This is a genomic window from Flavobacterium sp. WC2509 (assembly GCF_052683105.1).
In genome coordinates this window covers 1,614,801-1,672,471 of record NZ_JBQZFG010000001.1, presented here as the reverse complement: position 1 = coordinate 1,672,471, position 57,671 = coordinate 1,614,801, and the positions used below count along the sequence as shown (strand labels likewise).

41 protein-coding genes, 2 tRNA genes and 2 rRNA genes (2 of these 45 cut by a window edge) are annotated in these 57,671 nt (G+C 34.5%); 35 read left to right on the top strand and 10 right to left on the bottom strand.

The window, feature by feature from the left end:
• Positions 1-862 carry the final stretch of a glycosyl hydrolase 115 family protein gene (locus ACUN3A_RS07010; protein WP_445550593.1) on the top strand. 1,556 nt of this gene lie to the left of the window's left edge, so 862 of the gene's 2,418 nt are visible here — the last part of the coding sequence; its start codon lies off the left edge, out of view; it ends in the stop codon at positions 860-862.
• Between the two features lie 129 nt (positions 863-991).
• Entirely contained in the window at positions 992-1,390 is a 399-nt protein-coding gene (locus ACUN3A_RS07005) for a GlcG/HbpS family heme-binding protein (protein ID WP_445550592.1), read from the top strand.
• Between the two features lie 102 nt (positions 1,391-1,492).
• Here ACUN3A_RS07005 and ACUN3A_RS07000 read toward each other — a convergent pair whose 3' ends face one another.
• The 5 genes from ACUN3A_RS07000 to ACUN3A_RS06980 all read right to left on the bottom strand — a co-directional run bounded on the left by ACUN3A_RS07000 (position 1,493) and on the right by ACUN3A_RS06980 (position 9,257).
• On the bottom strand, positions 1,493-2,218 hold the full coding sequence (locus tag ACUN3A_RS07000; protein WP_445550591.1) for a GDSL-type esterase/lipase family protein: 726 nt from the start codon (positions 2,216-2,218) through the stop codon (positions 1,493-1,495).
• 37 nt (positions 2,219-2,255) lie between these two features.
• Positions 2,256-3,338 (bottom strand): GDSL-type esterase/lipase family protein, encoded by a 1,083-nt coding sequence (locus ACUN3A_RS06995; protein WP_445550590.1) that lies wholly within the window; start codon positions 3,336-3,338, stop codon positions 2,256-2,258.
• 140 nt (positions 3,339-3,478) lie between these two features.
• Entirely contained in the window at positions 3,479-4,996 is a 1,518-nt protein-coding gene (locus ACUN3A_RS06990; protein ID WP_445550589.1) for a rhamnogalacturonan acetylesterase, read from the bottom strand.
• A gap of 14 nt (positions 4,997-5,010) precedes the next feature.
• Positions 5,011-7,875, bottom strand: a complete 2,865-nt coding sequence (locus tag ACUN3A_RS06985) for a glycoside hydrolase family 2 TIM barrel-domain containing protein (RefSeq protein ID WP_445550588.1) — start codon at positions 7,873-7,875, stop codon at positions 5,011-5,013.
• A gap of 20 nt (positions 7,876-7,895) precedes the next feature.
• The gene (locus ACUN3A_RS06980; RefSeq protein ID WP_445550587.1) at positions 7,896-9,257 is read right to left on the bottom strand and encodes a rhamnogalacturonan acetylesterase; all 1,362 of its coding nucleotides are present in this window, start codon (positions 9,255-9,257) and stop codon (positions 7,896-7,898) included.
• Between the two features lie 267 nt (positions 9,258-9,524).
• Here ACUN3A_RS06980 and ACUN3A_RS06975 point away from each other — a divergent pair, with 267 nt between their 5' ends.
• The 5 genes from ACUN3A_RS06975 to ACUN3A_RS06955 all read left to right on the top strand — a co-directional run bounded on the left by ACUN3A_RS06975 (position 9,525) and on the right by ACUN3A_RS06955 (position 20,063).
• Positions 9,525-13,160 (top strand): DUF4450 domain-containing protein, encoded by a 3,636-nt coding sequence (locus ACUN3A_RS06975; RefSeq protein ID WP_445550586.1) that lies wholly within the window; start codon positions 9,525-9,527, stop codon positions 13,158-13,160.
• A gap of 24 nt (positions 13,161-13,184) precedes the next feature.
• The gene (locus ACUN3A_RS06970) at positions 13,185-15,383 is read left to right on the top strand and encodes a hypothetical protein (RefSeq protein WP_445550585.1); all 2,199 of its coding nucleotides are present in this window, start codon (positions 13,185-13,187) and stop codon (positions 15,381-15,383) included.
• A gap of 109 nt (positions 15,384-15,492) precedes the next feature.
• A complete protein-coding gene (locus ACUN3A_RS06965) occupies positions 15,493-17,352 on the top strand; it encodes a rhamnogalacturonan lyase (protein ID WP_445550584.1) in 1,860 nt (619 codons plus the stop codon).
• 163 nt (positions 17,353-17,515) lie between these two features.
• Positions 17,516-18,847 carry a BNR repeat-containing protein gene (locus ACUN3A_RS06960; RefSeq protein WP_445550583.1) on the top strand — a complete coding sequence of 444 codons (1,332 nt, stop codon included), beginning with the start codon at positions 17,516-17,518 and terminating at the stop codon, positions 18,845-18,847.
• A gap of 4 nt (positions 18,848-18,851) precedes the next feature.
• Positions 18,852-20,063, top strand: a complete 1,212-nt coding sequence (locus ACUN3A_RS06955) for a glycoside hydrolase family 88 protein (protein WP_445550582.1) — start codon at positions 18,852-18,854, stop codon at positions 20,061-20,063.
• Between the two features lie 138 nt (positions 20,064-20,201).
• Here the strand turns inward: ACUN3A_RS06955 and ACUN3A_RS06950 are convergent, their stop codons facing one another.
• Together ACUN3A_RS06950 and ACUN3A_RS06945 are read right to left on the bottom strand one after the other, a co-directional pair.
• Positions 20,202-21,881: a glycoside hydrolase family 28 protein gene (locus ACUN3A_RS06950; protein ID WP_445550581.1), complete on the bottom strand. Its 1,680-nt coding sequence runs from the start codon at positions 21,879-21,881 to the stop codon at positions 20,202-20,204.
• A gap of 27 nt (positions 21,882-21,908) precedes the next feature.
• Positions 21,909-22,949 (bottom strand): GntR family transcriptional regulator, encoded by a 1,041-nt coding sequence (locus ACUN3A_RS06945; protein ID WP_445550580.1) that lies wholly within the window; start codon positions 22,947-22,949, stop codon positions 21,909-21,911.
• Positions 22,950-23,449: 500 nt separating this feature from the next.
• On the opposite strand from ACUN3A_RS06945, the gene rhaT reads away from it, so the two are divergent.
• The 13 genes from rhaT (at position 23,450) to kynU (ending at position 39,247) form a co-directional block, all read left to right on the top strand.
• On the top strand, positions 23,450-24,499 hold the full coding sequence (gene rhaT / locus ACUN3A_RS06940) for an L-rhamnose/proton symporter RhaT (protein ID WP_445550579.1): 1,050 nt from the start codon (positions 23,450-23,452) through the stop codon (positions 24,497-24,499).
• Positions 24,500-24,541: 42 nt separating this feature from the next.
• Positions 24,542-26,683: a bifunctional aldolase/short-chain dehydrogenase gene (locus ACUN3A_RS06935; RefSeq protein ID WP_445550578.1), complete on the top strand. Its 2,142-nt coding sequence runs from the start codon at positions 24,542-24,544 to the stop codon at positions 26,681-26,683.
• A gap of 119 nt (positions 26,684-26,802) precedes the next feature.
• Positions 26,803-28,077, top strand: a complete 1,275-nt coding sequence (locus tag ACUN3A_RS06930; protein ID WP_445550577.1) for a TIM barrel protein — start codon at positions 26,803-26,805, stop codon at positions 28,075-28,077.
• A 13-nt stretch (positions 28,078-28,090) separates the two neighbouring features.
• The gene (locus ACUN3A_RS06925; protein ID WP_445550576.1) at positions 28,091-29,443 is read left to right on the top strand and encodes an FGGY-family carbohydrate kinase; all 1,353 of its coding nucleotides are present in this window, start codon (positions 28,091-28,093) and stop codon (positions 29,441-29,443) included.
• A gap of 173 nt (positions 29,444-29,616) precedes the next feature.
• Positions 29,617-30,351, top strand: coding sequence for a (Fe-S)-binding protein (locus ACUN3A_RS06920; protein ID WP_445550575.1), 735 nt, complete (start codon positions 29,617-29,619; stop codon positions 30,349-30,351).
• A gap of 91 nt (positions 30,352-30,442) precedes the next feature.
• Positions 30,443-31,834: a lactate utilization protein B gene (locus tag ACUN3A_RS06915; protein WP_445550574.1), complete on the top strand. Its 1,392-nt coding sequence runs from the start codon at positions 30,443-30,445 to the stop codon at positions 31,832-31,834.
• Entirely contained in the window at positions 31,834-32,421 is a 588-nt protein-coding gene (locus ACUN3A_RS06910; RefSeq protein ID WP_445550573.1) for a LutC/YkgG family protein, read from the top strand. Before ACUN3A_RS06915 ends, ACUN3A_RS06910 begins: the two co-directional genes overlap by 1 nt.
• Positions 32,422-32,486: 65 nt before the next feature.
• Positions 32,487-33,305: an SDR family oxidoreductase gene (locus tag ACUN3A_RS06905; protein WP_445550572.1), complete on the top strand. Its 819-nt coding sequence runs from the start codon at positions 32,487-32,489 to the stop codon at positions 33,303-33,305.
• 30 nt (positions 33,306-33,335) lie between these two features.
• Positions 33,336-34,490, top strand: a complete 1,155-nt coding sequence (gene uxuA, locus ACUN3A_RS06900; protein ID WP_445550571.1) for a mannonate dehydratase — start codon at positions 33,336-33,338, stop codon at positions 34,488-34,490.
• A gap of 176 nt (positions 34,491-34,666) precedes the next feature.
• On the top strand, positions 34,667-34,993 hold the full coding sequence (locus ACUN3A_RS06895) for a nucleotide pyrophosphohydrolase (RefSeq protein ID WP_445550570.1): 327 nt from the start codon (positions 34,667-34,669) through the stop codon (positions 34,991-34,993).
• A gap of 83 nt (positions 34,994-35,076) precedes the next feature.
• Positions 35,077-36,312, top strand: coding sequence for a 3-phosphoshikimate 1-carboxyvinyltransferase (gene aroA, locus ACUN3A_RS06890; protein ID WP_445550569.1), 1,236 nt, complete (start codon positions 35,077-35,079; stop codon positions 36,310-36,312).
• A 175-nt stretch (positions 36,313-36,487) separates the two neighbouring features.
• Positions 36,488-37,537, top strand: a complete 1,050-nt coding sequence (queA, locus tag ACUN3A_RS06885; protein WP_445550568.1) for a tRNA preQ1(34) S-adenosylmethionine ribosyltransferase-isomerase QueA — start codon at positions 36,488-36,490, stop codon at positions 37,535-37,537.
• A 432-nt stretch (positions 37,538-37,969) separates the two neighbouring features.
• Positions 37,970-39,247: a kynureninase gene (kynU, locus tag ACUN3A_RS06880; RefSeq protein WP_445550567.1), complete on the top strand. Its 1,278-nt coding sequence runs from the start codon at positions 37,970-37,972 to the stop codon at positions 39,245-39,247.
• A gap of 76 nt (positions 39,248-39,323) precedes the next feature.
• On the opposite strand, the gene ACUN3A_RS06875 is transcribed toward kynU, so the two are convergent.
• Together ACUN3A_RS06875 and ACUN3A_RS06870 are read right to left on the bottom strand one after the other, a co-directional pair.
• Entirely contained in the window at positions 39,324-39,770 is a 447-nt protein-coding gene (locus ACUN3A_RS06875) for a YybH family protein (RefSeq protein ID WP_445550566.1), read from the bottom strand.
• A gap of 7 nt (positions 39,771-39,777) precedes the next feature.
• Positions 39,778-41,286, bottom strand: a complete 1,509-nt coding sequence (locus ACUN3A_RS06870) for a helicase HerA-like domain-containing protein (RefSeq protein ID WP_445550565.1) — start codon at positions 41,284-41,286, stop codon at positions 39,778-39,780.
• Between the two features lie 366 nt (positions 41,287-41,652).
• Between ACUN3A_RS06870 and ACUN3A_RS06865 the strand changes: the two genes are divergently transcribed.
• The 8 genes from ACUN3A_RS06865 (at position 41,653) to ACUN3A_RS06830 (ending at position 48,856) form a co-directional block, all read left to right on the top strand.
• The gene (locus tag ACUN3A_RS06865) at positions 41,653-42,477 is read left to right on the top strand and encodes a MotA/TolQ/ExbB proton channel family protein (protein ID WP_445550564.1); all 825 of its coding nucleotides are present in this window, start codon (positions 41,653-41,655) and stop codon (positions 42,475-42,477) included.
• A 42-nt stretch (positions 42,478-42,519) separates the two neighbouring features.
• Complete coding sequence (locus tag ACUN3A_RS06860) at positions 42,520-43,143, top strand: biopolymer transporter ExbD (protein WP_445550563.1); 624 nt, start codon at positions 42,520-42,522, stop codon at positions 43,141-43,143.
• A gap of 19 nt (positions 43,144-43,162) precedes the next feature.
• The gene (locus tag ACUN3A_RS06855) at positions 43,163-43,732 is read left to right on the top strand and encodes an ExbD/TolR family protein (RefSeq protein ID WP_445550562.1); all 570 of its coding nucleotides are present in this window, start codon (positions 43,163-43,165) and stop codon (positions 43,730-43,732) included.
• 32 nt (positions 43,733-43,764) lie between these two features.
• On the top strand, positions 43,765-44,562 hold the full coding sequence (locus ACUN3A_RS06850; protein WP_445550561.1) for an energy transducer TonB: 798 nt from the start codon (positions 43,765-43,767) through the stop codon (positions 44,560-44,562).
• A 232-nt stretch (positions 44,563-44,794) separates the two neighbouring features.
• Positions 44,795-45,721 carry a PstS family phosphate ABC transporter substrate-binding protein gene (locus tag ACUN3A_RS06845; protein ID WP_445550560.1) on the top strand — a complete coding sequence of 309 codons (927 nt, stop codon included), beginning with the start codon at positions 44,795-44,797 and terminating at the stop codon, positions 45,719-45,721.
• Positions 45,722-45,741: 20 nt separating this feature from the next.
• Positions 45,742-47,415: a tetratricopeptide repeat protein gene (locus tag ACUN3A_RS06840; RefSeq protein ID WP_445550559.1), complete on the top strand. Its 1,674-nt coding sequence runs from the start codon at positions 45,742-45,744 to the stop codon at positions 47,413-47,415.
• 102 nt (positions 47,416-47,517) lie between these two features.
• The gene (locus tag ACUN3A_RS06835; RefSeq protein WP_445550558.1) at positions 47,518-48,150 is read left to right on the top strand and encodes a 7-carboxy-7-deazaguanine synthase QueE; all 633 of its coding nucleotides are present in this window, start codon (positions 47,518-47,520) and stop codon (positions 48,148-48,150) included.
• Between the two features lie 313 nt (positions 48,151-48,463).
• Positions 48,464-48,856: an energy transducer TonB gene (locus tag ACUN3A_RS06830; RefSeq protein WP_445550557.1), complete on the top strand. Its 393-nt coding sequence runs from the start codon at positions 48,464-48,466 to the stop codon at positions 48,854-48,856.
• An 82-nt stretch (positions 48,857-48,938) separates the two neighbouring features.
• Here the strand turns inward: ACUN3A_RS06830 and ACUN3A_RS06825 are convergent, their stop codons facing one another.
• The gene (locus tag ACUN3A_RS06825) at positions 48,939-49,643 is read right to left on the bottom strand and encodes a class I SAM-dependent methyltransferase (protein WP_445550556.1); all 705 of its coding nucleotides are present in this window, start codon (positions 49,641-49,643) and stop codon (positions 48,939-48,941) included.
• A gap of 93 nt (positions 49,644-49,736) precedes the next feature.
• Between ACUN3A_RS06825 and ACUN3A_RS06820 the strand changes: the two genes are divergently transcribed.
• The 7 genes from ACUN3A_RS06820 to ACUN3A_RS06790 form a co-directional block, all read left to right on the top strand.
• Positions 49,737-50,231, top strand: coding sequence for a YkgJ family cysteine cluster protein (locus ACUN3A_RS06820; RefSeq protein WP_445550555.1), 495 nt, complete (start codon positions 49,737-49,739; stop codon positions 50,229-50,231).
• Between the two features lie 17 nt (positions 50,232-50,248).
• The gene (locus ACUN3A_RS06815) at positions 50,249-50,623 is read left to right on the top strand and encodes a PH domain-containing protein (RefSeq protein ID WP_445550554.1); all 375 of its coding nucleotides are present in this window, start codon (positions 50,249-50,251) and stop codon (positions 50,621-50,623) included.
• 107 nt (positions 50,624-50,730) lie between these two features.
• Complete coding sequence (locus ACUN3A_RS06810; protein WP_445550553.1) at positions 50,731-51,966, top strand: ABC transporter permease; 1,236 nt, start codon at positions 50,731-50,733, stop codon at positions 51,964-51,966.
• A 926-nt stretch (positions 51,967-52,892) separates the two neighbouring features.
• Positions 52,893-54,406: ribosomal RNA gene (locus tag ACUN3A_RS06805) — 16S ribosomal RNA — on the top strand.
• Positions 54,407-54,571: 165 nt separating this feature from the next.
• Positions 54,572-54,645 (top strand) — tRNA-Ile (locus ACUN3A_RS06800).
• Positions 54,646-54,734: 89 nt separating this feature from the next.
• A tRNA-Ala gene (locus tag ACUN3A_RS06795) sits at positions 54,735-54,808 on the top strand.
• 181 nt (positions 54,809-54,989) lie between these two features.
• Positions 54,990-57,671: ribosomal RNA gene (locus ACUN3A_RS06790) — 23S ribosomal RNA — on the top strand; it runs 201 nt beyond the window's last position.
• Together the 16S and 23S rRNA genes with 2 tRNA genes alongside form the textbook arrangement of a ribosomal RNA operon.

Below are 57,671 nucleotides of genomic sequence, written 5' to 3'. Positions count from 1 at the left end.
TTCTACTAAAGTTAATCTTTCTGATTTCTCAAAAGAAGAAATGGAGCAACGTATAAAAGATTATAATAATTTGGTTGAAAAAGTTGATTCTTTTTCATCTTCTATTCCGAAGGAACGAAAAGATGCTTGGTTTCAATTAGTTGAATATCCAATAAAAGCAGCGGCTAATATGAATTTTAAATTTTTATATTGGAATCTTGAAGCCTATACTAAAGATTCGGCTCAAAAAGACAAGTATCAGGAACAATCGGCTCAAGCCTATGAAAAAATAAAAGAATTGACTACGTTTTATAATACTAAAATGAGTAATGGTAAATGGAACTTGATGATGTCTATGAAACCTAGAAATTTACCTGTTTTTGATCCAGTTGAAAAAAACACTTTAGAGAAAGAAGTTCCAGTAAATTCAAGCCAACCAAAAGTAATTCAAGCCAATAAATTCGTTAATGCTAAAAATGTTGAAAATTATAAGTGGCAACCGATAGATGGTTTAGGTTTTAGCAACAATGCAATGACGATTTTTCCATTAAATCAGCATGCTTTTAAAAATGAAAAACCTTCACTTGTCTACGAATTTGAAGTTTTAGATGTTGGTAATTATGAGGTAGAAGTACATTTTTTGCCAACACATTCGAATAATTTTGATGATCAGGTCTTTGTCAAAGTAAATGAGAACGAGCCAAAATCGTTTTTAATTAATACCAAAGACCGTGATAAAGCTTGGAAAGAAAATGTTTTGCGTAATAGTGCGATTGTAAAAGTACCTTTTATTGCTTCCGATAGTAAGAAACAAAACGTAGTTATTTCGGTAAATCAAACAGGAATTATTTTGGATTATATTGCTGTAAAAAAGGTTAAATAAATTATTGCAACATATAATCATAACGATAGTTTAATGTTTTGTTAAGTCTATTTTGCTGATTTAGTGATTTTTAATGTAATTCGTTCTGTATATTTGTTATCCAAATATATAATCAAAAAATATAAAATTATGAATATTTCATTAGCACAAGCAGAAAAAATTATTGCCGTAGCCAAAGAGAAAGCAACTGCAATTGATACCAAAATGAATATTGCCGTAGTTGATGCAGGAGCAAATTTAGTTGCATTTGTCCGTATGGATGGTGCTTGGTTAGGTTCTCTGGATATCTCTATCAAAAAAGCAAAGACTGCTCGTTATTTTGACATGAATACAGGAGTTATAGGGAGTTTGTCTCAACCAGGAGGGGCTTTATACAACATCGAGCATTCTAATGGTGGATTAATTACTTTTCCAGGTGGTGTACCGATAAAAAATGCTGCCGGTGAAATCATTGGTGCCATTGGCGTTAGTGGTAGTTCGGTCGAAAATGACCATACTGTTGCAGAAGCAGGAGCTTTAGCTATTTAGAGTTCTGAAAAAAGCTACTCCAAAATACCAACATCTAAATAATTTTCATAAAAATAGGGGCTTTAAAGAGCCCCTATTTTTTTACGTTAATTTCAAAGAAGTTTATTTGAAATATTTTTTCAAACAATCAACCCAAATTTGATATCCTTTTTCATTCAAATGGATGCCATCAACAGTTAATTCTTTTTGCATAAAATCATTTTTGTCAGCAAACAATAAATGTGTATCGATTACTGTAAATACTCCTCTGCTTTTATGGTTTTTAATAATAGTATTGGTGAGTTTAATACGGTCTACTAAATTGGTTTTATTAGTAGGGAATATTGTTTGTACAAATATCTTAGTTTTGGGATTTTGCTGATGAATAATTTTTGTGATTTGAATGATGTTCTTTGCAGTGCGTTCTGGTGATAAAGTATCGTTTAACAAATCGTTAATCCCTATTTCAATAAACACTGCTGTTGGTTTTATATAATTTATTTCACCTAATCGTTTTAGTACACCATCAGTAACATCGCCAGCTATACCTCTGTTTTTAATGGCTTTATTATTCAATCGTTCTCCCCAATTTCTTCCTTGAGAAGTAATGCTATTACCAACAAAAACAATGTCATGCAATTGCAAAGGATTTGCTTTGAAACTTTTAATCATTTTTGGGTAATTCTTGCTTGTCCATTCGTTATGAGTTGGAACAATAAGTTTTGAAGAAGGATACAAAGTGTCGGGAATTGATAGAACTGTATCAGACGTTTGTACTTTTCCAACTTTTGAATTGGAAGAACAGGCCGCAAAAGCAATTGAAACGAGAATAATTAAATGTTTTTTCATTGATTTGAATAGGATGTTTTATTTTCAATAATTTGAATTACCATTTGATATTTTTATCTATAAATCCAATTAGGTCATTTGCCATCATTTGTTGCTCTTGTTTATTTGGATGACCTCCTGTGTTTTTATATGGAAAAACTAGACTATATATTTTAGCATCATGGATTCTATCAACAGCTTGTTTAATATAACTAGGCCATTTTGAATCTGTTTTGGTGGCATCCATATTTCCTAATGCACAAATAATATGAGCATTTGGATACTTAGCCCTGATGGAAGTAACGAAATTTTGATAAGCTAAAATGGTAAATTCGTCCGTTGGTTTGGAAGTGCCAAACCTAGAAATAAATTGAGGATGTTTAGGTAAATTAACCAACCAAGAATCATTCTGAAAGAGATTAATCACGACTATATCGGGGGTGTATTGAGTAAAGTCCCATTTGCTATTCGGATCCATCGGGTTTAATCGATCATATATTTCAGGCATAATTTCTGGAAACCAACTAACCATGATGCCTATACCACTACGCGCTATACAGGAATATTGAGCATCATAATGTCTGGCGGTTAAGGCAGCGTAGGTATAATAATTATTAAAATTCTCTGGTCTGCCAGAATCTTTACCTCCTTTTTCAACATCAACTCCATGTCCAGCTGTGATCGAATTGCCATAAAATTCAATTTTCTTTTTTAGTGATTTACTATGTTGAAGTATCTTCGCATCACCTTCAATCTGAAATCCGTAAATAATATTTTCAGAAGTGTTGTTGCTTAATTTGTATAGTTGTAAAGTATGTTTTCCAGAGGAAAGTCCACTTGCTAGTGATAAGGTCGTTTTAAAAGTGTCAGATTTAAATTTAAAAGCATGTTCGACGTCATTATCAATGATTGCATAAAAGTAACCCACTTCATTACGTGATTTCATACTGGCGGTAATTCCAGATCCTTTAAAATTGATGGTTGCAGACGTTCCCGGCCAGTAAAAACAAGCTGAATCCTGTGATATCTTCACTCGACCCATATAAGCGATGTCTTTATTATTAGGCTTAATTTGTAACTGGCTAAAACCATTTAGGCTTAGCAATAAAATAACTACTAACGAAATTTTTTTTATCAGCATAAATAATAGTGTTTTTGGTTTGAAATTTTTGTTTTTTTAAAATAATAAACCGCAGCTTCACAAATTTTAAAATGGCTATAATTTGTAAATCTGCGGTAAAAAAACTAATTAAAGGTTGTAGGCTTTAGGCCTATAATGGTTTATTCCTTCTTTTTTGGAATTTCGATATAATCCCTCAAAGGACATTTTTTTAAGTTTTTAATACTTTCGGCTACAGTTAGCGCATTAAAAGTTGCTCCTTCAGTTCCAGTATGAGTATGGTCTTTTGGGAAAAAGGCTTTTACTTTTTCTTTACCTAAAGCTTCGTATTTTTTAGCAATAATTACATTAAGGTCAATGAAATCTACGCCTTGATTTTCGGCAGCAATTTTAGACCACTTGTTATAACTATCCTCTCTAAGTTCTGGTTTGTCATTTGGCCATTCATTTCTTGGCGTTTGACTCATCACAATTGGAATTGCTCCTTTATCTTTGGCTTCTTTGATGTATCTTTCGATATAAGATCCAAAACTACGCACCGTTTCTTTAATACTATCAGCGCGATTTACAAGTTGTGTTTCTGTACCATTTCCTTTTAATGAACCTCTGTATTTGTCTTTGTCAACAGCACCAGCATCATTGTGACCAAACTGAATAATAACAAAGTTTCCAGGCTGTAATTGTTCTCTAACCTCTTTCCATAAACCTTCAAATTCATACGTACGGCTACTTCTTCCTCCTCTGGCTTTATTGATAACTTCAATTCGTGTGGTATCACAAAATTTAGGAAAAGCAACTCCCCAACCTACAGCATTTTCATTGTTACCATTGTTTGCCATCGTAGAATCGCCAATCAAAAATACTTTTTTCTTTTTTGGAAGTTTAATTTTCGGATTCGCTATAACATATTTACCTAATGAATTTGAACTCTTTTTAAGTTCATTTGCAATAACTGTAGCCGATAAAACCGCTCCTCTTGCTGAAGTATGTGTATGATCTCTTTCATAAAAATAAGTCCCAGTAACATTGGATTCTCCTTTTTTGTCTAATTCGTCAGACATATTTGCATTCAAATCAATAAAGGTTACTTTCTCTTGCTCTGCGATTTGTTTCGCCCATAAACCATAGGATTCATTGTTGCGAATTATTTTTCCTTCTTTCCAATCGTTTCTTGGAATTGGAGAAAAAACAACAGGAATTGCACCTTTAGATAACGCATCTTTTACCAATTTACGAATATACCAACCATACGTATGCACCGTTTCGTGCTTGTGAGTTAGCATATTGTCAATTTCTTCAGACTCGTTTCCGATTCCTTTAATAGTTCCTCTGGCTCTTACAGTATCGTTTAACGGACCATTATCATTATGCCCGAATTGAATCAATACATAGTCACCTTTTTTTAATTTTTTAAAAACGGGTGTCCACAAACCTTTGTCTTGAAAACTTCGGCTACTAGTTCCTCCCAAAGCGTGGTTTTGAATGCTAACTTTTGTAGTGTCTAAAAATTGTCCAATAAAATCACCCCAGCCCCAAAGACCGCCATCACCTTTACCGCTTCCATTTTTTACGGTAGAATCTCCAACAATATATACCGTTGGCTTGTTTTGTGTTTTTTGACTAAAATTTAAAAAAAGTACGGTTGCGCACAGTAAAGCTATTAATTTGATTAGTTTCATTTTGTATTTATTTCTTAATTGTTATTTCTAAAATCAAACCATAAATTCATGGTTATTCCATCATCGCCACTTTTGATGCGAATATTGGTTGGTTGGCTTTCAGGACCTTGTTGTTCTAATGGTTTGAAATCTCTCATGGCTGGAATTTCATACATAAAAGAGATGTCACCTTCTGGAAATGCAGGTTGAGGATTACTTCCTGGAAAACCATTTTTAGGTAAATCAGGAGTGAATAATCGTAAGAACAAATTGTCTGATTCGCTAAAAACTTTGAAAGATGATTCGCCTGCTTTTAGATTCGCTCCTAATAAATTGGCATGATAGCCTTTAAATTCTGGATAAATTAGATTTTCAAAACTTTCACCTGTGATAGTTGTGTTATACGCTTTTTCCCAAACTCCATAAGTGGTTCCTTTGATTCTGTTTTTCCAAACGTGATAAGGACCTCTTCCAAACCATTTTATTCCTGTAACACCTTTTTCAGGAAAACTAAATGTGATTCCGAATGCACTAATTTTATCTTCAAAAAAGGAACCGTCAAAACCACCAGTGTTTTCTGCATTTTTCAATGCTAATAATTCCATTTTAAACCTTCCATCAGCTTCCATAATCCATTTTATAGATGCTAAACCGCCAGTATAGGTAACTTTACAAATGGCTTTATCTCCTTCTTGTAAAACTTCTACATTTTTTACTTTTGCTTTCATTCCGACAAGGCGTGGACCATTCGTCAAAGGAATTACAGTAGCGCCATTTTTAACAGTTAAGATTTCTCCTGTTGTGCTGTCTAAAGTTACAGCAACATTATTTCCACTCAAAGTAATATCATTTCCGTTACGAATAGAAGTTGCTTTAGTTTTTACCGTTTTAGTAACTAAAAATTTAGAAGCGTAAAATGTTGCTTTGTGAATAGGCCAAGTCCATGTGTAAATTTCTTTACCGTGTTGATCGTTTGCAGTTATCGATAAAACATCACCTTCGTGAAAATTAGCAGGAACTGTAAATTTTATTTTATGAGTTTCTCCAGGTTCAATGCTTGGAATTTCAATTTTTCCAGAACTTATTACTGCCGAAACTGCATCTGTGTAAAGAATTGTAGCATCCGATTTTATTACTTTAAACTCCATTTTACAGGAATTCAGATTGCTAAACAGATAATCATTAGTTACTAAAAAAGTTCCGTCAAAAGTATCTGTTACTTGTTTTGGTAAAAATTGGATAGGAGCCCAAACTTCTTTTACCGTGTAATAACTACCTTCTCTTTCTCGGTGTGGTCCTAAAATTCCGTCTGCGGCCAAAGAGCCTTTAGAGTCAAATTTTGCATCTCCTTTCCAATCCGAACGAAAAACAGCTTCGTCTAGCATTGCCCACATAAAACCTCCTGCAAATAAAGGACTTTGTTTGTAACGGGTCCAAAAATCTTCTAAGGCAGCACCATGTCCGTTGTCGTAGGTACCATGCATGAATTCTGTTGGGAAAAACACATTTTCACCACTGTTAAAACGATGCATTCCTGTTAAATAGGTTGGATAATGGTGCGTGTCCCAACCATTAAAATCTGACCATGGATGTACAACAATTCTTTTTTGAGGATCATATTGTTCAAAAACTTTGTCTACTTCATAATTCCATCCGCCTTCATTACCATTGTCCCAGATAATTACCGAAGGATGATTAACATCTCGTTCTACTGTTTCTCTGACTAATTGTGTTCCTGTTTTAGTGTCATAGGAATTTTGCCAGCCCGCCAATTCATTCAAAACAAATAATCCTAAAGAGTCACAAACGGCCAAAAAGTGATCGTCTGGTGGATAATGTCCACGAACTGCATTCATATTCATGTCTTTCAGTAAAGTTCCGTCTAGCACACTAATACGCTTGCTGGTGCTTCGTCCACCTTCTGGCCAAAAGGAATGACGGTTAATACCTTTCATTATAATTTTGGTACCATTTACATAAATTCCGTCCTTTTTCTTAAATTCTAAAGTTCTGAAACCAATTCGTTCTTGAAGTTCATGAATCGTAGTTCCGTTTTGTTTTAAAGACAATTTCAAAGTGTATAAATTGGGACTTTCAGGATTCCAGGGTTTTACATTTTGCCATTGTGTTTTAATTACTTCTTGAGCACTTCCTTTTTTGATTGGAAATGATACAACTGGGAATGTTGTCCCATTTTTCAAATCAACGATGGTTGCTTCAACTGTTGCCGTTTTTGAAATGTTTTTTAATTCCAAAGTAACCGAAATCGAACCATCCATTTTTGGATCTACAGCAATATGACTGATGTGTGCTTTTGGAGCTACTTCTAACCAAACCGGGCGATAAATTCCACCAAATAACCACCAATCGGCTCTGCGTTCTGCGGCATTAACTGATTTGTTTTTTGAATCTTTCCATACATGAACTTCCAGAGTATTTTTGGTGCCAAATTTTAATAAAGAAGTAATATCATATTTAAATTCATAAAAACCACCTTGATGAATTTCTCCTGCTAATTTTCCGTTTATTTTTACTTCGGTATCAGTCATGGCACCACCAAAAGCAATCAAGACATCTTTGCCTTTGTAATCATTAGGGACATCAAATTCATATTTATAAAGCCCCTCTTCTTTACTAGGTTCTTTTTGTTTAAGCTCTTTAGACCATCTTCCATAGGTATATTCGCCAAAACCTTCTAATTCCCATTGAGATGGTACATTAATAGTTGTCCATTTTTTACTATTATTACCATCGGTACAATAGAAATCCCATTTTACAGGATGTTCAAAATCTTTTCCAGAAAGGAAAACTTTGTCGGTTTGTTGTGCAAAATTACTTTGTGCCGAAACGATAGTCATCGCAACAACAAAAAGGGATTGTAAAGTATTTTGTATTTTCATTTAAAAAGTATTCAAAAATATTAATTGCCATCTGGTTTTGCAATTTCAAAACGGGTACTCATCGGTAATGTCCAATTTGAAAAATAATTAGGATGTTTAGGATCGTAATTAGGTGTTTGTTTTAAAATGTCTTTTTTAATAGGTAAATTCAATTCTCGAATTCCTTGAATTACGCAAAGAGCAATTTCATTGGCACCAAAAGAATTAAAGTGTGTGTTGTCTTCAAGAGCTTTGGCTTGACCAGGGAATGTGTTGGCAGGATAATGTACAAAAGCGTTTTTGGAAGCATCATTCCCCCATGCTTCATACATTGAATTTGTTTTTTCAGTAACATCAATTAGAGGCACGTTCATTTTTTTGGCAACAGTTCGCATTGCCTCAGGAAAATCACCATGCGTTTGATTTAAAGAACCATCTGTATTGAATGAACGGCGTTGTGTAGGCGTAACCAAAACTGGAAACGCTCCTTTGTCTTTGGCAACCTGAATAAATTCGACTAATAAATCAGAATAAGATTTCCAAGCTGTATTTTCTGGACCTTTGATTTTTTCATCATTATGACCAAATTCAATAAATAAATAATCACCAGCTTTAATTTGAGATTTTATTTTTTGCAAACGATTTGAAGCTTTAAAGGAACTTAAAGCCAGACCAGAGCAAGCATAATTGGTTACAACAACATTTGTGTTAAAATATTGTGGAATCATTTGCCCCCAAGAAGCCCATGGTTCAAGATCTTGATCGGTTACCGTAGAGTCGCCAGCCAGAAAAATGGTGGTAACTTTATCAAGTGGAGTAATTTCAATTTTTTGAACAATAGCAGGTCCTAAAAATTCTAGGGTTAGTTTGTTATCCCAATTTAAATCGCCTTTTTCACGGTCTTTTAATTTTATTGAATTTGAATTATCAATAAAACTATTTCGAATATTTACATTAAATTCCTGAATGCTAGGCTTTCCTTTTTTTATAGAAAGTTGATCAATCATTACCCTTCTGGATTCCGCTTTTACAGTAATGTTTGACTCTTTAGTATCGGTAGCAAAAGTTATTTTTACTTTATAATTTCCTTCAGGAATTTTTACAGAAAAATAGGTGCTCTTCGTAATGTTTAAGCCAGAAGCAGTAAAAGTTGCATTTTCAGTAGTATCGTAATCAAATCCGTATCCAGTATTTTCATCATATTTAATGGCTGAAAAAACGTTAGTGAATTTGTCGCTTTTTTTTGAAGTTTCAAAATTGAAAACTTTTGGTTCAATAGCTAAAACAGTATTTTTTGATGGGTTATTTTCTTTAACGTCAATATCATCTTTCCCCATTGCACAAAGTGTATTTGAAGATGACAAGACCAATAGAAGTAGAGTAAAAATTCTAAATAGGTTCATTTGATTTATTTTAGTTAATAGATTTTCAAAACTAAAGGTTCTGTTTTAATATAGCATCCTGTACTATGATGTTGGTTAAATTGTTAAAAAAGTGATGATTTTATAAAAATACGTGGAGGTACAGGATAGAATATTGTTTAAAAAGTAGCAATATTGTATTATTAAATAAAACTTATTTTTGGTTATTAATAGCAGAGTCTTTAAATTATTGATTGTTTTATTAGAATAAAAAAAAATCAAAAAGTTTAATGACGCCTATACTTTTTTATGAAAATTAAATCATTTTTTTTCTTTTGTTTGTTTTTCTGTTTGTTTTCAGTAGTGATTTTCGGACAGGGGAAAGAACAGAAAGCGACAGCTCCGCGTAAAATTCATTACGTGCCAGATGGTGATGGCTTTTTATTAAAAAATGGTAACCGAAAATTCAATCGTGCTTTGTATGGTTCGAATACTGCCTTTAGGGTGGAGGCAGGAGATTTACCCGAATTTGCAATGTATATTCCTGGAATGGGAGGTAATTTAAAGTTGGGATTGTCCAATGCAAAGAACAGCAAATGGATAACCGAAGCCAAGTCAATTACAGCTCGTTATGCAAGTGGAAAAATGTATTATGAAATTCATGATCCAATTTTAGGCAAAGGAAAATTGAAACTTGAAATCGTTGCTCTAAAAGAAGAAGAAGGTTTTATTTTGAAAGTTTCGGGGATTGATACAGATAAAAACACTTCCCTTATTTGGGCTTTTGGCGGAGCGAGCGACAGAAAATTCAGTCGTGATGGTGACATTGGAGCCGACCCGGAATCTAGTTTTTATTTAAAGCCTGAGTATTGTACCAATAATCAATACACGATAAAAGAGAATTCGTTTTTACTGGAATACGGTTCCGAAGTGAATAAGCAAAAGACAGGAAATGACAAAAGTTTGTTGGCAATGTTTCCATCATCCGAAGTTCATTTAGCCAATGCAAATCAACAAAATTCTCCCCTTGAATTATTTACTTCAGCTCCCGAAAAGCAGAATTTGATTGTGGGTAAAATCAATTCGATTTCAAAAACAGATTTATTTTGGTCATTCCATACAAATGTAAATTCAAAAGCAAAAAGCCAGGCAGATCTAGCTGATTTGTTTAAAAAAGCATCACAGCAAACACAAGAATTAGCCAGCAGAGTAAAAGTTACTACACCAGATTCTTATATCAATACATTAGGTTCAGCATTGGCAATTGCCGCCGATGGAATTTGGGAAAGTCCAGCGTATTTACACGGTGCTGTGGCTTGGCGCATGCATTTAAACGCTTGGAGAGGGGCGTATGTTGCCGATCCTTTAGGCTGGCATGACAGAGCAAAAACTCATTTTACCAGTTACAGCCATTCACAGGTTACACAGCCATTAACTGGTCCTGTAGTTTTTGATGCCGAACGAAATTTGGCCCGTCAAAAAGAAGAAATGGGCACTTCAATGTTTAGCAGCGGCTACATTAGCCGTAAGCCGGACAATAATACAATCGCACATCATTATGATATGAATTTGGTTTTTTTCGATCAAATGCTGCGTCATTTTAAATGGACTGGCGATACTGAATTCATGAAACAGATGTGGCCTGTGATTGAAAGACATCTCGATTGGGAAAAAAGAAATTTTGATGTAGATAATGACGGTTTATATGATGCTTATGCGTCCATTTGGGCAAGCGACGCTTTGCAATACAGTGGCGGAGGCGTGATTCATTCTTCGGCTTATAATTATTATTCGAATAAAACCGCAGCAACAGTTGCGGCTGCTTTACAGCAAAATGCCGACTCGTTTACTAACGAAGCCAACAAAATTGCCAAAGCAACTACCTCGACATTATGGATTCCTGAGAAAGGTGTTTTTGCTGAATACAAAGATGCTTTGGGCAAACAATTATTACACGAAACTCCTGCAATTTGGAGTATTTACCATACCATTGATTCGGAACTGGCGAATCCTTTTCAGAATTACCAAATGCTTCGTTATGTGGATACACAAATTCCTCACATTCCAATTCAAGTTGAAGGATTGGACAAAAAAGATTTGTATGTAATTGGCACAACCAATTGGCAGCCTTATACCTGGTCAATTAATAATGTGGCTTTGGCTGAACAATTACATACTTCCTTAGCGTATTGGCAGGGAGGCAATTCGGAAAAAGCTTTTAAAATGTGGGAAAGCGCTTTGGTAGAAAGCATGTATTTAAGTCCTTCGCCAGGCGGATTTGAACAGTTAATGTATCAGGATGCGATACGTGGAGAGCTATATCGTGATTTTGCAGATCCAATCGGGATGACGGCAAGAACTTTGGTTGAGGGACTTTTCGGGATTCAGCCAGATGCATTGGCGCATCAATTGACAATTAAACCCGGATTTCCAGAAAAATGGGATTCGGCTTCTTTAGAGATTCCAGATATTTCTTTTTCTTTCAAAAGAGAGAAAAACACTGATTCTTATGAAATTGCCAATCATCTTTCAACAAAAATGACTTTGCGATTCATAGTAAACGGTACTTCAGAAAAAATAAATAGCATTACAATTAATGGAAATAAAGCCAATTATACGATTACAAAAAACGGAATTGGAAAACCTGAAATTATAATTGAATCGCCTTATGCTGAAAAATATAATATTGCAATTAATTGGGAGGCGAAGGCTTTAGAAAAAATTAAATCACAGGAAGTTTACAACCCAAAAGATGCTTTTGTATTGGAAACTAAAAAGGCAAAAATCATTGAGGTGTACGATCCTCAAAAGGTTTTAAATTCCATTTCAAAAACAGAAAATAAAGTTTCTGGAATCATAAACAGCATTGGAGATAAAACGCTGTTTATACAATTACAGCAAGGCGAAATGATTTGGTGGGAACCTATTGCTATCAATTGCAAGCCAAGATTTGAAGTTGCGGTAAAAGAAGTGAACTCGAATAATTTATTGCTTTCTGTTCAAAATAATTCGAATAAAAATGGAGACGGAAAATTACTTTTTAATCCATTTGGAAAAGAAATCGCAGAGGCATTTTCTATTAAAGCAAACAGTACTGAAATTATCACAATTCCGTTGCAACATCTAGTTACTGGAACAAATAATTTTCAATTGCAGACAGCTGACGGTGGGAATTACCCACTATCATTCATTAGTTGGGACATTCCTGAAAATAAAACCTTAAAAGCAGAAACAGTTTCGCTGACTTCTTATTTTAATGCAAAAGTGACGGATATTTTCAAACAAAAATATGAATCTCCACGACCGAAAACTCCAACTTTACAATTGCCTTTGCAGGGAATAGGAAATTGGTGTTATCCATTGATTAATCCAGTTATTGATGATTCTGGTCTGCGTTTTAAAGCTAAAGAAAATGGAAAAATTACGACTCCAGAGGGAATAGCTTTTGAAACGCCATCGGATTCAACTAAGAACAATATTGCTTTTACTTCAATGTGGGACAATTTCCCTGAAAAGATAACAATGCCGTTAAGCGGAAAAGCATCTCATTTGTATTTAATGCTGGCAGGTTCTACGAATCCAATGCAAAGCCGAATGGTAAATGGCAAAGTAATTGTGACTTATACCGATGGTTCTACGGAAGAATTGGAACTAAAAAATCCTGAAAACTGGTGGCCTATTGAGCAGGATTATTTTGTAGATGGATTGGCTTTTAATACCAATGCACCAAAACCGCCGCGTGTTTATTTGAAGTCCGGAATTATTTCCCGCAGTTTTGATGATTATAAAGCAATAAAAGGTTTCGCTAATAATGGAATTGATGGTGGTGCTGGAACCGTTTTGGATCTTCCATTGAATGCTTCAAAAACCTTAAAAAGTCTTTCGATAAAAACCATTACAAATGATGTTGTAATTGGTTTGATGAGTGCCACATTAATTAAATAGTTTTATTTTAAAATTAAAAAAAACATGAAAAAAAAATATTCGATTATTTGCATTTTGCTGTTTTCCATTGGCGTATCGGGCCAAGGAAAAATTGACCGTAAAGCAGTAGTGACAAGACATGATGTAAAGATTACGCAAATCGATACGCTGGCTTCGCTGAGTGTGGGTAATGGAGGTTTTGCCTATACAGTTGATGTAACAGGTCTGCAGACTTTTCCCGAAAAGTATCAAAACGGAATTCCATTAGGGACCCAAGCAGAATGGGGATGGGACAGCTATAAAAATGTCAACGGATATAAGTTTTCGGAGACTTTGAAAGATGTGGATCAGTATGGAAGAAAAATTTCCTATTCGACACAAATTAAAGAACCTGCACACAAAAAAGAAGCTGTCGAATGGTTTCGTCAAAATCCACATTTGCTTCAATTGGGAAATATTGGTCTTGAAATCACCAAAAAAGACGGCAGTTTAGTACAGCCTGATGACATCAAAGCGATTAATCAGAAACTGAATTTATGGACAGGTAAAATCGAAAGTTACTTTGAAGTAGAAGACACTTACGTGAAAGTTACCACAGTCTGCGACCAGACAAAAGACGCTTTGGGCTTTAAAGTAGAATCGGATTTAATCAAACAAGGTCGTTTGAAAATTCGTGTTCGTATCCCGTTTCCAACAGGACTCTGGGGCGATATGGGGACAAAATGGGAAGAAAAACAGGAAGTAAATAATTCGGCGGTCGCTATTGCGGGGACTGATATGGGGGAAAAATGGAAAGGAAAACAGGATTATAAAAGCAATCTGAAAATCAAAAATAAATCGGAAGCCACTATAACTCACTTGATGGACAGCATTTCGTATGATATTAATCTGAAATGGAAAGGAACGGCATCTGTGAAAGAAAAAGCAAAACATTATTTTTTGCTGGAGCCATCAAACAGCAACAGCATAGAATTGAGCTGTTCGTTCATTCAAACCGAGAAAAATAAAGGATCAATTTCAGATTTTACATCTATTGAAAAAAGCAGTATTGCTGGCTGGGAAAAATTTTGGAAAAGCGGCGCGGCGGTTGATTTCGCAGGAAGTACGGATGTTCGTGCCAATGAATTGGAGCGCAGAGTTGTGCTTTCGCAATATCTGACCAAAATACAATGCGCAGGTTCTGTGCCTCCGCAGGAAACAGGACTGACTTACAACAGCTGGTACGGAAAACCACACTTAGAAATGCATTGGTGGCATGGGGTTCATTTTCCGCTTTGGAACAGACCGGAATATTTAGAAAATACTTTAGGCTGGTACCAAAACGCTTTTGATAAAGCTAAAAAAATAGCACAGCGACAAGGTTTTGAAGGAGCAAGATGGCAGAAAATGACCGATCCTGACGGAAACGAAACCCCGTCTTCTGTAGGGGCGTTTTTGATTTGGCAACAGCCTCATTTTATTACTTACGCTGAGTTGTTATACCAATCATCGCAATCAGAAGCTACATTGAAAAAATACAGTGAACGCGTCTTTGCCACCGCTGATTTTATGGCTTCGTTTGCTTTTTATGATGCAACCAAAAAGCGTTACATGCTTGGTCCTGGTGTGATTCCAGCACAGGAACGTTTCGTAGCAGAGAAAACTTTTAATCCGACCTATGAATTAGCATATTGGAACTGGGGATTGAAAACGGCTATTGCATGGAAAAAGAAAATGAATCAGGCCGTTCCGGAAAAATGGGAAGTGGTACTAAAAGACTTGTCCCCACTTCCAGTTCAAAACAATGTGTATCTGGCAGCCGAAAGTGCTCAGGATTCGTACACCAATCCAGAATTCAAAACAGATCATCCGTCAGTTTTGGGAACTTTTGGAATGCTTCCTGAAACTTCTTTGTTGGATAAAAAAATAATGAAAAACACATTCGATTTAGTTTGGGATACTTGGTCATGGCAAAAAACCTGGGGATGGGATTTCCCGATGACAGCTATGTCAGCTGCGCGTTTGGGAATGCCTGAAAAAGCGATTGATGCATTGTTTATGAATATAACTACCAATACGTATCTAAAAAACGGACACAATTATCAGTCAGAAAGACTTACACTTTATCTTCCTGGAAATGGCGGATTATTAACAGCGATTGCGATGATGTGCGGAGGCTGGGAAGGTACGACAGAAGCGAATCCAGGATTTCCAAAAGATGGTACTTGGAAAGTAAAAAGCGAAGGGTTTCAAAAAATGTTTTAAACCATTTTCATTATTTAAAGTCTATTAGTTGTTGTTTGTGTTATCTGACGAACGAGGGATTTCAAATAATTAAAATTTTTAATAAAATTAGTATTTAATAAATAAATGTATGTTAAAAGTGAAGTTGTTGCATTGGAATATAGTATTGTTTTTAATTGGATTTTCTGTCTTTGGTCAAAGAGAAATGGAGAATTTAGATCGTGGCGTAATAGCCATCAATCAAAATGGAAAGTTTTTTGTCAACTGGCGGGTTTTAGGAACTGACTCTGATGCTTTAGCTTTTAATTTATATCGAAAAAGCGGTAAAGCGGATGCTGTTTTACTTAATGAAAAACCAATTACAGGTGCTACCAATTTTAATGATGTAACTGCTGACCCCAAAGAAAAAAACACTTGGTTTGTAAAAACGGTTGTAAATGGTCAAGAAAGCGATGCTCAAGGAAGTTTCACTATTGTAGCCAATGCAACAATAAAGGATTATTTGTCTATTCCGCTAAAAGCAATTAAAGGATATACAGCTAATGATATTTCGGTTGGAGATTTGAATGGTGATGGGAAATATGATTTAATCGTTCATATGACTGGTATAGGGCATGATAATTCACAAAAAGGATTAACAGATCCTCCAATTTTACAAGCTTATACCTTAGAGGGAGAGTTTTTGTGGGAAATAAATTTGGGTATAAATATCCGTGAAGGGGCTCATTATACACAATTTATGGTTTATGATTTAGATGGTGATGGTACTGCCGAAATAGTTTGTAAAACTGCCGATGGGACTACAGACGGAGTAGGAACTACAATTGGAGATGCTTCTATGGATTGGAGAGATAAGAATAAAAAGTCTGCAACTTTTGGTAAAATTTTAGACGGACCTGAATATCTTACTGTTTTTGATGGCAAAACAGGTGGTGCTATTACAACTGTAAATTATATTCCAGAAAGAGGAGATATTGGTGCCTGGGGAGGTAAAGGCGGTAATGGGAAAAATGATGCAAGTGGAAATAGAGTAGATCGTTTTACTGCTTGTGTGGCATACCTTGACGGAGTACATCCTAGTGTAGTGATGTGCCGTGGTTATTATGGACGAATTGTTATGGCAGCTTGGGATTTTAATGCCAAACAATTAAATTTGAGATGGGTTTTTGATACGAAAGATGGTAATAATCCATATTCAGGAATGGGTAATCACGGGCTTTCGGTTGCCGATGTAGATGCTGACGGAAAGGATGAAATTATTTATGGTTCGATGTGTGTGGATGATGATGGTAAAGGATTGTATACTACGGGTTATCGTCACGGTGATGCTTTGCATGTGACTGATTTGGATCCTGAAATTCCAGGTTTAGAAGTTTTTGGAGTTCATGAAATCGAAGAAGGTACAAAAGGTCCTGGTGTTGCTTTGTTTTCAGCAGCAAATGGGAAAACTCTTTTTACAGCTGAAAAAGATCAAGATGTGGGTAGAGGGGTAGCAGATAATATTGATAACACTAGAGTTGGCGCACAAATGTGGTGGTCTGGATCTAAATTTTTATATGATATTAAAGGAAACCAAATTGGGGAGGCACCGAAATCAACTAATTTTTTAATTTATTGGGATGGAGATACATCTCGCGAAATTCTCAATTCTAATTATATTGACAAATATGGTCAAGGAAGATTGTTTACTGCCGAAGGCGCAAAATCTAACAACGGAACTAAATCGACTCCGGGTTTGTCTGCAGATATTTTAGGTGATTGGCGAGAAGAATTAATTTTACGTAGTGAGGATGATACCGAATTGCGCATTTATAGCACTACGATTCCAACTGATGTTAGGCAATATACGCTAATGCACGACTCGCAATATCGCTTAAGTATTGCTTGGCAAAACGTAGGTTATAATCAACCGCCGCATACAAGTTTTTATATGGGGAAAGGGATGAATCCTGCTCCAAAACCAAATATTTTTTTAGTAAAAGCACGATAAATTTTTTTAAAGATTATAAAAGAGGCAATTTTACTCATTGGTAAAATTGCCTCTTTTGGTTTAAAAAACCTCATATTTTATTAGTTTTAAAACTGGTAGGTACTGGTTTGTATTTTTAAATGTTATTATTACATTTGTGAATTACCTATTGATCCAAAAACATATGTTTGATTATTTAAGAAAGTTATTGAATAAAAAACTTGTCATTTCCCAATGTTTAGTTGTGTTACTTATTTTGTTTACAATACATAGTTCAGCTCAGTTAAAAACAGAGGAAAGTGAAATCGGTTTGGGTTGGAGTAATAATTCAGTCAATACCGTTATTTTTAGAAATAGCGCTTTAACGTCATTTAAAAACTGGCAATTTTCTGCTTATTACAATCCGGAAGGAAAGATGGTTTTGGCAAAACGAAATTTGAATTCTAATAAGTGGGAAACTAAAATAACGCCTTATAGTGGTAATGTAAAAGATGCTCATAATTGTATCAGTATTGCGATAGACTCCGATGGATTTCTTCATGTAAGTTGGGATCATCATGATACCCGTTTGCGTTATGCCAAAAGCAAAATGCCTTTTGGATTAGAACTAGGTGAAGAACAATCGATGACAGGCGATGACGAAACCAAAGTAACTTATCCAGAATTTCACAATTTGCCTAACGGAAAATTATTGTTTTTTTACCGTTCGGGAGCTTCAGGAAGAGGGAATATGGTGGTAAAATCCTATGATGTAAAAACTCAGAAATGGACATCAGTGCAAAATAATTTAATTAATGGTGAAAACCAACGCAGTGCTTATTGGCAAATTTGTGTTGGTAAAAAAGGAATTTATATGTCTTGGGTGTGGAGAGAAAGCTGGGATGTGTCAACAAACCATGATATTTGTTATGCTTTTTCAGCCGATGGAGGGCAAACTTGGGATAAATCTACAGGAGAAAAATATAGTTTACCAATAACTAAGTCTACTGCCGATGTAGTTTGGGAAATACCACAAAAAAGCAGTTTAATCAATCAAACGGCTATGACTGTAGATGAGGTTGGAAATCCATATATCACAACTTATTGGTCGACTAATGGAGTGCCTCAATATAAAGTGGTTTACTTCTTTGCAAAAAAATGGAATCTTATTGATACAAATTTTCATCATAACCCTTTCACTTTAGGCGGTGGTGGGACAAAAAGAATTCCAATTTCACGACCAGAAATTTTCGTAAACAAATCGATGCTTTATTTACTTTTTAGAGATGAAGAAAGAGATAATAAAATCACTTTGGGATATCTTAATTTAAATAAAAAACAATGGAATCTTGCAGATGTTACGGATTATTCGGTAGGGCAATGGGAACCAAATTTTGATAAAGAACTGTGGCAGGAAAAAAAGGAATTATATATTTTTTCTCAAAATGTAAGTCAAGCGGATGGAGAAGGACTAACAAAAGTTACCCCTCAGCCTGTTCGAATTATTGCTTTAAAAAAATTACCAATACTAAATTAGCTCAATGAAAAAGTTCTATTTATTTTACCTGATGGCAGGGCTCTTTATTGTTACAGGTTTTCGAAAACAAAATTTGGACGATAAAGTAAATGCGACTTTGCAAACGGCAATTAAACAATATGCTTATTTGAGTAAACAAGTGAGTGTTGGAAAGTATCCAAAGACTTATTTTGCAGATAAAAATAAATTAGAAACTTCTAATTCTGATTGGTGGTGCAGTGGTTTTTATCCGGGAACTTTGCTGTATTTGAATGAAATGCAATCCACTCCTGAATTAAAAAGAGAGGCATTCAAAGTACTTGATGATTTAAAAAAAGAGCAATTCAATAAAACTACGCACGATTTGGGTTTTATGATGTTTTGCAGTTTTGGAAATGCCGAACGATTGGAACCAAGTAAAGAATATGAAACCATATTAATGAACAGTGCTAAATCTTTAGCGAGCAGATTCAACCCAAAAATTGGTTGTATAAAATCATGGGATAGCGCATCGTGGAATCATGCAACAAAAGAAGAATCTCCAGTAATCATTGATAATATGATGAATTTAGAACTTTTATTTTGGGCAACTAGACACAGCGGTGATAGTACTTATTATAAAATTGCTGTTCAGCATGCTGATAAAACAATGATTAATCATTATAGAAAAGATTACAGTTCTTTTCACGAAGTAGTTTACAATAACGAAACTGGGAAAGTTACAAAACAAATTACCAATCAAGGTGCTTCTGACGATTCGGCTTGGGCAAGAGGTCAAGGTTGGGGATTGTACGGATATGTTGTAATGTATAGAGAAACAAAGGATGTTAAGTATTTAAAGCAAGCCAAAAACATTGCTCATTTTATATTAAATCATCCAAATTTGCCGAAAGATAAAATTCCATATTGGGATTTTAACGCACCAAATATTCCAAATGCTTTGCGTGATTCTTCGGCCGCTTCTTTAATGTCTTCAGCTTTATTTGAATTAAGTGGTTATGTAGATAAAAAAGAAGGAAAGCAGTTATATAAAGAGGCTACGGAAATCCTATCTAATTTGTTAACACCAGAATATATTGCTGCAGTTGATACAAATGGTGGATTTATATTAAAACACGGAGTAGGTAATATGCCTAACAAAACCGAAATTGATACACCACTTACTTATGGTGATTATTATTTGGTTGAAGCTATGTTGCGATACAAACAGATAGAAAAAAAGAAAGTATTTAAATAAAACAGATTATAGTTTGCGGATTAAGTTTAAAATAATTCAATCTAAAACTAGCTATAATAATAAATTTAACTCAAAAACACGAACTAAAAAAAGGGCAATTTTCATTGCCCTTTTTTTAGTTATAAAATAAAATGATCATTACATTTTTACAGCATCTTTAGCTACTTTGTCTCCAATGGTTGTTTTCTTAGAAAAATCTACTTTAGAATTCGAAATCAATTCAATGTTTTTGCTGACTTCACCATCGATAGTAACCGCTTTTGGAGAAGTAGAATTAAAACTAATGTTTTTCAATGACATATTTTTTCCATTGTAAATTTCAAAAACAGTGCTGTTTGTAATATTCATATTGATGTCATGTAGTTTGATTCCATTGGCATCAATAATAGAAAAACCCTTTTCTGCTTTAGCAGTTAAGTTAGATATTTCAATGTTTTCTAAATTCATTTCAGGTAATCCTTGTAAAAAAACAGCTTGTTTGGCACCATCAATAAACACATTTTTGATAATGATATTTTTAAATTGTGGCGTTTTTTCGTCTACAGGAACTATTGCCGTATTTTTATCATCACCACCTTCTGCAAGTTTTTCAGCGATTGATTTTCCACCATAATATAGGTCGAAAGAAATGGCTTGCGACGGAATATTAGTCATAAAAATATCCTTAATAAAGATGTTTTCTACGATTCCTCCACGTCCACGAGAGCTTTTAAAACGAAGTCCAACATCAGTTCCCATAAAAGTACAGTTGGAAACGTGCATGTTTTTGACACCGCTCGACATTTCACTTCCTACAGTTACACCACCGTGTCCGTGATAAACAATGTTGTTTCTTATGATAATATTTTCGCAAGGAATTCCACGATCGCGACCGTCTTTGTCTTTTCCTGATTTTATACAAATAGCATCATCACCTACGTCAAAACTAGAATTTTCGACCAAAACGTTTTTACAAGATTCTACATCCAAACCGTCTCCGTTTTGAGAATACCAAGGATTACGAACAGTAGTATTACGAATTATTAAATCTTCAATCATCAAAGGATGAATATTCCAAGCTGGTGAATTTTGAAAAACTGGACCATCAAATAAAACACGTTTACTGTTTTGAATGCTTACCATTACAGGGCGAAGGAAATCATGAATTTCCTCAAATTGTTCTTTGGTTTTCAAATCGGCCCGCACATTTTGATCCGCATTTTGGTTTCCTTTTACGTATTGTTCCGATGGATACCAACTTGTTTTTTTATCATTTAATACTCCACCAGAAGCAACAAGATTTTTCCATTGGCTATCAGTTAATTTATCTTTTTTAACCATTCGCCAAACTTCACCTGAACCGTCATAAACTCCACCTCCTGTAAATGCTATGTTTTCAAGGTTTTTCCCGTAAATAGGAGAGATACAACGCCAAGTGTTTAAACCTTCAAAACTGGTTTGGATTATTGGGTATAAACTTTTGTCTGGAGAGAATTTGATTAATGCTCCAGTCTCTGCACGTAATTCGATATTGCTTTTTAGAATAATTGGACCTGTAAGCCATATTCCTGGAGGAATAATCACTTTTCCGCCTCCTTTTTTAGAAACGGCATCAATGGCATCGGCAAAAGCTTTGGTACATAAAGTTGTTCCGCCATTTATAGCACCAAAATCAACAATGTTTACAGAATTGTTAGGGATTTTTGGCTCGTTTATTTTGTTCATTTTAAATTCAATGCCGCTATATGCATCATTTGAAGCATTTTTGCTTTGCGTAAAACCGTTGATAGAAACTGCGGTAAATGCAAAAAATAGTAAATGTTTTAATCTGAATTTCATTTCGTTTGTAAAGTGTTATAAGGTTGGTTATATAGATTTTCTATAGATAAAATTAAATGGAACTTTTACTTGTCCGACTTCTTTGTTTAGGATCATTCGTGCCGCTGTTTCTCCCATTATCTTAAAATTAGTTGACATTACGGTGATGCCTAATAATTCTTTCAGAGGTGTGTCGTTGTATGAGATGACACCAATGTGTTTGCCTAATTTCATTTTTTTGTCTCTGATTTGTTTTACCAAGTTTACCAAATCCGATTCTTCGATGGTAATGAATAGATCTCCTTCTTTGAGTACAATGTCATCATATATTTCATCTAAAATTTCATAGTCAATTTCGAATTCAGTGCAAAATTTTTTGAAACCATGTGAGATTCTTCTAGGATAAGGGTAAACAGATTTGTTAGGATACACTAAAAACATCTTAGTATATTGTTTGATTTTCTCTATACCTCCTTTTAATGCTTCATAAATGTCATTTTCAAAATCTTGATAAATTTTGGTAACATCATTATTTATCCCTAATTTGATATTATCCATGATAATTAATTTTTCCTTTGGAATTCTATTAATAGCATTGACAACCGCATCTGTATAACTATTATGTTTTAAATCATCTGTTTTAAAATGGGTGGTAATTATATAGTAATCGTAGAGACCTTCATATTTGTCAAGCAAATTCAAAAAGAGTGTTTCATCACAGTGATAAATTTGCAAATCAGTGTGGGCATTGGCTCCAATGGTGTTAATGAAAGAATTGTAAGTTGCCATTTTATAGGAACTCAGTTTATTATACACAAACAGCACGTTTACTTTTGATACTAATTTGGTTTGAGTGATATAATAACCTTTTCCACGGATTGAAGTGATTATTTTTCTTTCTTTTAAAATATTATAAGCTTTTTCGACTGTATCTCTAGACATATAAAATTCTTCACTAAAGCTATTAATCGATGGAATTTTTTGATTAATTTTTAAATTTCCATTTGAGATATTAGATAAAATAGAATCAACAATTTGTTTGTATTTAGGAACGCGTGAATCTTCGTCTATTTTAATGATTTTTATCATGATTGTACTTTTTGGAATAAATTTTCACCTAAAGTTAATGAAAATGGAAGTTGTAATTTGCTTTAGCGTGTATAAAATTTATTTAAAATGATGTTTTTGGTTATTAGAAATCATATTTTTTTATAAAATAATTATAAAGAAAGCGGTATTATGATTTGTAATAAAATTGTAATCGATTACACAAATATAAGGCTTTTAAAATAATTTATATGAAGAAATTGACGGATTAATTTTATCAATTATTTAAAAAAAAAGTTAAATAATTAAGTATATAATAAAAAAAAGAGTAAAAATAAGTTTTTTCAGACTTAATTTTTTTTTCTCCAATTTTCAACTATGATTTCTAACCATTTGCTGATAATTAATGGGTTGTTTTATTTTTTAAAGATATGCTTTTTATTAAAGTGATTCGATTAAAGGATAGTACAGGATAGTTATATTTTTTGTATTTTATTATTTTACAATCTAAATCATAACCAATTTAACCAAAAAAATAATTAATGGAATCAATACTCGGAATTTTATTTCACTCCATAGGAGGATTTTCTTCAGGAAGTTTTTATATGCCTTTTAAAAAAGTAAAAGGTTGGTCGTGGGAAAGTTACTGGTTAGTAGGAGGTTTTTTCTCTTGGTTAATTGTACCGCCGATAGCAGCTTATTTGACTATTCCGAATTTTGTAGAAATTATTAGTGTGGCTTCTCCATCTATAAAAGCACTTGCTTATTCGATGGGATTGATATGGGGAATTGGAGGTCTTACTTATGGCCTTGGTGTTCGTTATTTAGGGATGTCATTAGGGAACTCAATAACCTTAGGTTTTTGTTCTGCTTTTGGAGCTTTAGTACCATCTATCTATTATAATTTTTACCCTACAGAAGGTAAGATTTCGTTTACGGATATGCTTTCTAATACTGGTGGACAGTTAGTTTTAATTGGTGTGTTGGTTTGTTTAATAGGAATTGGTTTTTCTGGAAAAGCAGGAATGCTTAAAGAGAAAGATTTTGCTACGGGTCACGAAGATAAAGACAAGGATTTCAGTTTAGTAAAAGGATTAATTATTGCTATAATTTCTGGTATTTTAAGCTCTTTTTTCAATTTTGGAATTGAAGCTGGAAAGCCATTAGCGGAAGCTGCTGTAGTTAGCGGTTGTAATCCTTTGTTTCAAAATAATGTAACTTATATTGTGGTACTTTGGGGAGGATTAACTACTAATTTTATCTGGTGTATCTTTTTGAATTTTAAAAATAAAACTTTTGGTGATTATACGAATCAGCAAACGCCAATAAGCAAGAATGTAATGTTTTCAGCTTTGGCAGGTACGATGTGGTTTTTGCAATTCTTTTTCTATGGAATGGGGGAAAGCAAATTAGGAAACGGAGCTAGCTCTTGGATTTTACACATGGCAACAATTATTTTGACCGCTAACTTTTGGGGATTTTATTTAAAAGAATGGTCTGGTGTTTCAAAAAAAACCTTCAATACTTTCTTATTAGGAATTGGATTGATTATGCTTTCGATTGTTATTGTAGGAATCGGAAACTCTCTTTAAACGGATTAATGAACTAATTTATTTTATTAAAAATATTTCACAATGTCAAATACAAATACAAACAACATGACTTTTAAGCACGTAAGCTACCTTTGGGATGAAGCAAAAGCAACAGCATTAGCAGGAGATGAAGTAGCACTTTTTATTTATCGCTCTAATATATTAGGGGCTGATTTAAGATTAACGAATTATGGAGGAGGAAATACATCTGTAAAAATCACTGACAAAGATCCTTTGACAGGTGAGGCTTCAGAGGTAATGTGGATTAAAGGTTCAGGTGGAGATATCGGAACATTAACAAAATCAGGTTGTGCAGCTTTATATTTAGAAAGACTTCGCAATCTTGAAAACGTATACAGAGGAATAGAATTTGAAGACGAAATGGTGGAGTTGTTCAATCACTGTATTTTCGATTTAGCTTCAAAAGCACCTTCAATCGATACGCCTTTACACGGATTTTTACCTTTCAAACATATTGATCACTTACATCCAGATGCTGCGATTGCTATTGCAGCTGCAAAAGATGGAAAACAAATTACCGAAGAATTATTTAACGGTGAAATTGGTTGGGTTGGATGGCAACGTCCAGGTTTCGACTTAGGATTGCAAATGCGCGCTTGCTTAGAAGAAGCTGCAGCTCGTGGAAAAAAATTAAAAGGTGTAATGTTGGGTTCTCATGGTTTGTTTACATGGGGAGACACTTCTTATGAAAGTTATATTAACACTTTAGAAGTTATCGAAAAGTGTGCTGAATATTTAGAAAGCAACTACGGTAAAAAACGTCCTGTTTTTGGAGGTCAAAAAATGGAAAGTTTAAATCCAGAAGGACGTCAATTACAAGCAGCAAAAGTAGCTCCAATTTTAAGAGGTTTTTGTTCTTCTGAAAGAAAAATGATTGGTCACTATACTGATGATGCTAGAGTTTTAGAGTTTATTAATTCTAATGATTTAGAGAAATTAGCTCCACTTGGAACTTCTTGTCCAGATCACTTTTTGAGAACTAAAATTAGTCCATTAGTTTTAGAATTAGATCCAAATGAAGATTTGACTGATTTGGAAGCTATCAAAGCAAAATTAACTCCTGCTTTTGAAGCGTACAGAAAAATGTATGCTGCTTATTATGATACTTGCAAAAAATCGAATTCACCAGCAATGCGTGATCCAAACCCAGTTGTGATTTTATATCCTGGAGTTGGAATGTTCACTTTTGCAAAAGATAAAACGATGGCTCGTTTGGCATCTGAATATTATATCAATGCTGTGAATGTAATGAAAGGTGCTGAAGCTGTTTCAGAATATACTTCATTACCACGTCAAGAAGCTTTTGATATTGAATATTGGTTGTTAGAAGAGGCTAAATTACAACGTATGCCAAAACCAAAAGCATTGTCTGGAAGAGTAGCTCTTGTTACTGGTTCAGGTGGTGGAATTGGTAAAGCTATCGCTAAAAAATTCGCTGAAGAAGGTGCTTGTGTTATCCTTAATGATATTGATGAAGAGCGTTTAGCTGGTGCTAAAGCTGAATTCATTAAATTGTTTGGTAAAGATGCAGTATCTAGTACTCTTTTAAATGTAACAAATGAAACTAGTGCTGTAAAAGCGTATGATGCATCAGCATTGGCTTTTGGTGGTGTTGATATTGTTGTAAATAATGCTGGTATCAGTATTTCAAAATCTATCGCAGAACACACACTTGAAGAGTGGGATAAATTATACGATATTTTAGTAAAAGGACAATTTATTGTTTCTAAAGCTGGAGTAGAAGTAATGCGTAAACAAGGTTTCGGTGGAGATATTGTAAATATTGTATCTAAAAATGCAGTAGTTGCAGGTCCTAACAATCCTGGTTATGGTTCAGCTAAAGCGGCTCAAGCACATTTAACTCGTTTGATGTCTGCTGAATTAGGAGCTGATAAAATTCGTGTAAACACTGTTAATCCAGATGCTGTTATTTCTGATTCAAATATTTGGTCAGGTGGATGGGCTGAAGGTCGTGCGAAAGCATACGGTGTTACTGTAGCAGAATTGCCAGCGTATTATGCAAAACGTACGTTATTAAATGAAATTATTTTGCCAGATGATATTGCTAATGCATGTTTTGCATTCGTAGGTGGCTTGTTGGGTAAATCAACAGGAAATGCTTTGAATGTAGATGGTGGAGTAGCAATGGGCTTTTATAGATAATATTGGTTTTAAATTTGGTTTATTGGTTTAACCACAAGTAGCTAGCGTTTGATTTATTTCAAACGTTAGTTTCTTATAAAATCGATGTAAATTGCAAAACTTTATAACACAAAAACATTATGTTAATAGAATCATACAAAATAGCATCACATAATGACGATTTATTAAAAAGTCATTCTAATAAATTAATTTTTTCAGTTTCTGAAATAGCTAATAGCGAAGCGATTATCCAAAAATTAATTGATTTTCAAATTGCAATTCCATCTTGGGCATTAGGAACAGGTGGAACTCGTTTTGGACGTTTTCCAGGTGGTGGAGAGCCACGTTCTCTAGAAGAAAAAATCGAAGATGTAGGTTTGTTACATGCTTTGAACAATGCTTCTGGTGCTATTTCATTGCACATTCCATGGGATACAGCAACTGATCATAATGCAATCAAAGCTTTAGCAGCTCAACACGGTTTGAAATTTGACGCTGTTAACTCTAATACATTCCAAGACCAAGCGAATAGTGAGTATTCTTATAAATTTGGTTCTTTGCAAAATGTAAACAAAGCAATTCGTAAACAAGCTGTTCAGCATAATATTGAAGTAATTCAACAAGGAATTGAATTAGGTTCTGAGTCATTAACAGTTTGGTTAGCAGATGGTTCTTGTTTTCCTGGACAATTGAATTTCCGTAAAGCTTATGAAAATACTTTAGAAAGTTTACAAGAAATTTATGCTGCATTGCCAGCTGACTGGAAATTATTCTTAGAATACAAATGTGCTGAACCTAACTTCTACTCAACTACAGTAGCAGATTGGGGACAATCTTATTCTTATGTAAAAAAGTTAGGTGACAAAGCGAAAACTTTGGTTGATTTAGGTCACCACCTTCCAAATGCTAATATCGAGCAAATTGTTTCTTTATTATTAATGGAGGATAAATTAGGTGGATTCCACTTTAATGACTCTAAATACGGAGATGACGATTTAACTGCTGGAGCATTAAAACCTTATCAATTATTCTTAATTTTCAACGAATTAGTTGAAGGAATGGATGCAAGAGGAATGAACCATGCAACTGATTTAGGTTGGATGATTGATGCATCTCACAACGTAAAAGACCCGATGGAAGATTTATTACAATCTGTTGAGGCTATTATGATTGCTTATGCTCAAGCACTTTCTGTTGATAGAACAGCTTTAGAAATTGCTCAAAATGAAAATGACGTAGTTAAAGCTCAAGAAATTTTACAAAATGCTTACCGTACAGATGTTCGTGCATTAGTAGCTGAAGCTCGTTTGCGTTCTGGTGCTGCACTTAACCCAGTTGGATTATACCGTCAGTTAGGAGTACGTGATGCTTTAATTGGAGAAAGAGGATTGAAAACTGTAGCAACTGGATTATAAAAAATAACTTTAAATGAATGCAGTAGCCATTTTCGACATTGGAAAAACAAATAAAAAAGCATTTCTATTTAATGAAAGTTATCAAATTGTTTGGGAAAACTCAGTGACTCTTCCTGAAACAGTTGATGAAAATGGATTTCCTTGCGAAGATATTGTTGTGTTAAAAGATTGGTTCTTGACCTGTTGGGAAGAGATGAAATCTCAAACACAATACAATTTAAAAGCAGTTAATTTTAGTACTTATGGTGCTAGTTTTGTGTATATTGATGAAGAAGGGAATCCTTTGACTCCATTATACAATTATCTAAAACCATACCCTGAAAATCTTAAAGATAAGTTTTATTCTAAATACAAAGGAGAAGAAGTTTTCGCAGTGAAAACTGCTTCTCCTGTTTTAGGAAGCTTAAATTCTGGAATGCAAATTTACCGATTGAAAAATGAAAACCCTGAGGTTTTTGATAAGGTAAAATATTGTTTGCATTTACCACAATACATGAGTTTTCTTTTAACTAAAGAAGGTTTTACCGATATTACAAGCATAGGATGCCATACTAATCTTTGGAATTTCAATAAAATGAAATACCACAAATGGATTAAAAAGGAAAATATAGGTGAAAAACTGCCTCCGATTCATAATTCTGAAGATGCAATTACCATCGAGAATGATATTGCAGTAGGGATTGGGTTACACGACAGTTCTTCGGCTTTGATTCCTTATATTATCAATTTTGAAGATCCTTTTGTATTATTGTCAACAGGAACTTGGGTTATTACAATGAATCCATTTAATGATAAAAAGCTTGCTTTTGAGGAATTGCAAAACGATTGCTTGTGCTTTTTGCATTATAAAGGAAAACCAGTTAAGGCTTCTCGCTTATTTGCTGGAAACGAACATGAAATTCAATCATTAAAATTGGCAAAACATTTTAATGTAGCTGTTGATTCATATAAACATGTTCTTTATGACAAACGTATTATTACAGAATTAAGATCGAAATTCAAACAATATACGAATAGTGATAGCGACATTTTAAAAGATTGTCCTTTTAATAAAAGAACATTATCTGATTTTGAAAATTATGATATCGCTTACCATCAATTAATGTTGGACTTAATTGCACAGCAAATTGTTTCGACTCGATTAGTTATTCATAATAGTCCAGTAAAGAAAATTTTCGTTGATGGAGGTTTTAGTAAAAATTCAATTTATATGAATTTATTAGCTGAAGCATTCCCTGATATTGAAGTTTATGCAGCCTCGATGGCGCAAGCCAGTTCACTTGGAGCTGCCTTAGCCATTCATAAAAATTGGAATACGAAACCAATTCAAAATGATTTAATTGATTTGAAATTTTACAAACATTAAAAATAAAAAATGCCTATCATAATTCACATAAAAGAATATTGATAGGCATTTTGCATAAATGTTAAACAATAAAAAAACAACCTATGAAATGAGCATGAACTTAAATTGGATTCTAATGCCAATGGTTGTTATGCGAATTACATATGACCTTTAAAAAAAATAAAAATCAGCATATGAAAGTTGGACTTTTTATACCTTGTTATGTGGATCAATTTTATCCACAAATAGGTATTGCAAGCTTAGAATTATTACAGAAATTTGGATGTGAAGTAAGTTTTCCAATGGATCAAACTTGTTGTGGTCAGCCTATGGCTAATAGCGGTTATTCTCATTTGACAACAGGATGTGATACTAATTTTGTGAATAATTTTTCTGAATTTGATTATGTCGTTTGTCCTTCTGGAAGTTGTACAATGCATGTGAAGGAACACCTTCATTCGAAAGAGAATGAAGCTGCTGCTACACATATTAGAAAGCATGTGTATGAATTAACAGAATTTCTAACGGATATATTAAAAGTAGAATCTATTGAAGGAAGTTTTCCACATCGAGTAGGAATGCACCAAAGTTGCCATGGACAACGTGGATTACATCTTTCGCAAATGACAGAATTAAATGCTGCTCCTTTTTCTAAACCAGAACAATTATTGAGTAAAATAAAAGGTTTGGATTTAGTTTCACTAAGCCGAAAAGATGAATGTTGCGGCTTTGGAGGTACTTTTTGTGTAACCGAAGAAGCTATTTCTGTAAAAATGGGAGTAGATAGAATTAAAGATCATAAAGACCATCAAGTAGAATATATAACAGGTGGTGATATGTCATGCTTAATGCATTTAGAAGGAATTCTAAAGAGACAAAAGAGTAACATAAAAGTAATTCACATTGCAGAAATATTAAACTCAATATGAAATCGCTACTATTAACAAATTTGTTGAAAACAAATACCTATGAATTAAAGGCGATACCATATATGACAATAAAAATTAAACTTTCACATATATGAAAGAAAATACAATAGATCATAGTCACGCAGCGGCTATCTTCAATAAAGATGTAGAACGTGTAAACTGGCATGATGAAACGCTTTGGTTTGTGCGTTCAAAAAGAGATAAATCGGCTCATGCTATCCCAGAATGGGAAGCGCTTCGTGAGACAGCTTCAAATATTAAAAATAATGTACTTTCAAACATGCATGACTATTTGCAAGAGTTTGAAAGTAACGCATTGAAAAACGGAATCATTATCCATTGGGCTGCTGATGGAAACGAACACAATAAAATAGTACATTCTATCATTGCTAAGCATGGCGTTACCCAAATGGTAAAATCAAAATCAATGCTTACAGAAGAATGTCATTTGAATGAATATTTAGCGGACAATGGAGTTGAAGTAATTGATTCCGATTTAGGGGAATTTATTGTTCAATTAAGAAAAGAGCCACCAAGTCATATCGTATTGCCTGCTATTCACCTTAAAAAAGAAGATGTAAGTGATACTTTTAATGAGCATCTTGGGACAGAAAAAGGAAATAACGATCCGCAATATTTAACCGAAGCTGCTCGAAAAGAATTAAGAGATACTTTCTTAACTAGAAAAGTAGCACTTACAGGAGTAAATTTTGCAGTTGCTGAAACGGGTGAATTCGTGGTGTGTACCAATGAAGGAAATGCCGATATGGGGGCACATCTTGCTGATGTTCATATTGCTTGTATGGGATTTGAAAAATTAATTCCAGAGCGTAAACATCTAGGTGTATTTTTAAGACTTTTAGCTAGAAGTGCTACAGGTCAACCCATAACTACTTTTTCTAGTCATTTTAAAAAACCAAGAGAAGGTCAGGAAATGCATATTGTGATTGTTGATAATGGCAGAAGTACTCAATTAGGACGTGAAGAGTTTAGAAACTCTTTAAAATGTATTCGTTGTGGAGCATGTATGAATACTTGTCCGGTTTACAGAAGAAGTGGTGGACACAGCTACCATAATGCGGTTGCAGGACCTATTGGTTCTATTTTGGCACCAAACTTAGACATGAAAAAGAATGCAGATTTGCCTTTTGCAAGTACTTTATGTGGTTCTTGTACTAATGTATGTCCAGTAAAAATTGATATTCATGACCAGTTGTATAAATGGCGTCAGGTTTTAGTTAAGGAAGGGTATACGCCAAGTTCTAAAACAGTGGCCATGAAAGGAATGTCGGCTGTTTTAGCTAATCCAACAGTATTTAAAATTGCTGGAAAGGCTGGTCGATTTGTAATGAAGAATTTGCCTTTTATGGTAAACAATAATCTTAATGCTTGGTACAAGCAAAGAGAAATGCCAGCGCCGCCAGAAGAATCATTTAGAGAATGGTATGCTAAAAAGCAAAAGGAATCTAAAGACAAGAAATAATGAGCAGTAGAGATAGTATTTTAAGTAAAATCAAAAACAATCAGCCTACATCAGTGAGCGAATTGCCTGGTCTTAGTTTTTTAGGATTAGACAAAATTGATGTAATTGAAACCTATAAAACAGTACTAAAAGGTATTGGTGGATTTTGTGAGGAAGTGAGTAGTTTAGACGAAGTCAAAGCTTATATTGCTGCGCATTATCCAGCAGATAAAAGAAAGATTACTACCATTCCGGAATTAGCTGATATTGCTGAAACCGAATGGACAAATGATGATCCACATAGTTTACAAAATGTAGAATTAGCTATTGTAAAAGCGCATTTTGGTGTTGCTGAAAATTCAGGGCTTTGGGTTACAGATGCTATTTTAGGACAAAGAGTTTCTCCTTTTATTCCTCAGTATTTAGCTATTATTGTCAATAAAAAAGATATTTTGGCTACGATGCATCAGGCTTATGATCGTATTGGCGATTTAGATTATGGTTTTGGAACTTTTATAGCTGGACCATCAAAAACTGCGGATATTGAGCAATCATTAGTTCTTGGAGCACACGGAGCTAGAGGATTGACCGTTTTTTTAATGGAATAATGCTCTTTTGTATAAATTCATTATCTTTCCTGTCTTAAATTAATACTCATTTTAAATCAATAAAATTGAAAATAGATTTCGGATTAAACGATAAAGTTATAGTAGTTACAGGAGCGACCGGAATTTTAGGAGGAGCTTTTGTAAATGGATTAGCAGAAGCAGGAGCTACAGTTGGTATCTTAGGAAGGAATGAAAAAATTGCAAACGAACGTACTCAAGCAATTATTGATAATGGCGGAAATGCAATTGCTTTAATTGCAGATGTAACCAAGGAAGCTGATTTAATTGCAGCGCGTGAATTGGTACTTTCAAAGTATGGAAAAATTGATGGTTTGGTTAATGCAGCAGGTGGAAACATGCCTGACGCGGTGATACAACCTGATCAAGATATTTTTAAATTGAACATGGATGCTTTACAACAAGTAATGAATCTTAACTTGTTCGGAACACTTTTACCTACTCAAATTTTTGGTGAAGCGATAAAAGATACTGTTGGTAGCGGGAGTATTGTAAATATTTCTTCGGTATCTACTGTGGCGGCAATGACTAAAGTTTTAGGATATAGTTTGGCAAAATCAGCAATTGATTCTTATACAAAATGGTTTGCTGTAGAACTTGCTAAACGTTATGGAGATAAAATTCGAATGAACTCAATTGCTCCAGGTTTTTTCTTAACCGAACAAAACAGAACTTTATTGACTAACACAGATGGTACCTTGACAGAAAGAGGAAATTTAGTTATCCAAAATACGCCTTATGGTCGTTTTGGAAATCCAGATGAATTAGTGGGTGGATTAGTTTGGTTGTTAAGTGATGCCTCTAAATTTGCAACGGGTTCAAAAGTAACTTTAGATGGTGGATTTACTATTTTTAGTGGCGTTTAATATTTTTTAAAGAAAACGATTATGTATAAAATGAAACAAACGTGGAGATGGTTTGGACCAAATGATCCCGTAAGTTTATCCTATATAAAACAAGCAGGTGCAACTGGAATTGTTTCCGCATTGCATCATGTTCCTCATGGAGATGTTTGGACTGCTCAAGAAGTTAGTGAAAGAAAAGCTGTAATCGAAGCAGCTGGTTTAACATGGGATGTGGTTGAGAGTATTACAGTACACGAATCCATCAAAACAAGATCTGGAAATTATCAAGAGTATATCGATAAATACAAAGAAAGTATTCGTAACGTAGCCTCTTGTGGAATTAAGGTAATTACATATAATTTCATGCCAGTAAACGATTGGACAAGAACACAATTGGATTATGTGATGCCCGATGGTTCCGAAGCTTTATATTTTAACTGGGTTGATTTGGCAATTTTTGATATTTATATTTTAAAAAGAGAAAATGCCGAAAAGAGTTTTCCTGAAAATATTGTTACCAAAGCTGAAGAACGTTTCGCTACATTAAGCGAGCAACGTATACAGGAAATTGCCGATGTGGTAATGTTTGGAATTCCTGGAGAAAAAAAGAGTACAGTTGAAGGGATGCGTAATGCTTTGAAAGCTTACGATAATATTGACAGAGATACTTTGAGAAGTAATTTGAGTTACTTTTTGAATGAAATTTGTCCTGTAGCTGATGAATGTGGTGTGCAATTAGCCATCCATCCAGATGATCCGCCTTTTGATATTTTAGGATTGCCGAGGATTGTAAATTCTATCGAAGATTTTGAATACATTCTTTCAAGTGCTCCTCATAAATCTAACGGTATTTGTTTTTGTACAGGTTCTTTAGGAGCGAAAGGTATTAATGATTTGCCTGAAATGGTAAAGAAATTAGACGATAAAATTCATTTTATCCATTTAAGAAATGTGCGTAGTGATGAAGAAGGAAACTTCTTTGAAGCGGATCATTTAGATGGTAATACTGACATGTATTTGGTAATGAAAGAACTATTATTAATTCAAAAAAAATACAAAACTTCGATTCCATTCCGTCCCGATCACGGACACCAAATGTTAGATGACTTAGGAAAACAAAATAACCCTGGATATTCAGCAATTGGTAGACTTAGAGGCTTAGCCGAATTAAGAGGTTTAGAAGAAGGGATTATCCGTTCGTTGTAAAACTTTGAAAATAGATAAATACAAGAAGCTGTCCAAAAGGGCAGCTTTTTTTTGTGTTTTCTATCGTTTCATCTGATTTTTATCAAAAAATGATCGAAAAACAAAATGAAAAAATAGTTCTCAAAAGAATATAGTAAGACTTTGTGCATTTGTATATTTGCCACAAAAATACTGCCATGAATTTAAAAAATGCACAGCAAGACGTTGATACTTGGATAAAAGAACACGGAGTTCGTTACTTCAATGAACTTACCAATATGGCTCAACTTACTGAAGAAGTTGGCGAAGTTGCCCGAATCATTGCCCGTCGCTATGGAGAACAATCTGAGAAAGAAAGTGATAAAAACAAAGATCTTGGCGAAGAATTGGCTGATGTGGTTTTTGTAGTATTGTGTTTGGCTAATCAAACAGGAATCGATTTGCAGTCCGCTTTTGATAAGAAGATGGATCTAAAATCTGTTCGAGACAAAGACCGCCACAAAAACAACGATAAACTAAAATAATGTTATAAGTTAAGGCAAAGCTTTGGTTCCTGCTTTTTTTAAAATAAATTTGCCAAAAGACCTAATACAACGTATTCAAAAAAATGGATTTACAAGTACAAACTTCCCAATTAGATTTACAAGACCAAATTGCAATTACAGGTTCCAAAAGTGAAACCAATAGACTTTTGTTGCTCCAAGCATTGTTTCCAAATATCACTTTAGCCAATACATCTAATTCAGATGATAGCGAGGTAATGCAAAAAGCATTGGAAGGGAATGACGAAATTGTAGATATTCATCATGCTGGAACAGCAATGCGTTTTCTAACGGCTTATTTTGCAGTCAATGAAGGTCGTGAAGTTGTCTTGACTGGATCTCAAAGAATGACAGAACGCCCAATTAAAGTTTTGGTAGAAGCTTTGGTACAATTAGGGGCTAAAATTACTTATGAAAAAGAAGAAGGATATCCGCCTATTCGAATCAAAGGACAAAAAATTACCGCTCACAAAGTTAGCATCCCTGCTAATGTAAGCAGTCAATATATATCGGCATTGCTTTTAGTAGCACCAAAATTAGAGAACGGAATTGAACTGACATTGGTTGGCGAAATAACTTCTGTTCCATATATCAAAATGACTTTGGCTTTGCTAAATGATTTAAACATTGAAACTAGTTTTGTCGGCAATGTAATAACAGTAAAACCTAAGAAAGAAGTAGAAACAAAAGTAATGACAGTTGAATCCGATTGGAGTTCTGCTTCGTACTTTTTTAGTTTAGTAGCTTTGGCAAAAACAGCTTCCGTTTCTTTAACAAGTTACAAAGAAACAAGCTTACAGGGTGATTCGGCTTTGGTCGAAATATATAAGCAAATGGGAGTTTCTTCACAATTTAAAGGAGATAAAATAACATTGACAAAACAAGAAGGTTTAGATTATAAAGACATCACTTTCGACTTGAATAATACGCCAGATATTGCGCAGACTATTGTAGTTACTTGTTTAGGATTAGGAATTGGTTGTCATTTAACAGGTCTGCATACTTTAAAGATTAAAGAAACGGATAGACTAGAGGCACTTCGAATAGAATTGACTAAACTTGGGGCTAATATATCAGTAACCAATGATAGCTTGACATTAGTAGCAACAAATGAGATTAATGCAGAGATAAGAATTGATACCTATAATGATCACAGAATGGCGATGGCGTTTGCTCCATTAGCATTAAAAGTGCCAATTATTATCAATAATGCTGATGTTGTATCAAAATCATATCCAGATTTTTGGGATGATTTTAAAAAATTAGGTTTTTTAATTGTTCAAAAGTGGTCATTTACCTAGACTTTTGTTCGGTTTGTTGTCCATTCATTTTTGTTTAGTGTTTCGGTGAGTAAAAATAAACACCTAAACACTTGACAACGCCTATCTCACAATCGTATATTTGCATCCGAAAGATTTTTAAGTTCAGTTTAAACAACTTGAAACTTGAAATTTTAAACTTTTAAACAAACAGCAAATGAAATTATCACACTTTCAATTCAATTTACCAAAAGAACTTCTTGCAGAATACCCAGCCGAAAATAGAGACGAGTCTCGTTTGATGGTTATTGACCGTAAGAATCAAACGATAGAGCATAAAATGTTTAAAGACGTTATCGATTATTTTGATGATGGTGATGTTTTAATCCTAAATAATACCAAAGTTTTCCCAGCACGTTTGTACGGAAATAAAGAAAAAACGGGTGCAAGAATTGAAGTGTTTTTATTGAGAGAACTTAATGCAGAACAAAGACTTTGGGATGTATTAGTAGATCCGGCTCGTAAAATCAGAATTGGAAATAAATTATACTTTGGCGATGACGATTCGTTAGTAGCTGAGGTAATTGACAATACTACTTCTCGTGGTAGAACCTTGCGTTTTCTTTATGATGGTTCTTATGAAGAATTCAGAAATAAATTGACCGAACTAGGAGAAACTCCTATCCCAAAATACATTAACCGTGAAGTAACTCCAGAAGATGCTGAGCGTTACCAAACAATTTATGCTAAAGAAGAAGGAGCTGTTGCAGCACCAACTGCTGGTTTGCATTTCTCTAAACATTTATTGAAAAGATTGGAAATTAAAGGAGTTAAATTTGCCGAAGTTACGCTTCACGTAGGTTTAGGAACTTTTAATCCAGTTGAGGTTGAAGATTTATCTAAACACAAAATGGATTCTGAGGAGTTAAAAATCACTCAAGAAGCTTGTGATATTGTAAACACGGCAAAGGCAGCCAAGAAAAGAATTTGTACTGTAGGAACAACTTCTATGCGTGCTGTAGAAAGTTCAGTTTCTTCACAAAATACTTTAAATCCTTATGATGGATGGACAAATAAATTCGTTTTTCCTCCTCACGATTTTAGCATACCAACTTGTATGATTACCAATTTTCATACGCCAAAATCAACTTTATTAATGATGGTTTCTGCTTTCTGTGGACATGATTTAATGAAAAGAGCTTACGAAGAAGCAATCAAAGAAGAATATAAATTCTATTCTTATGGAGATGCAATGTTGATTATCTAATCACATTCAAAATTATAAATACAAATCTCGTCAGCAATGGCGAGATTTTTTTTGCTTTAAATTGAACGAAGTGAATTCCTAGTTTTAAAATCTAAATTCTGCAATCTAAAATATTTTTCTTCGGGCGTATTACGGGCTGTCCATTACAAGTTTTTACCCAAAACCAAAGTAATACTAGCACTGCGGGAGCTTCCGTTGGTCGCTTCCTCGTTGCTGTATTACTAAATTGGTTTCAGGTAAAAACTTTTCATTTCCATCCCTAACGCAAATAGTTTTCATAAGAATATTATTGTTTTAAATGTAAAATTGATATTTAAAAGAATCAAATTTTTATTGAATTATCTTATTCGGAAGTCTATTTGCCTTTTTTCTTTATTCTATTTTCTCTTCTCTGCTTTCTTTTTCTATTTTTACTACATAAATAATAAAAAGATGGATTTCAAAAACACACTGGAATTTGCACAAAAACTGGATACTCAAGATAGTTTACATAAATACCAATACGAATTTATTTTTCCAAAAATCAATAATGAAAAAGTAATTTATTTTACGGGTAACTCTTTAGGATTACAGCCTAAAAGAGCAAAAAAATATATTGATGAGGTAATGAATGATTGGGCAAATCTAGCCGTTGAAGGTCATTTTTATGCCGAAAAACCATGGTGGGATTATCATGAACGTTTTGCGAATCCATTAAGTAGATTAGTTGGAGCATTACCATCAGAAGTAACGGTTATGAATACGTTGACAGTGAATCTTCATTTATTGATGGTTTCTTTTTATAGACCAACAGCAAAACGTTTCAAAATTATTTGCGAAGAAAAAGCATTCCCTTCAGATCAATATATGTTTCAAAGTCAGGTACATTTTCATGGCTATAAGCCAGAAGATGCAATTGTAGAAATTAAGCGACGTGACGGGGAACATAACATTCGACTGGAAGATATTCTGTCAAAAATTGAAGAAGTAGGAGAGGAGCTGGCTTTGATTCTAATCGGTGGAGTAAACTATTACACAGGTCAGGTTTTTGATATGAAAACGATTACTGAAGTGGGACATAAACAAGGAGCTTATGTAGGCTGGGACTTAGCTCATGCTACAGGAAATATAAAATTAGAACTACACGATTGGAATGTTGATTTTGCAGCATGGTGTAGTTATAAATACATGAACTCTGGGCCAGGAAATGCATCGGGCTGTTTTGTTCATGAAAAACATCATAATAATAAAGAACTCCCTCGTTTTGCTGGTTGGTGGGGACACAACAAAGAGCGACGTTTTAAGATGGAACCAGTTTTTGATCCTGTTCAAGGAGCAGGAGGCTGGCAAATCAGTAATTTGCCTATTTTGTCTTTAGCACCTTATTTAGCTTCTGTTGAAATGTTTGATGAAATCGGGATGGATCAATTAATTGAAAAGAGAGATTTGATAACTTCTTATTTAGAATTTATCCTGAACGAAATCAGCAAAGAAGTGCAAGGTTCTTTCGAAATTATTACACCAGCCAATTCTTCAGAAAGAGCTTGTCAATTATCTGTTTTTCTTCATGGCGAAGGTCGTAGGCTGTTTGATTATTTAATGAAAAATGGAGTAATTACCGATTGGCGTGAACCCAACGTAATTCGATTGGCGCCAGTGCCGTTATATACCTCCTATGAAGATATGTTTCACTTTGGACAGATTCTGAAAAGAGGAATATTGGATAAATAAAAAAAAACGGAAATAGTTATAATTACTATTTCCGGTTTTTATTTTTTGCAAAATTCTATCATGCTAAAAATTAATGTTAATCCCAAATATATTTCCAAGATCCATCTTTTTGTTTTTTCCAGACGGTATGAAAAACGCCTTTTGAAATTTGTGTTTTTCCAGTGGAGTCTTTTGAAGTCCAGATATATTTACCATAACTAGAAGCCATATCGCCAGCATCGGAAACAGTTACATCATCTGGAGACCAAGTTACAGTTTTGTTTTGGTATTTAGGATTTGAATAATAGTTCTTAATACTGTTCTTGCCAATAATTAAAGTATCATGTTCTCTTTTGATAACTGCAATAGAATCTGCAAATTGGTAAAAACCTTCTGCTAGTCCTTTTTCCGCTACTAATTTTTCAAAGTCTTTTTCGGTTTTAACAATTTCTAACTTGACATATGCTAAATTTTTTGTTTTTGATTTTGGAGAGCAACCATTCAAAACTAACAGAACGATAAAAAATTTGATGTAGTTTTTCATTTCGAAATTATTTCTTAAACAATTTAGATAAAATTCCAAATGCTCCTCTAATAAAAGTAGCGCTAGTAACAACTTTCAAAACTGATTTTGTGACAACGCTTGCGGTAGTTGGTTCATTGCTTGCTTGCTTTTTTTCTTCAGGAACGACTGCTTGTTCTTGTGCTGTTTCTATTTTTTTGCTAAGCATCTCATAAGCACTTTCGCGATCAAGAATTTCACTATATTTTTTTACTAATTTGGATTTGCTATTTATTTCTTGAATTTCAGCATCAGTTAAAATATCCATTCGGCTCATTGGAGCACGCATCATCGTAGCTACAAGTGGAGTTGGAACGCCTTTTTCGCTTAAGGCAGTTACAAAAGCTTCTCCAATTCCTAAACTGGTCAATACTTCGGCAGTATTATAGTATTCTGATGTAGGATAATTGTCTGCCGATTGTTTGATGGCTTGTCTGTCATTAGCAGTAAATGCCCTTAAAGAATGTTGTATTTTGAGTCCTAGTTGAGCTAAAACGCCACTTGGAACATCCATTGGATTTTGTGTGATAAAATAAATACCGATTCCTTTTGATCGAATTAATTTTACGATGGTTTCAATTTGTTCCAATAATGCTTTACTGGCTTCGTTAAAGATTAAATGAGCTTCGTCTATGAATATGACTAATTCAGGTTGGTCTGCATCTCCTTTTTCGGGCATCTGTTGGTATACTTCTGCCAATAAGCTCAACATAAAAGTTGAGAACAATTTAGGTTTGTCTTGAATGTCTGTTAATCTAATAATATTAATGTATCCTTTTCCATTTTCATCAATGCGCAATAGGTCATCAATTTCAAAAGATAACTCTCCAAAAAACAAGTCAGCACCTTGTTGTTCGAGTTCAATTATTTTTCTTAAAATGGTTCCAGTAGTCGAAGTAGATATTTTTCCATAACTTTCTTCAATTTCATCTTTCCCTTCATCAGTTATATAATTAATAACTTTTTTAATGTCTTTTAAATCAAGTAAAGGCATTTTATTATCATCGCAATATTTAAAAATCACGGAAACAACTCCAGCTTGCGTGTCATTTAAATCTAAAATTCTAGAAAAAAGAACAGGTCCAAATTCAGAAACGGTAGATCGTAGTCTTACTCCGTCTTGCTTGGAAAGAGACATTAATTCAACAGGAAAACTAGACACAGAATAAGGTATGTTCAATTTTGCATGCCTTTCTTTTATGAAATCTTTCTCTTCACCTTCTTTCGCAATGCCACTAAAATCACCTTTTATATCCATCATTAAAACTGGGATACCAAATGAAGATAGCTGTTCAGAAAGAATTTGAATAGTTTTTGTTTTTCCTGTACCAGTAGCACCTGCTATTAATCCGTGTCTATTTAATGTTTTTAATGGGACTTTTACAAAAGTATTTGGCAATACTTCATTGTCTAAAATAGAGCCTCCAAGTGTAATGCTTTCTCCTTTGGATAAATAGCCATCATTTATTTCCTTAATGAAATTATCTTTTTTGCTCATTTTTGCGGTGTTTTGTTATTACTTGCAAGGTATTAAATATTCTTCAAATGAAATAATCAAGTGTTTCTTGTAATATAATATCACAAAATTCTGTTGATTTGATCGATTTAGGACTTTTTGTTTTTTATGTATGTTTTTGAGTTTTTAAAACACTAATTCTTAAAAATTTCTTTTTTTAGGAATATTTTTAAAGGATACATAAAAATAACTTTCAAATATTCTTATTAAAACGTTATTAAGTGTGTTAAGATTAAATTAATTTACAAGATTACTTTAAAAAAAGTTTTTTTATTTCAACTAAAAATTTAAATTTGCTCCTATACAAGTTTATTAAAACTAATAATAAATATTTAAAATTTAAAAAAAATGGCAAACGTTAAAGTTAAAAAGGAAAGCACTTCAAAAGGTGGAGGAATGGTTTCAGGAATTATTATTGCATTATGTATTTTTGTAGGTTGGTTAATTTGGTCTCAAGTGATGGGAGATGCATCAAATTTTGAAGGCGGAGATTCTGAAAAAGGTCATCCATTAAATACATTAGGACAAGTTTACAAAGGAGGATTTATAGTACCAGTATTATTAGGTATGTTATTAATGGTTATCGTATTCTCTATTGAAAGATTTTTTGTTATCTCAAAAGCTGCAGGTAAAGGAAATCTTGATAAATTCATGAGTGCAATCCAAACAAGTATCAAATCAGGAGATATTGATGGAGCAATTGTTTCTTGTGATAAACAACAAGGTTCTGTTGCAAATGCAATTAAATCTGCTTTAATTAAATACCAAGATGTTAAAAAAGAAGGATTTAATAGTGAAGAAGCTTCTGAAGTAATCCACAAAGAAATTGAAGAGATTACTGCTCTTGAAATGCCAATGTTAGAAAAAAATATGACTATTATCTCTTCTTTAGTTTCTTTAGGAACACTTGGAGGGTTATTAGGAACAGTATCGGGGATGATTAAAGCGTTTGGTGCTTTGGCTTCTGCTGGAACTCCAGATCAAGCGGCACTTGCTGTTGGTATCTCTGAAGCTTTGATTAATACAGCTACAGGTATCTCTACTTCGATTACTGCAATTGTTGCTTACAACTTCTTTACTTCAAAAATTGATGATTTAACTTATTCTATTGATGAGGCTGGAACTACAATCGTAAACACTTACAGACATTTTAGAGGTAGTTTAAGACAATAATTAAATTTTGATATTTTAATATCAAATAAAAGATAAAAAATAATGGGAAAAATAGTAATGAAGAAAAAGTCCACGTCTACCGATATGACGGCGATGTGTGATGTTGCGTTTCTTTTGCTGACGTTCTTTATTTTGACTGCCACTGCTAAAACACCTGAAGTATTACCAGTTGATACTCCACAGTCTACGGTTCAAACTAAGTTACCGGCGGATAATTTATCAATGTTAACAATTGGTAAGGTAGAGGGGAAAACGGCTGTATTTTTTGACCTAAAAGGAAGAGATGTTCGTAAAAAGGCACTTGAATATATGTCTGAGAAATATAACGTTAAATTTTCTCCAGAAGAGTCAGAGGAATTTGGGTTAATGGAAAGTTTTGGTGTTCCAATTCAAAATTTAAAAGAAATTTTGGATATGAAAGCCGCAGATAGAAGTAAAGCAGGACAGCCTGGAATACCTAAAGATTCTTTAGATAACCAGTTAAAAGATTGGATTCTTTATTCTCGTAAAGCAAATATTGATGTGAATGAAAAGGAATTGAATTTTGCAATAAAAGGAGATGCTAAGGAACAATATCCTGCAATCAAACAAGTAATGGATCTTTTGCAAGATCAAAAAGTTAATAGCTTTAACTTAGTTACTGGTTTAAGAGGAAAGAATTTTTAATTAAAAAAGACACACTAAAATGGCTGAATTAAATACCGACGGTGGCGGTGGCAAAAAAGGTGGTAAGGTAAGAAGTAAAAAACAAAACTCTAAGGTAGATTTAACTGCCATGGTAGATTTGGCTTTCTTATTGATTACATTCTTTATGCTTACTACTACGTTGTCTAAACCTCAATCTATGGATTTGACGTTGCCAGATAAAGATCCAAAAGACAAACAAAATGATGACATTAAAGTTGATGAGAACAAAACAATGACATTATTGCTTGGAGAGAATGGGAAATTGGTTAGTTATATGGGGATGATAGGTAGTCCTTTAGTAGCTCCAAAAGACTTTTCTTATGGTAAAGATGGGATTCGTAAAGAATTAATATCTAGAATGGAAGGAGTAAAGCAGTATTCAGCTGCTAAGGGAGAGCCAGGTAAAGGTATGATTGTAATTATCAAACCAAGTAAAAAATCAACATATCGAAATTTAGTTGATATTTTGGATGAAATGGCTATAGTAGGAGTAAATACAACTGGTAGTTATGCAATTGTTAATGAATTTGCACCTGAAGAAGTAAAATTGTTAGAAGTAAAAAAATAATTTTTTTACTAATAACCTAATAATTAAAAAAAATGAAATTAGATTTAATAAAAAACCAATGGGTTGAGATCGTTTTCGAAGGGCGTAATAAGCTTTACGGCGCTTACGAACTTAGAAAATCGAACCGTAAGACTTCTATGCGAGCTCTTATCATTGGTAGCGTTCTTTTTAGTCTAGCTGTCAGTGCACCACTTATTGCAAATTTATTGCCTGACAGAACTAATGAAGAAGACTTGGATAAAAAGATTGTGTTAATTAAATTGCCACCTAAGAAAAAAGTGGAAGAAATTAAGACTCTTGAGCCACCACCACCACCTCCTCCTAAACAAGATCAGGTTAAATTCGTTAAGCCTGTTGTTGCTAAAGCTGAAGATGTTACTGAAGATCCTCCAAAAATGGATGATATCAAAGATAAGAAGACTGGTAGCCAAACAATTAAAGGTGATCCAGATGCTCCTCTTACTGTTGAAGAAGTAGGTAATGGTCCTGTAACTGATGTTATTGCTGAAGACAATGGTATTCACAATTTAGCTGGTATTGAGCAAAAACCTGAGTTCCCAGGAGGTATTGAGAAATTTTATGCTTTTGTTGGTAAAAATTATCAAGCTCCAGAAGAAGAAGGTCTTCAAGGAAAAGTTTATGTTAGTTTCGTAGTTGAAAAAGATGGATCATTAACTGATATCAAAGTAATTAGAGATATTGGTTATGGTACTGGAAAAGAAGCTATTAGAGTATTGAAAAAATGTCCTAAATGGCTTCCAGGTGAACAAAACGGTAAAAAAGTAAGGGTATTGTACCAACTTCCAATTACTATTGCACCACAAGAGTAATTATGAATAAATTATTTAATATTTTCAAGAAGAAATCGCTCATTGAGCGATTTCTCTTTATTATAACCATTTTGGTTTTTTTAGCTTATTTTTTTTTAGGCCTAATGGTTATTTTTTGGAATAAGTTTCCATTTGATATGCAAATGCAATATAGAATTGCTTTAGGCGTTGTATTAATTGTATATGCTATTATTCGTTTTTTTCGCGTCTATAATGCTAATAAAGAATAATTATGTCTAAAAGATTTAGTGTTTATTTGGTTTTAGGATCATTTTTTTTTCTTTTTTTAAACTGTAAAAAAGAAGAAAATAATGATTACAAAGGTGAAACAATTTTAAAAGGAAAAGCTACTATTTATGTAGATGAAACCATAATTCCGATTGTCGAAGATGAAGTCATGGTTTTTGAAAGTAAGTATGATGCAAAATTTAATTTAATTTCTAAATCAGAATCTGAAGTTTTAAATTCATTATTTAACAAAAAAGCAAAGATTGTTGTACTGGCTAGAAATTTATCTAAAAAAGAGTTAAATATTTTTGAACAAAGAAAGATTGTGCCTAAAATAACTAAATTTGCTATAGATGGCATAGCTTTTGTATCTAACAAGATGAGTTCAGATACTTTAATTGGCCTGAAAGATGTTCTTGGTTTTATGAAAGGGGAGAGAAATTCTAAAATTAAAGGTATAGTTTTTGATAATCCTAATTCAAGTACTGTAGATTATATGAATAAGTTAGCTGGGCTAACTGCCTTACCTGATAAAGATGTTTACACTTTTAAAACAAATAATGAGGTTTTAAAATTCGTTTCAGAAAATAATGGAATGATAGGTGTTGTCGGGGTAAATTGGTTGTCTCAGCCTGTTGCAAGTATGGAATCAGTTATTAAAAATATTAATGTTTTAAGTGTTAAAGGTTTAGAAAAAGAGGGGTATTACGCACCTTCACAAAATAATTTTGCTGAAGGAAGTTATCCTTTATTAAGAGAATTATATATAGTAAATTGTCAAGGGTATTCTGGTTTAGGAATGGGGTTTTCTTCCTTTCTCGCAGGCGATATAGGACAAAGAATTGTCTTAAAATCTGGTCTATTACCATATCAAATGCCTGCAAGAAAATTAAACATTATTCATGGTAATTCTAACAATGAAAAAAAATAGTATAAATTAATATAATGAAGATGAACAAAGTTAAAGTTTTAAGTATTGCTTTTTTGACTGTAGTTACAGCAAGTCATGCGCAAGATATTGCTCAAGCAAGAAAGGCTATAGATGCTGAACAATTCGATAAAGCAAAAACAATTTTAAAATCTATAATTAAAGCAAAACCGACTGACGGAAGTGCGGATTTTTATTTAGGTAACGTATATTTATTGCAAAACTATGCAGATTCTGCAAGAGTTTATTATGAAAAAGGTTTGGCTGATTCAAATGCTGCAAATTTGAATAACATTGGTCTTGGTTTAATTGATCTTGATAATGGAAATGCAGCAGCAGCAGAACAAAAATTTGCTTTAGCAACTAAAAGTTTAAGAAAAAAGGATATTGAAGAGTACCTTTTTATTGGTCGTGCTTATACTATATCTACTAAGCCAGATTATAAAAAAGCTTTAGAATATTTAAATAAAGCTAAATTGATCAATCCGCAAGATGCACAATTAAATTTAGCTTTAGGTAATGCTTATTATGGGGATAAGAATCAAAATGAAGCTTACTCTGCTTATAGAAGTGCTTATTCAATAGATCCTAGTTTGATCAGAGCTAAAATGCAATTAGGGGTTTTGCTTAAAGGAGCTAAGGCTTATACAGAAGCAATTAAATCCTTTGAGGAAGTTCTTACTATTGACGCTAATTACGGTCCAGTTTATCGTGAATTGGCTGAGACTTATTATTTGTGGGGTAGAAATGAACCTTCTAAGTACAGACAATATATTGATAAAGCCTTGGTTAATTATGAAAAGTATCTTACATTAACTGACTATTCTCTTAGTTCAAGAATGCGTCATGCTGACTTTTTAGTTTTAGCAGGCGAGTACAAAGCTTTAGAAGTAGAAGCTAATAGAATGGTTGAACTTGATAAAGTGAATCCTAGAATTTTACGTTATTTAGGTATTTCTGCTTATCAAAACGGGAATTACGAGGTGGCTATAAAATCTTTAGAAAGTTATATATCAGATCCAACTAATAAAGTAATTGCTTTTGATTACCAAATGTTAGGTTTTTCTAAACTTAAAAAAGCTGTAGGTAAGGATGGTACTACTTTAGATAATGCCTTATTTGATAATGCAATTGTTGATTTAAAAAAATCTGCTGAAATAGACCCTAATGGTTTATCAACAAATAGTAGTGAAATTGGAAAGAACTTATATGAGTTAAAATTATATAAACAAGCGGCTGCAATTTTTGAATTTGCCGTAGTGAATAAAGAATCTAAATCGTATGTATTAGATAATTTCTATTTAGGAAACAGTTTGTATTTTGATAATGCTAGAAAAGAAGCAGCTCAACGTGATGCTGTTGCTTTAAAAAGAGCTGATTTAGCTTATGGTGCAGTAATTGAAGCTTCTCCTAAAACTCAAGATGCTTATTTATATAGAGGTAGAACTAATAGTTTGTTGGAGAATGATGAGATGACAATAAAATATTACAATGATTATGTGAGTATAGTCACTGAGAAAGGGCCAGAAGAATTGGCGAAGCCAGCTACAATTAAAAAAGTAATTGAAAGTTATAATACGGCAGGTGCTAGTTATGCGAATACTGATAAGACAAAAGCAATTGAATATTTTAATAAAACTTTGAGTATTGATCCAGCTAATCAATATGCTTTGGATTCATTGAAGTCTTTGAAATAATATAAGAGCAAAATTTTTAAAAACGGCAATTAGTAATAGTTGCCGTTTTTTTATATATAGTAATTGAGGTTTTAATGTATCTTTGCAAACTAAATTTATATAATGTTATCTAAAGAAGTTCAATTAGAAGTTAATAAAGGAACTATGCTTCCGTTGATGGAAGAATTTTATACTATACAAGGTGAGGGGTTTCATACTGGAACTGCAGCTTATTTTGTGAGAATTGGAGGGTGTGATGTTGGTTGCCACTGGTGTGATGTTAAAGAAAGTTGGAATGCTGAGTTGCATCCACCGACAAAAATTGATTTGATAGTAGAAAATGCATCTAAGTATGCTGATACAATTGTGATTACTGGAGGGGAACCTTTAATGTGGGATATGGGGCCTTTAACTCAAAACTTAAAAGAGAATAAACTAAGAGTCCATATAGAAACTTCAGGAGCTTATCCCCTAAGTGGAACTTGGGATTGGATTTGCCTTTCTCCCAAAAAAAATAAATTACCAACAGTAACAGTTTATGATAATGCTGATGAGCTTAAAGTAATTATTTATAACAAACATGATTTTATTTTTGCAGAAGAGCAAGCTGAAAAGGTGAATTTTAATGCAATTCTTTTTCTTCAGCCAGAATGGAGTAAAAAAGAAGAAATGACACCACTCATTGTTGATTATGTAATGAACAATCCTAAATGGCGTGTATCGTTACAAACTCACAAGTATTTAAATATACCTTAAAAGTGTCTTAATTATTTTTTTTAAACTGAGAGCAGTTTTTAGGATTGTCTAACATTTTTTTTGTTATATAAAAAAAACATATTTCACTATAAGTTTTTTAGTTATTTATCCTCTAATGATTTCTTTTCTTGTTAATTTTAAATAAATGAACATTTATTTAACTTATTTACGCTTAAGTAGTTAATTATATCACATGAGAATACAGTAAAATTTTTTCGTTATTTTTTTATATTTGATACTTAACAGTATGTTTTTGTATATATTTACTAAAATGCTTCTGTTTTTAAAATACAATATATAAATTAACCTGCCCATGAAAAAAAATCTACTTTCTGTATTTACTTTGTTTATTGTGAGTTTTGCTTCAGCACAAGCAACTTCTACTTACGTTGATGATGCACCCTATAATTATGAAGAGGTAGAGGTGAGACCTGAGTTTCCAGGTGGAAACAGTGCTTTAATGGCTTTTATTGGTAAAAACTATAAAATGCCTGAGTATGAAGGGAACGGTGGAACTCTAAAAGTTGCTTTTATTATTGAGATTGATGGTACAATTACCAATATAAAAGTGGTTAAAGATCTAGGTGATGGTACTGGAGCTGAAGCTAAAAGAGTTATAAGTTTGTTTCCTAGATGGTCTTCGGGTGAGAATAGGGGTGTGAAAGTCAGAGTGCTTTATGAATTGCCTATAAAAATTGCAGGTTAATTATTTTTGCCTCCTGTATTTAAAATAGCGATGAGTCATAATATCAAAGACCAAATGTAATTTAGCATTTGGTCTTTTGTTTTTAAATAGAGAGTCTTGCTAAATAATCATAATGTTCTCCATCATATATTAGCTCACATTGAAATCCATTTGCAAATGCAGCATTCTGTAAGGTGTTATAGTCAAGATAGAGCCACGGAAATGCAGCTTCTTTTTCATTTTTATAAGAAACAGTAAAAGTCAATTCGCCATAATAGCCATTGCTTGGAATCCATTTACCTCCGTCTTCATCATCGTCAAACATATAAATTATGTCAGACGAGTCAATGAGAATTTGTCCGTTTGGATTTAGTAAACTTTTTAGTTTTTGTAAAAATAGAGGTGTTTCGTTTAATGTTCGAAATATCCCTGTGCCATTCATCAATAATAAAATTGTGTCAAATTTTTGGTTTTCAAATGTCATTATATCTTGAACTTTTGTATTTTTTAAACCACGAAGTTCACAAGCTTGAATAGCATTAGGCGAGATATCTATTGAAATTACTTCTAGATTCCGGTCGTTTTGTAAAGTCAAACTATGACTTCCTGCTCCACAACCCACATCTAGAACTTTACCTCTGGCCAGTTGTAATGCTTTTTGCTCTAATTTCGGCATTTCATCATATGTTCTAAAAAGGTAGGCAATGCTCATCTCATCAGCCTCAGAAATAGAAGTTTCGGTAATTAAATCTTCAGGAGAATTATTTGTTTGGTAATCGAGTATGGCTTTTCCGAAAAGATCTTTCATAGTATGGGTATGGAACAAAGCAATCGCTTTGTTGTTTTTAGTTATTAATAGAGAAGTTGTTTACTTTTGTAGGCACAACATTAAATTTGAATTTTGAAACCAGCTTTAAACGAATTAGGAAAACTAGCCAAAGATAAGCATATCGAAAACAAAAAGTATTTCGATAAGTTAAAAAAGAAAACACCTAAGAATTTAGATTATATAATGCTGGATATTCATGAAGTTGAATTCAAGAAAACAGATTGTTTAAAATGTGCTAATTGTTGTAAAACGACTGGGCCATTATTTACTTTAGTCGATATTGAGCGTGTTTCAAAGTTTTTGAGACAGAAACCACAACAGTTTATTGAACAATATTTGCGTATTGATGAAGACAAGGATTATGTATTGCAAAGTGTGCCTTGTACTTTTCTTGATTCGGATAATACTTGCTTCATTTATGACGTTCGCCCAAAAGCATGTCGGGAATTTCCTCATACTGACAGAAAGAAATTTCAGCAAATTACCGATTTGACTTTGCAGAATGTATCAATTTGCCCAGCAGCCTTCAATATAGTTGAAGAAATGAAAAAAAAGTTACCTTTATAAATTAAGTCTTAATGTTTATGAAGTATTACAAAACAAAAAGCAGTTTGTATTTATTGTTGTTTCTTTTACCTCTTGTGTATTCCTACTTTTATTTGAATGAAAGGAGGATTTCTGTATTTTATTGGTTTATTGTTATACCTTTATTTTCTTTCTTTTCAAGAGGTTATTTAATTAGAGATGAAACTTTAAAAATCCCATCAGAATACATTAATATAAACTCAATTTTAAAAATTGAAAGAAGAAAATTCAATATTAAGTCAAAATACTTTTCATTTGATAAAATAGTTTTGACATTTGATGAGGATGTAACGGTTAAAATTTCTCCTAAAGACGAACAAAATTTCATCACACACCTTTTGTCAATAAATCCAAATATTGAAGTAAATATCTAAATGACTTTATAAATAAAATCTGTTTTTTAAAGATTTTTATAAATTGATAATTACCAATTAGTGTTTAAGCAGTACTTTTGACATAAGTGAATAAAACTCATATCAATTTGAATTTAGAATATTTTATTGCAAAAAGGCTTATAACGGCCAAAGATTATAAAAGTAGCATATCAGCTCCAATAATTAATATTGCTATATCGGCTATTGCTATCGGTATGGTAATGATGATAGTTTCTGTGGCTACAGGTATCGGACTGCAAAATAAAATTCGTGAAAAGATAGCGGCTTTTAACGGACATATTATAATTTCAAACTACGATAACAACCAATCAGAGGTTACATTGTCGCCGATAGATAAGAATCAAGATTTTTACCCAAAGTTTAATTCGGTTTCTGGAGTAAGCCACATTCAGGCTATAGCTAGTAAAGCTGGAATTATTAGAACTGAAACTGCTTTTGAAGGAATTATTTTTAAAGGAGTAGGAAGTGATTATCAATGGACAAATATAAAAGAGTATCTCGTTTCTGGAAGATTGCCAGATTTGTCTAAAAAGGTCACGCCGGAAGTTGTAATTTCTCAATTTTTAGCAAATCGACTACAGCTAAAAGTTGGAGATTCCTTTAATACCTTCTTTATAAAGGAAGATCAGAATCAATTACCAAATATTCGAAGATTCAAAATAACTGGTATTTTTAATTCGGGATTTCAACAATTTGATGCTACCTATATAATTGGTGATATAAGACACGTTCAGAAAATCAATAAATGGAACTCCAATCAAATTGGAGCTTTTGAAGTTTTCGTAAAAGATTTTAATAAAATAAAGGAAACAGGGGAGCTGGTGTATGAAAAAACATCTTCAATGCTAGATACTAAAACAATTATTGAGAAATATGGTTACATATTCGAGTGGTTGCAACTTTTCGATTTTAATATTATTGTAATATTAGTAGTCATGATACTAGTCGCAACTATAAATATGGTAGTTGCTTTGTTAGTGTTAATTCTTGAACGTACCCAAATGATTGGAATTCTCAAAGCATTGGGAGCTAACAATTGGTCAGTAAGGAAAATATTTCTTTATAATGCCTTCTATCTTATACTAAGAGGATTGATCTGGGGTAACGGTATCGGAATCTCCTTGCTGCTACTACAGCAACAATTCGGAATTATAAAATTAAATCCAGAGAATTATTATGTTACTCAGGCCCCTGTTTATATTAACTTAGGATATATCTTGGCATTAAACTTGCTTACAGTTGTAATTTGTGCCCTGGTATTGTTGATACCATCATATATAGTGACAAAAATTTCCCCAGTCAAAGCTATTCGTTTCGATTAATTTTAAAAAGTATACTCAGGAGCTATTTCCTGCTATTCGTTACAATCTTGCGGGCCGAACCCCGGCCCACAAGGATTTTCACTACTATCAGGGCTAGGGCATCAGGTTTCATAATAAAGAATGGTATACATATATATAGTATAGAAGCATTAAAAAAAAATCCGCACAATCCTTTAAATCTGCGAGCAGTACCAGCGCAATACACGACACTGCCAATCAAGAACCCCAACAATAAAGGAAAGATCCGTGTAAATCCGCTTGATCTGTAAAATCTGTGTGCTATTTGAGTGCAATATCCCCCGCATTAAAACCAAAAAACTGCATCAAATCCCATCAAAACGGCAAAAGCTGCGATAAAAGGCACTACTAAATTACGAAGTCGTCAAAAAGCACCACCTGTAACCCACGACAAACCAGGCTATTAAAAAATAAACAAAAAATAGTTAAGAAAAGGCATTGTTTAAAGGAATAAACGTGGTACTTTTGCACCCGCAACAAGCGCTACGCTCTTAGAAACACTGACAAGTTAACAAAATCAAAGTGAAAAAATATTTTCAAAAAAAGATTTAAAAAAGCTTGTGAGATTTAAAAGAGTAGTTTACTTTTGCACCCCGCAAAACACGCAACGTTCCTTGATATACTGATAAGAAAAAGAGAAGAAATTGAGAATTAAATTTTTCAAAAAAAAACTTTAAATTTTCTTGCCAGTTAAAAAGAAATTGCTACTTTTGCACCCGCTTTGAGAGACAATCGAAAAGCGAAATAATAAAGAAGACACGTTCCTAGACATATTGAATTGACAGCCGTTCTGATGTAAATCAGAACAAATAAAATAAGAGTAATAGAATCGTATAGATTTGAATAAAGACCAATAGAGACTGAGTCGAATAATAATTAGAATTAGATTAATCTAATTCAAACAATATACGATGAAGAGTTTGATCCTGGCTCAGGATGAACGCTAGCGGCAGGCTTAACACATGCAAGTCGAGGGGTATTGTTCTTCGGAATGAGAGACCGGCGCACGGGTGCGTAACGCGTATGCAATCTACCTTTTACAGAGGGATAGCCCAGAGAAATTTGGATTAATACCTCATAGTATTACGACCTGGCATCAGGATGTAATTAAAGTTACAACGGTAAAAGATGAGCATGCGTCCCATTAGCTAGTTGGTAAGGTAACGGCTTACCAAGGCTACGATGGGTAGGGGTCCTGAGAGGGAGATCCCCCACACTGGTACTGAGACACGGACCAGACTCCTACGGGAGGCAGCAGTGAGGAATATTGGACAATGGGCGCAAGCCTGATCCAGCCATGCCGCGTGCAGGATGACGGTCCTATGGATTGTAAACTGCTTTTGCACAGGAAGAAACAACATTACGTGTAATGTCTTGACGGTACTGTGAGAATAAGGATCGGCTAACTCCGTGCCAGCAGCCGCGGTAATACGGAGGATCCAAGCGTTATCCGGAATCATTGGGTTTAAAGGGTCCGTAGGCGGTTTAGTAAGTCAGTGGTGAAAGCCCATCGCTCAACGGTGGAACGGCCATTGATACTGCTAGACTTGAATTATTAGGAAGTAACTAGAATATGTAGTGTAGCGGTGAAATGCTTAGAGATTACATGGAATACCAATTGCGAAGGCAGGTTACTACTAATGGATTGACGCTGATGGACGAAAGCGTGGGTAGCGAACAGGATTAGATACCCTGGTAGTCCACGCCGTAAACGATGGATACTAGCTGTTGGAAGCAATTTCAGTGGCTAAGCGAAAGTGATAAGTATCCCACCTGGGGAGTACGTTCGCAAGAATGAAACTCAAAGGAATTGACGGGGGCCCGCACAAGCGGTGGAGCATGTGGTTTAATTCGATGATACGCGAGGAACCTTACCAAGGCTTAAATGTAGATTGACCGGTTTGGAAACAGACTTTTCGCAAGACAATTTACAAGGTGCTGCATGGTTGTCGTCAGCTCGTGCCGTGAGGTGTCAGGTTAAGTCCTATAACGAGCGCAACCCCTGTTGTTAGTTGCCAGCGAGTCATGTCGGGAACTCTAACGAGACTGCCAGTGCAAACTGTGAGGAAGGTGGGGATGACGTCAAATCATCACGGCCCTTACGCCTTGGGCTACACACGTGCTACAATGGCCGGTACAGAGAGCAGCCACTGGGTGACCAGGAGCGAATCTACAAAACCGGTCACAGTTCGGATCGGAGTCTGCAACTCGACTCCGTGAAGCTGGAATCGCTAGTAATCGGATATCAGCCATGATCCGGTGAATACGTTCCCGGGCCTTGTACACACCGCCCGTCAAGCCATGGAAGCTGGGGGTGCCTGAAGTCGGTGACCGCAAGGAGCTGCCTAGGGTAAAACTGGTAACTAGGGCTAAGTCGTAACAAGGTAGCCGTACCGGAAGGTGCGGCTGGAACACCTCCTTTCTAGAGCCTTAGTGTTAGTTGATTTATCAACACGGTAAGGAAAGAAGACAAAGAATTTATGGGTTACAAATTAAAGATTATATTACTCTTGCTGTTAATTTAAAAAAAAAGAATAAATGTATAGACGTTGCATTGCAACGACTGTTACAATTTAAGAATAAAGAGTGTCTCGTAGCTCAGCTGGTTAGAGTACTACACTGATAATGTAGGGGTCGACAGTTCGAGTCTGTCCGAGACAACTATTTAAGCTTAATAAAAAGGAAATTCTAGAGTTGAGAGGTTATGAAACAAGATTCATAATTCATAATTCACAATTCATAATTAAATTGGGGGATTAGCTCAGCTGGCTAGAGCGCCTGCCTTGCACGCAGGAGGTCAACGGTTCGACTCCGTTATTCTCCACAAATCAAAAGTTGATTTGTTTATTTGTTGAATCGGTTAAACGATTAAACAAAAATAGGATTAAACTAGCGATAAAAGTTCATTGACATATTGAGATAAGAAATAATAAAAGTAGAAAGCGTTTTTTACTATTTATAGTAAAAGACAAAAACAACGGTCATAATTGATTTTATGATTGGTACAATAAGCAAAATAAGGGCGTATGGGGGATGCCTTGGCTCTCAGAGGCGATGAAAGGCGTGATAAGCTGCGAAAAGTTACGGGGATTGGCACACACGATACGATCCGTAAATACCTGAATGGGGCAACCCACTATGTTGAAGACATAGTACACCGATAGGTGGGCAAACCCGCTGAACTGAAACATCTAAGTAGGCGGAGGAGAAGAAAACAAAAGTGATTCCGTAAGTAGTGGCGAGCGAACGCGGATTAGCCCAAACCAATGTTGTTACGGCAATGTTGGGGTTGTAGGACCACGATATTTTATGCAAACTGAACAAGAAGTTACTGGAAAGTAGCGCCAAAGAGAGTGATAGCCTCGTATTGGTAAGGGATGTAATAGATAGTGGTATCCTGAGTAGGGCGGGGCACGTGAAACCCTGTCTGAATTTGGCGGGACCATCCGCTAAGGCTAAATACTCCTGAGAGACCGATAGTGAACCAGTACCGTGAGGGAAAGGTGAAAAGAACCGTGAATAACGGAGTGAAATAGATCCTGAAACCATACGCTTACAAGCGGTCGGAGCCCTTTTGTGGGGTGACGGCGTGCCTTTTGCATAATGAGCCTACGAGTTAACGTTGCTGGCAAGGATAAATGGTTAAGCCATGGATCCGTAGCGAAAGCGAGTCTGAATAGGGCGCTTTAGTCAGTAGTGTTAGACGCGAAACCGTGTGATCTACCCATGGGCAGGATGAAGCGCTGGTAACACAGTGTGGAGGTCCGAACCGGTTGACGTTGAAAAGTCTTCGGATGACCTGTGGGTAGGGGTGAAAGGCCAATCAAACTCGGAAATAGCTCGTACTCCCCGAAATGCATTTAGGTGCAGCGCATATTATAAGTTATATAGAGGTAGAGCTACTGATTGGATGCGGGGGCTTCACCGCCTACCAATTCCTGACAAACTCCGAATGCTATATAATGTTTTTATGCAGTGAGGGCTTGGGTGCTAAGGTCCAAGTCCGAGAGGGAAAGAACCCAGACCATCAGCTAAGGTCCCCAAATATATGTTAAGTTGAAAGAACGAGGTTTGTCTGCCCAGACAGCTAGGATGTTGGCTTGGAAGCAGCCATTCATTTAAAGAGTGCGTAACAGCTCACTAGTCGAGCGGACGAGCATGGATAATAATCGGGCATAAACATATTACCGAAGCTATGGATTTGTAATTTATTACAAGTGGTAGGGGAGCATTCTAACAGGGTTGAAGGTGTGTTGTAAAGCATGCTGGACTGGTTAGAAAAGAAAATGTAGGCATAAGTAACGATAATGCGGGCGAGAAACCCGCACACCGAAAGACTAAGGTTTCCACAGCTATGCTAATCAGCTGTGGGTTAGTCGGGACCTAAGGCGAACCCGAAAGGGACAGTCGATGGACCACGGGTTAATATTCCCGTACTACTAATTACTGTGATGGGGTGACGGAGTGATGAAAGCGCCGCGAACTGACGGAATAGTTCGTTGAAGTACCTACCTATAAGCTGCGCAGGCAAATCCACGCGGCTTGGGGAAATACGATAGTACTCGGAGTCTTCGGACAAAGAGATAGTGCGCCTAAGGGCTTCCAAGAAAAACCTCTAAACTTCAGGTAATTAGTACCCGTACCGCAAACCGACACAGGTAGTCGAGGAGAGAATCCTAAGGTGCTCGAGAGATTCATGGCTAAGGAATTAGGCAAAATAGACCCGTAACTTCGGGAGAAGGGTCGCCCCGAGTAATCGGGGCCGCAGTGAAGAGGTCCAGGCGACTGTTTATCAAAAACACAGGGCTCTGCAAAATCGTAAGATGAAGTATAGGGCCTGACACCTGCCCGGTGCTGGAAGGTTAAGAGGAGATGTTATCTTCGGAGAAGCATTGAATTGAAGCCCCAGTAAACGGCGGCCGTAACTATAACGGTCCTAAGGTAGCGAAATTCCTTGTCGGGTAAGTTCCGACCTGCACGAATGGTGTAACGATCTGGACACTGTCTCAGCCATGAGCTCGGTGAAATTGTAGTAACGGTGAAGATGCCGTTTACCCGCAGTGGGACGAAAAGACCCTGTGCACCTTTACTATAGCTTAGTATTGACCTTGGATAAATGATGTGTAGGATAGGTTGGAGACTGTGAAGTGGCGTCGCTAGGCGTTGTGGAGTCATTGTTGAAATACAACCCTTTGTTTATCTGAGGCCTAACCCCATTTTGTGGGGGACATTGCTTGGTGGGTAGTTTGACTGGGGTGGTCGCCTCCAAAAGAGTAACGGAGGCTTCTAAAGGTTCCCTCAGTACGCTTGGTAACCGTGCGTAGAGTGCAATGGCATAAGGGAGCTTGACTGAGAGACATACAGGTCGATCAGGTACGAAAGTAGAGCATAGTGATCCGGTGGTTCCGCATGGAAGGGCCATCGCTCAAAGGATAAAAGGTACGCCGGGGATAACAGGCTGATCTCCCCCAAGAGCTCATATCGACGGGGGGGTTTGGCACCTCGATGTCGGCTCGTCACATCCTGGGGCTGGAGAAGGTCCCAAGGGTTGGGCTGTTCGCCCATTAAAGTGGCACGCGAGCTGGGTTCAGAACGTCGTGAGACAGTTCGGTCTCTATCTACTGTGGGCGCAAGAAATTTGAGTGGATCTGATTCTAGTACGAGAGGACCGAATTGGACTAACCTCT

Excerpts from the sequence above, each read along its gene's own strand:
- ACUN3A_RS06970 (WP_445550585.1), top strand. The coding sequence starts at position 13,185 with ATGAAAAAAAAATATTCGATTATTTGCATTTTGCTGTTTTCCATTGGC.
- queA (WP_445550568.1), top strand. The coding sequence starts at position 36,488 with ATGAAATTATCACACTTTCAATTCAATTTACCAAAAGAACTTCTTGCA.
- ACUN3A_RS06825 (WP_445550556.1), bottom strand. The coding sequence starts at position 49,643 with ATGAAAGATCTTTTCGGAAAAGCCATACTCGATTACCAAACAAATAAT.
- ACUN3A_RS06945 (WP_445550580.1), bottom strand. The coding sequence starts at position 22,949 with ATGATAAAAATCATTAAAATAGACGAAGATTCACGCGTTCCTAAATAC.
- ACUN3A_RS06860 (WP_445550563.1), top strand. The coding sequence starts at position 42,520 with ATGGGAAAAATAGTAATGAAGAAAAAGTCCACGTCTACCGATATGACG.
- ACUN3A_RS06845 (WP_445550560.1), top strand. The coding sequence starts at position 44,795 with ATGTCTAAAAGATTTAGTGTTTATTTGGTTTTAGGATCATTTTTTTTT.
- ACUN3A_RS06915 (WP_445550574.1), top strand. The coding sequence starts at position 30,443 with ATGAAAGAAAATACAATAGATCATAGTCACGCAGCGGCTATCTTCAAT.
- ACUN3A_RS07005 (WP_445550592.1), top strand. The coding sequence starts at position 992 with ATGAATATTTCATTAGCACAAGCAGAAAAAATTATTGCCGTAGCCAAA.
- ACUN3A_RS06985 (WP_445550588.1), bottom strand. The coding sequence starts at position 7,875 with ATGAAAATACAAAATACTTTACAATCCCTTTTTGTTGTTGCGATGACT.
- ACUN3A_RS06935 (WP_445550578.1), top strand. The coding sequence starts at position 24,542 with ATGTCAAATACAAATACAAACAACATGACTTTTAAGCACGTAAGCTAC.
- ACUN3A_RS06980 (WP_445550587.1), bottom strand. The coding sequence starts at position 9,257 with ATGAACCTATTTAGAATTTTTACTCTACTTCTATTGGTCTTGTCATCT.
- ACUN3A_RS06995 (WP_445550590.1), bottom strand. The coding sequence starts at position 3,338 with ATGCTGATAAAAAAAATTTCGTTAGTAGTTATTTTATTGCTAAGCCTA.
- rhaT (WP_445550579.1), top strand. The coding sequence starts at position 23,450 with ATGGAATCAATACTCGGAATTTTATTTCACTCCATAGGAGGATTTTCT.
- ACUN3A_RS06990 (WP_445550589.1), bottom strand. The coding sequence starts at position 4,996 with ATGAAACTAATCAAATTAATAGCTTTACTGTGCGCAACCGTACTTTTT.
- ACUN3A_RS07000 (WP_445550591.1), bottom strand. The coding sequence starts at position 2,218 with ATGAAAAAACATTTAATTATTCTCGTTTCAATTGCTTTTGCGGCCTGT.
- ACUN3A_RS06960 (WP_445550583.1), top strand. The coding sequence starts at position 17,516 with ATGTTTGATTATTTAAGAAAGTTATTGAATAAAAAACTTGTCATTTCC.
- ACUN3A_RS06855 (WP_445550562.1), top strand. The coding sequence starts at position 43,163 with ATGGCTGAATTAAATACCGACGGTGGCGGTGGCAAAAAAGGTGGTAAG.
- ACUN3A_RS06865 (WP_445550564.1), top strand. The coding sequence starts at position 41,653 with ATGGCAAACGTTAAAGTTAAAAAGGAAAGCACTTCAAAAGGTGGAGGA.
- ACUN3A_RS06895 (WP_445550570.1), top strand. The coding sequence starts at position 34,667 with ATGAATTTAAAAAATGCACAGCAAGACGTTGATACTTGGATAAAAGAA.
- ACUN3A_RS06850 (WP_445550561.1), top strand. The coding sequence starts at position 43,765 with ATGAAATTAGATTTAATAAAAAACCAATGGGTTGAGATCGTTTTCGAA.
- uxuA (WP_445550571.1), top strand. The coding sequence starts at position 33,336 with ATGAAACAAACGTGGAGATGGTTTGGACCAAATGATCCCGTAAGTTTA.
- ACUN3A_RS06815 (WP_445550554.1), top strand. The coding sequence starts at position 50,249 with ATGAAGTATTACAAAACAAAAAGCAGTTTGTATTTATTGTTGTTTCTT.
- ACUN3A_RS06965 (WP_445550584.1), top strand. The coding sequence starts at position 15,493 with ATGTTAAAAGTGAAGTTGTTGCATTGGAATATAGTATTGTTTTTAATT.
- ACUN3A_RS06925 (WP_445550576.1), top strand. The coding sequence starts at position 28,091 with ATGAATGCAGTAGCCATTTTCGACATTGGAAAAACAAATAAAAAAGCA.
- ACUN3A_RS06920 (WP_445550575.1), top strand. The coding sequence starts at position 29,617 with ATGAAAGTTGGACTTTTTATACCTTGTTATGTGGATCAATTTTATCCA.
- ACUN3A_RS06830 (WP_445550557.1), top strand. The coding sequence starts at position 48,464 with ATGAAAAAAAATCTACTTTCTGTATTTACTTTGTTTATTGTGAGTTTT.
- ACUN3A_RS06910 (WP_445550573.1), top strand. The coding sequence starts at position 31,834 with ATGAGCAGTAGAGATAGTATTTTAAGTAAAATCAAAAACAATCAGCCT.
- ACUN3A_RS06950 (WP_445550581.1), bottom strand. The coding sequence starts at position 21,881 with ATGAAATTCAGATTAAAACATTTACTATTTTTTGCATTTACCGCAGTT.
- ACUN3A_RS06875 (WP_445550566.1), bottom strand. The coding sequence starts at position 39,770 with ATGAAAAACTACATCAAATTTTTTATCGTTCTGTTAGTTTTGAATGGT.
- ACUN3A_RS06840 (WP_445550559.1), top strand. The coding sequence starts at position 45,742 with ATGAACAAAGTTAAAGTTTTAAGTATTGCTTTTTTGACTGTAGTTACA.
- ACUN3A_RS06955 (WP_445550582.1), top strand. The coding sequence starts at position 18,852 with ATGAAAAAGTTCTATTTATTTTACCTGATGGCAGGGCTCTTTATTGTT.
- kynU (WP_445550567.1), top strand. The coding sequence starts at position 37,970 with ATGGATTTCAAAAACACACTGGAATTTGCACAAAAACTGGATACTCAA.
- ACUN3A_RS06870 (WP_445550565.1), bottom strand. The coding sequence starts at position 41,286 with ATGAGCAAAAAAGATAATTTCATTAAGGAAATAAATGATGGCTATTTA.
- ACUN3A_RS06975 (WP_445550586.1), top strand. The coding sequence starts at position 9,525 with ATGAAAATTAAATCATTTTTTTTCTTTTGTTTGTTTTTCTGTTTGTTT.
- ACUN3A_RS06835 (WP_445550558.1), top strand. The coding sequence starts at position 47,518 with ATGTTATCTAAAGAAGTTCAATTAGAAGTTAATAAAGGAACTATGCTT.
- aroA (WP_445550569.1), top strand. The coding sequence starts at position 35,077 with ATGGATTTACAAGTACAAACTTCCCAATTAGATTTACAAGACCAAATT.
- ACUN3A_RS06930 (WP_445550577.1), top strand. The coding sequence starts at position 26,803 with ATGTTAATAGAATCATACAAAATAGCATCACATAATGACGATTTATTA.